General features: G+C 61.8%; 64 protein-coding genes. 53 read left to right on the plus strand and 11 right to left on the minus strand.

The window, feature by feature from the left end:
* From FJ954_RS26075 to rplQ, 28 genes are all read left to right on the plus strand, one after another.
* Window positions 1–708, plus strand: a 708-nt coding sequence (locus tag FJ954_RS26075) for an EF-Tu/IF-2/RF-3 family GTPase (protein ID WP_246681154.1), incomplete at its 5' end; no start/stop codon positions are given.
* Window positions 709–777: 69 nt separating this feature from the next.
* Window positions 778–1,086: a 30S ribosomal protein S10 gene (gene rpsJ / locus FJ954_RS26080; protein WP_010909272.1), complete on the plus strand. Its 309-nt coding sequence runs from the start codon at window positions 778–780 to the stop codon at window positions 1,084–1,086.
* 61 nt (window positions 1,087–1,147) lie between these two features.
* Window positions 1,148–1,870 carry a 50S ribosomal protein L3 gene (gene rplC, locus FJ954_RS26085; RefSeq protein ID WP_015317985.1) on the plus strand — a complete coding sequence of 241 codons (723 nt, stop codon included), beginning with the start codon at window positions 1,148–1,150 and terminating at the stop codon, window positions 1,868–1,870.
* Window positions 1,870–2,490, plus strand: a complete 621-nt coding sequence (rplD, locus tag FJ954_RS26090; RefSeq protein ID WP_015317984.1) for a 50S ribosomal protein L4 — start codon at window positions 1,870–1,872, stop codon at window positions 2,488–2,490. Before rplC ends, rplD begins: the two co-directional genes overlap by 1 nt.
* The gene (locus FJ954_RS26095; protein WP_010909275.1) at window positions 2,487–2,780 is read left to right on the plus strand and encodes a 50S ribosomal protein L23; all 294 of its coding nucleotides are present in this window, start codon (window positions 2,487–2,489) and stop codon (window positions 2,778–2,780) included. The genes rplD and FJ954_RS26095 overlap by 4 nt, the downstream gene beginning before the upstream one ends.
* Before the next feature lie 23 nt (window positions 2,781–2,803).
* Window positions 2,804–3,637, plus strand: coding sequence for a 50S ribosomal protein L2 (gene rplB, locus FJ954_RS26100; protein WP_015317983.1), 834 nt, complete (start codon window positions 2,804–2,806; stop codon window positions 3,635–3,637).
* Between the two features lie 16 nt (window positions 3,638–3,653).
* Window positions 3,654–3,932 (plus strand): 30S ribosomal protein S19, encoded by a 279-nt coding sequence (gene rpsS, locus FJ954_RS26105; protein ID WP_015317982.1) that lies wholly within the window; start codon window positions 3,654–3,656, stop codon window positions 3,930–3,932.
* Between the two features lie 2 nt (window positions 3,933–3,934).
* The gene (gene rplV, locus FJ954_RS26110; RefSeq protein ID WP_010909277.1) at window positions 3,935–4,324 is read left to right on the plus strand and encodes a 50S ribosomal protein L22; all 390 of its coding nucleotides are present in this window, start codon (window positions 3,935–3,937) and stop codon (window positions 4,322–4,324) included.
* On the plus strand, window positions 4,324–5,049 hold the full coding sequence (gene rpsC / locus FJ954_RS26115) for a 30S ribosomal protein S3 (RefSeq protein ID WP_013895697.1): 726 nt from the start codon (window positions 4,324–4,326) through the stop codon (window positions 5,047–5,049). Before rplV ends, rpsC begins: the two co-directional genes overlap by 1 nt.
* 27 nt (window positions 5,050–5,076) lie before the next feature.
* Complete coding sequence (rplP, locus tag FJ954_RS26120; RefSeq protein WP_006205460.1) at window positions 5,077–5,490, plus strand: 50S ribosomal protein L16; 414 nt, start codon at window positions 5,077–5,079, stop codon at window positions 5,488–5,490.
* A 13-nt stretch (window positions 5,491–5,503) separates the two neighbouring features.
* Window positions 5,504–5,704: a 50S ribosomal protein L29 gene (rpmC, locus tag FJ954_RS26125; RefSeq protein WP_006205459.1), complete on the plus strand. Its 201-nt coding sequence runs from the start codon at window positions 5,504–5,506 to the stop codon at window positions 5,702–5,704.
* An 11-nt stretch (window positions 5,705–5,715) separates the two neighbouring features.
* On the plus strand, window positions 5,716–5,955 hold the full coding sequence (gene rpsQ, locus FJ954_RS26130; protein WP_010909280.1) for a 30S ribosomal protein S17: 240 nt from the start codon (window positions 5,716–5,718) through the stop codon (window positions 5,953–5,955).
* Window positions 5,956–6,027: 72 nt separating this feature from the next.
* Window positions 6,028–6,396 carry a 50S ribosomal protein L14 gene (rplN, locus tag FJ954_RS26135; RefSeq protein WP_006205457.1) on the plus strand — a complete coding sequence of 123 codons (369 nt, stop codon included), beginning with the start codon at window positions 6,028–6,030 and terminating at the stop codon, window positions 6,394–6,396.
* Between the two features lie 12 nt (window positions 6,397–6,408).
* Window positions 6,409–6,723: a 50S ribosomal protein L24 gene (gene rplX / locus FJ954_RS26140; protein ID WP_015317981.1), complete on the plus strand. Its 315-nt coding sequence runs from the start codon at window positions 6,409–6,411 to the stop codon at window positions 6,721–6,723.
* On the plus strand, window positions 6,716–7,294 hold the full coding sequence (gene rplE / locus FJ954_RS26145; protein ID WP_023773630.1) for a 50S ribosomal protein L5: 579 nt from the start codon (window positions 6,716–6,718) through the stop codon (window positions 7,292–7,294). Before rplX ends, rplE begins: the two co-directional genes overlap by 8 nt.
* A 27-nt stretch (window positions 7,295–7,321) precedes the next feature.
* Window positions 7,322–7,627: a 30S ribosomal protein S14 gene (rpsN, locus tag FJ954_RS26150; protein WP_013895695.1), complete on the plus strand. Its 306-nt coding sequence runs from the start codon at window positions 7,322–7,324 to the stop codon at window positions 7,625–7,627.
* A gap of 12 nt (window positions 7,628–7,639) precedes the next feature.
* Entirely contained in the window at window positions 7,640–8,038 is a 399-nt protein-coding gene (gene rpsH, locus FJ954_RS26155) for a 30S ribosomal protein S8 (protein WP_006205453.1), read from the plus strand.
* 88 nt (window positions 8,039–8,126) lie between these two features.
* Window positions 8,127–8,660 carry a 50S ribosomal protein L6 gene (rplF, locus tag FJ954_RS26160; RefSeq protein ID WP_013895694.1) on the plus strand — a complete coding sequence of 178 codons (534 nt, stop codon included), beginning with the start codon at window positions 8,127–8,129 and terminating at the stop codon, window positions 8,658–8,660.
* A gap of 137 nt (window positions 8,661–8,797) precedes the next feature.
* Window positions 8,798–9,157: a 50S ribosomal protein L18 gene (rplR, locus tag FJ954_RS26165; RefSeq protein ID WP_140664326.1), complete on the plus strand. Its 360-nt coding sequence runs from the start codon at window positions 8,798–8,800 to the stop codon at window positions 9,155–9,157.
* 132 nt (window positions 9,158–9,289) lie between these two features.
* The gene (gene rpsE, locus FJ954_RS26170) at window positions 9,290–9,853 is read left to right on the plus strand and encodes a 30S ribosomal protein S5 (protein ID WP_006333394.1); all 564 of its coding nucleotides are present in this window, start codon (window positions 9,290–9,292) and stop codon (window positions 9,851–9,853) included.
* Between the two features lie 24 nt (window positions 9,854–9,877).
* Window positions 9,878–10,075, plus strand: coding sequence for a 50S ribosomal protein L30 (gene rpmD, locus FJ954_RS26175; protein ID WP_006205449.1), 198 nt, complete (start codon window positions 9,878–9,880; stop codon window positions 10,073–10,075).
* A 22-nt stretch (window positions 10,076–10,097) separates the two neighbouring features.
* Window positions 10,098–10,571 (plus strand): 50S ribosomal protein L15, encoded by a 474-nt coding sequence (gene rplO / locus FJ954_RS26180; RefSeq protein WP_015317977.1) that lies wholly within the window; start codon window positions 10,098–10,100, stop codon window positions 10,569–10,571.
* Window positions 10,572–10,764: 193 nt separating this feature from the next.
* The gene (secY, locus tag FJ954_RS26185; protein ID WP_015317976.1) at window positions 10,765–12,105 is read left to right on the plus strand and encodes a preprotein translocase subunit SecY; all 1,341 of its coding nucleotides are present in this window, start codon (window positions 10,765–10,767) and stop codon (window positions 12,103–12,105) included.
* Window positions 12,102–12,698 (plus strand): adenylate kinase, encoded by a 597-nt coding sequence (locus FJ954_RS26190; protein ID WP_015317975.1) that lies wholly within the window; start codon window positions 12,102–12,104, stop codon window positions 12,696–12,698. Before secY ends, FJ954_RS26190 begins: the two co-directional genes overlap by 4 nt.
* Window positions 12,699–12,898: 200 nt before the next feature.
* Window positions 12,899–13,267, plus strand: a complete 369-nt coding sequence (gene rpsM / locus FJ954_RS26195) for a 30S ribosomal protein S13 (RefSeq protein WP_006205445.1) — start codon at window positions 12,899–12,901, stop codon at window positions 13,265–13,267.
* A gap of 122 nt (window positions 13,268–13,389) precedes the next feature.
* The gene (gene rpsK / locus FJ954_RS26200) at window positions 13,390–13,779 is read left to right on the plus strand and encodes a 30S ribosomal protein S11 (RefSeq protein WP_006205444.1); all 390 of its coding nucleotides are present in this window, start codon (window positions 13,390–13,392) and stop codon (window positions 13,777–13,779) included.
* A gap of 103 nt (window positions 13,780–13,882) precedes the next feature.
* Window positions 13,883–14,893: a DNA-directed RNA polymerase subunit alpha gene (locus FJ954_RS26205; protein ID WP_006205443.1), complete on the plus strand. Its 1,011-nt coding sequence runs from the start codon at window positions 13,883–13,885 to the stop codon at window positions 14,891–14,893.
* A 104-nt stretch (window positions 14,894–14,997) separates the two neighbouring features.
* Complete coding sequence (gene rplQ / locus FJ954_RS26210; RefSeq protein ID WP_015317974.1) at window positions 14,998–15,429, plus strand: 50S ribosomal protein L17; 432 nt, start codon at window positions 14,998–15,000, stop codon at window positions 15,427–15,429.
* A 63-nt stretch (window positions 15,430–15,492) separates the two neighbouring features.
* On the opposite strand, the gene FJ954_RS26215 is transcribed toward rplQ, so the two are convergent.
* Entirely contained in the window at window positions 15,493–16,104 is a 612-nt protein-coding gene (locus FJ954_RS26215; protein ID WP_140664329.1) for a hypothetical protein, read from the minus strand.
* A gap of 138 nt (window positions 16,105–16,242) precedes the next feature.
* Between FJ954_RS26215 and FJ954_RS26220 the strand changes: the two genes are divergently transcribed.
* From FJ954_RS26220 to FJ954_RS26265, 9 genes are all read left to right on the plus strand, one after another.
* Window positions 16,243–17,736 (plus strand): DegQ family serine endoprotease, encoded by a 1,494-nt coding sequence (locus tag FJ954_RS26220; protein WP_140664331.1) that lies wholly within the window; start codon window positions 16,243–16,245, stop codon window positions 17,734–17,736.
* A gap of 144 nt (window positions 17,737–17,880) precedes the next feature.
* Window positions 17,881–19,188 (plus strand): replication-associated recombination protein A, encoded by a 1,308-nt coding sequence (locus FJ954_RS26225; protein ID WP_015317971.1) that lies wholly within the window; start codon window positions 17,881–17,883, stop codon window positions 19,186–19,188.
* 311 nt (window positions 19,189–19,499) lie between these two features.
* Complete coding sequence (locus FJ954_RS26230; protein WP_246681155.1) at window positions 19,500–19,865, plus strand: DUF930 domain-containing protein; 366 nt, start codon at window positions 19,500–19,502, stop codon at window positions 19,863–19,865.
* Window positions 19,866–20,021: 156 nt separating this feature from the next.
* Entirely contained in the window at window positions 20,022–20,852 is an 831-nt protein-coding gene (locus FJ954_RS26235; protein ID WP_140664336.1) for an aspartyl/asparaginyl beta-hydroxylase domain-containing protein, read from the plus strand.
* A gap of 181 nt (window positions 20,853–21,033) precedes the next feature.
* Window positions 21,034–21,408: a fluoride efflux transporter CrcB gene (gene crcB / locus FJ954_RS26245; RefSeq protein WP_140664338.1), complete on the plus strand. Its 375-nt coding sequence runs from the start codon at window positions 21,034–21,036 to the stop codon at window positions 21,406–21,408.
* A gap of 63 nt (window positions 21,409–21,471) precedes the next feature.
* Entirely contained in the window at window positions 21,472–22,452 is a 981-nt protein-coding gene (locus FJ954_RS26250; protein ID WP_140664341.1) for an RluA family pseudouridine synthase, read from the plus strand.
* A 47-nt stretch (window positions 22,453–22,499) separates the two neighbouring features.
* Window positions 22,500–23,372: a DMT family transporter gene (locus FJ954_RS26255; RefSeq protein WP_181173049.1), complete on the plus strand. Its 873-nt coding sequence runs from the start codon at window positions 22,500–22,502 to the stop codon at window positions 23,370–23,372.
* 12 nt (window positions 23,373–23,384) lie between these two features.
* On the plus strand, window positions 23,385–24,176 hold the full coding sequence (locus FJ954_RS26260; protein ID WP_140664346.1) for an ATP12 family chaperone protein: 792 nt from the start codon (window positions 23,385–23,387) through the stop codon (window positions 24,174–24,176).
* A 177-nt stretch (window positions 24,177–24,353) separates the two neighbouring features.
* A complete protein-coding gene (locus FJ954_RS26265; protein ID WP_140664349.1) occupies window positions 24,354–26,243 on the plus strand; it encodes an MFS transporter in 1,890 nt (629 codons plus the stop codon).
* A gap of 75 nt (window positions 26,244–26,318) precedes the next feature.
* Here the strand turns inward: FJ954_RS26265 and FJ954_RS26270 are convergent, their stop codons facing one another.
* The gene (locus FJ954_RS26270) at window positions 26,319–26,513 is read right to left on the minus strand and encodes a DUF2735 domain-containing protein (RefSeq protein WP_140664352.1); all 195 of its coding nucleotides are present in this window, start codon (window positions 26,511–26,513) and stop codon (window positions 26,319–26,321) included.
* A 313-nt stretch (window positions 26,514–26,826) separates the two neighbouring features.
* On the opposite strand from FJ954_RS26270, the gene FJ954_RS26275 reads away from it, so the two are divergent.
* Both FJ954_RS26275 and FJ954_RS26280 read left to right on the plus strand, forming a co-directional pair.
* Window positions 26,827–27,867 (plus strand): glutamine synthetase beta-grasp domain-containing protein, encoded by a 1,041-nt coding sequence (locus tag FJ954_RS26275; RefSeq protein ID WP_015317962.1) that lies wholly within the window; start codon window positions 26,827–26,829, stop codon window positions 27,865–27,867.
* A gap of 166 nt (window positions 27,868–28,033) precedes the next feature.
* Window positions 28,034–28,366 carry a hypothetical protein gene (locus FJ954_RS26280; RefSeq protein ID WP_140664355.1) on the plus strand — a complete coding sequence of 111 codons (333 nt, stop codon included), beginning with the start codon at window positions 28,034–28,036 and terminating at the stop codon, window positions 28,364–28,366.
* Between the two features lie 169 nt (window positions 28,367–28,535).
* Here the strand turns inward: FJ954_RS26280 and glnA are convergent, their stop codons facing one another.
* On the minus strand, window positions 28,536–29,945 hold the full coding sequence (gene glnA / locus FJ954_RS26285; protein WP_140664357.1) for a type I glutamate--ammonia ligase: 1,410 nt from the start codon (window positions 29,943–29,945) through the stop codon (window positions 28,536–28,538).
* Between the two features lie 67 nt (window positions 29,946–30,012).
* Window positions 30,013–30,351 carry a P-II family nitrogen regulator gene (locus FJ954_RS26290; protein WP_006205430.1) on the minus strand — a complete coding sequence of 113 codons (339 nt, stop codon included), beginning with the start codon at window positions 30,349–30,351 and terminating at the stop codon, window positions 30,013–30,015.
* Window positions 30,352–30,708: 357 nt separating this feature from the next.
* Between FJ954_RS26290 and FJ954_RS26295 the strand changes: the two genes are divergently transcribed.
* A complete protein-coding gene (locus FJ954_RS26295; RefSeq protein WP_140664359.1) occupies window positions 30,709–32,235 on the plus strand; it encodes an NAD(P)H-hydrate dehydratase in 1,527 nt (508 codons plus the stop codon).
* A 33-nt stretch (window positions 32,236–32,268) separates the two neighbouring features.
* Here the strand turns inward: FJ954_RS26295 and FJ954_RS26300 are convergent, their stop codons facing one another.
* Window positions 32,269–33,801, minus strand: a complete 1,533-nt coding sequence (locus FJ954_RS26300) for an acyl-CoA carboxylase subunit beta (RefSeq protein WP_140664362.1) — start codon at window positions 33,799–33,801, stop codon at window positions 32,269–32,271.
* 409 nt (window positions 33,802–34,210) lie between these two features.
* Between FJ954_RS26300 and FJ954_RS26305 the strand changes: the two genes are divergently transcribed.
* Window positions 34,211–35,632, plus strand: a complete 1,422-nt coding sequence (locus FJ954_RS26305) for a DEAD/DEAH box helicase (RefSeq protein WP_015317958.1) — start codon at window positions 34,211–34,213, stop codon at window positions 35,630–35,632.
* 103 nt (window positions 35,633–35,735) lie between these two features.
* On the opposite strand, the gene FJ954_RS26310 is transcribed toward FJ954_RS26305, so the two are convergent.
* On the minus strand, window positions 35,736–36,710 hold the full coding sequence (locus tag FJ954_RS26310) for an alpha/beta fold hydrolase (RefSeq protein ID WP_140664364.1): 975 nt from the start codon (window positions 36,708–36,710) through the stop codon (window positions 35,736–35,738).
* Between the two features lie 91 nt (window positions 36,711–36,801).
* The gene (locus FJ954_RS26315) at window positions 36,802–37,623 is read right to left on the minus strand and encodes an SDR family oxidoreductase (RefSeq protein WP_140619562.1); all 822 of its coding nucleotides are present in this window, start codon (window positions 37,621–37,623) and stop codon (window positions 36,802–36,804) included.
* A gap of 224 nt (window positions 37,624–37,847) precedes the next feature.
* Here FJ954_RS26315 and FJ954_RS26320 point away from each other — a divergent pair, with 224 nt between their 5' ends.
* From FJ954_RS26320 to FJ954_RS26340, 5 genes are all read left to right on the plus strand, one after another.
* Window positions 37,848–38,882: a cysteine synthase A gene (locus FJ954_RS26320; RefSeq protein WP_140664366.1), complete on the plus strand. Its 1,035-nt coding sequence runs from the start codon at window positions 37,848–37,850 to the stop codon at window positions 38,880–38,882.
* Complete coding sequence (locus FJ954_RS26325) at window positions 38,882–39,625, plus strand: alanyl-tRNA editing protein (protein ID WP_140664369.1); 744 nt, start codon at window positions 38,882–38,884, stop codon at window positions 39,623–39,625. The genes FJ954_RS26320 and FJ954_RS26325 overlap by 1 nt, the downstream gene beginning before the upstream one ends.
* A 37-nt stretch (window positions 39,626–39,662) precedes the next feature.
* Window positions 39,663–40,559 carry a 3-mercaptopyruvate sulfurtransferase gene (gene sseA / locus FJ954_RS26330; RefSeq protein ID WP_140664372.1) on the plus strand — a complete coding sequence of 299 codons (897 nt, stop codon included), beginning with the start codon at window positions 39,663–39,665 and terminating at the stop codon, window positions 40,557–40,559.
* Window positions 40,560–40,563: 4 nt separating this feature from the next.
* On the plus strand, window positions 40,564–41,127 hold the full coding sequence (locus tag FJ954_RS26335; RefSeq protein WP_015317952.1) for a GNAT family N-acetyltransferase: 564 nt from the start codon (window positions 40,564–40,566) through the stop codon (window positions 41,125–41,127).
* A gap of 194 nt (window positions 41,128–41,321) precedes the next feature.
* Complete coding sequence (locus FJ954_RS26340) at window positions 41,322–41,789, plus strand: DUF1203 domain-containing protein (protein WP_140664374.1); 468 nt, start codon at window positions 41,322–41,324, stop codon at window positions 41,787–41,789.
* Between the two features lie 230 nt (window positions 41,790–42,019).
* Here FJ954_RS26340 and FJ954_RS26345 read toward each other — a convergent pair whose 3' ends face one another.
* Both FJ954_RS26345 and ald read right to left on the minus strand, forming a co-directional pair.
* Window positions 42,020–43,309, minus strand: a complete 1,290-nt coding sequence (locus tag FJ954_RS26345) for an outer membrane beta-barrel protein (RefSeq protein ID WP_140664377.1) — start codon at window positions 43,307–43,309, stop codon at window positions 42,020–42,022.
* A 225-nt stretch (window positions 43,310–43,534) separates the two neighbouring features.
* A complete protein-coding gene (gene ald / locus FJ954_RS26350; RefSeq protein ID WP_015317949.1) occupies window positions 43,535–44,650 on the minus strand; it encodes an alanine dehydrogenase in 1,116 nt (371 codons plus the stop codon).
* A gap of 157 nt (window positions 44,651–44,807) precedes the next feature.
* On the opposite strand from ald, the gene FJ954_RS26355 reads away from it, so the two are divergent.
* Window positions 44,808–45,281, plus strand: coding sequence for an Lrp/AsnC family transcriptional regulator (locus FJ954_RS26355; RefSeq protein WP_015317948.1), 474 nt, complete (start codon window positions 44,808–44,810; stop codon window positions 45,279–45,281).
* 4 nt (window positions 45,282–45,285) lie between these two features.
* On the opposite strand, the gene FJ954_RS26360 is transcribed toward FJ954_RS26355, so the two are convergent.
* Complete coding sequence (locus FJ954_RS26360; RefSeq protein WP_015317947.1) at window positions 45,286–45,945, minus strand: 5-formyltetrahydrofolate cyclo-ligase; 660 nt, start codon at window positions 45,943–45,945, stop codon at window positions 45,286–45,288.
* A gap of 164 nt (window positions 45,946–46,109) precedes the next feature.
* Between FJ954_RS26360 and FJ954_RS26365 the strand changes: the two genes are divergently transcribed.
* On the plus strand, window positions 46,110–47,375 hold the full coding sequence (locus FJ954_RS26365; protein WP_140664378.1) for an NAD(P)/FAD-dependent oxidoreductase: 1,266 nt from the start codon (window positions 46,110–46,112) through the stop codon (window positions 47,373–47,375).
* Window positions 47,376–47,525: 150 nt separating this feature from the next.
* A complete protein-coding gene (locus FJ954_RS26370; RefSeq protein WP_140664381.1) occupies window positions 47,526–49,505 on the plus strand; it encodes a bifunctional 2',3'-cyclic-nucleotide 2'-phosphodiesterase/3'-nucleotidase in 1,980 nt (659 codons plus the stop codon).
* A gap of 124 nt (window positions 49,506–49,629) precedes the next feature.
* Here the strand turns inward: FJ954_RS26370 and FJ954_RS26375 are convergent, their stop codons facing one another.
* Entirely contained in the window at window positions 49,630–50,886 is a 1,257-nt protein-coding gene (locus FJ954_RS26375) for a cyclopropane-fatty-acyl-phospholipid synthase family protein (RefSeq protein ID WP_140664383.1), read from the minus strand.
* A gap of 335 nt (window positions 50,887–51,221) precedes the next feature.
* Here FJ954_RS26375 and FJ954_RS32290 point away from each other — a divergent pair, with 335 nt between their 5' ends.
* From FJ954_RS32290 to kdsA, 4 genes are all read left to right on the plus strand, one after another.
* Entirely contained in the window at window positions 51,222–51,356 is a 135-nt protein-coding gene (locus tag FJ954_RS32290) for a hypothetical protein (RefSeq protein ID WP_023773660.1), read from the plus strand.
* Between the two features lie 169 nt (window positions 51,357–51,525).
* Window positions 51,526–51,816: a Dabb family protein gene (locus FJ954_RS26380; RefSeq protein WP_015317942.1), complete on the plus strand. Its 291-nt coding sequence runs from the start codon at window positions 51,526–51,528 to the stop codon at window positions 51,814–51,816.
* Window positions 51,817–51,964: 148 nt separating this feature from the next.
* Window positions 51,965–52,846, plus strand: coding sequence for a VOC family protein (locus FJ954_RS26385; protein WP_015317941.1), 882 nt, complete (start codon window positions 51,965–51,967; stop codon window positions 52,844–52,846).
* The gene (gene kdsA / locus FJ954_RS26390; protein ID WP_140664385.1) at window positions 52,843–53,685 is read left to right on the plus strand and encodes a 3-deoxy-8-phosphooctulonate synthase; all 843 of its coding nucleotides are present in this window, start codon (window positions 52,843–52,845) and stop codon (window positions 53,683–53,685) included. Before FJ954_RS26385 ends, kdsA begins: the two co-directional genes overlap by 4 nt.
* Window positions 53,686–53,742: the final 57 nt, after the last annotated feature.

Consider the following 53,742-nt stretch of genomic DNA (forward strand, 5'->3'; position numbering starts at 1 on the left):
GAATTCCCCGGCGACGACATTCCGATCGTCAAGGGTTCGGCGCTTGCCGCTCTGGAAGATTCGGACAAGAAGATCGGTGAGGACGCGATCCGCGAGCTGATGGCTGCGGTCGACGCCTACATCCCGACGCCGGTTCGTCCGCTCGACAAGCCGTTCCTGATGCCGATCGAGGACGTGTTCTCGATCTCGGGCCGCGGCACGGTCGTCACCGGCCGCGTCGAGCGCGGCGTGGTCAAGGTCGGCGAGGAACTGGAGATCATCGGCATCCGTCCGACGACCAAGACGACCTGCACGGGCGTGGAAATGTTCCGCAAGCTGCTCGACCAGGGCCAGGCTGGCGACAACATCGGCGCGCTGCTGCGCGGCGTTGACCGTGAAGGTGTCGAGCGCGGCCAGGTTCTGGCCAAGCCGGGCACGGTGAAGCCGCACAAGAAGTTCGTGGCCGAAGCCTACATCCTGACCAAGGACGAAGGTGGCCGTCACACGCCGTTCTTCACCAACTACCGTCCGCAGTTCTACTTCCGCACGACCGACGTGACCGGCATCGTGTCGCTGCCGGAAGGCACCGAGATGGTGATGCCCGGCGACAACATCACGGTCGATGTCGAGCTGATCGTGCCGATCGCCATGGAAGAGAAGCTGCGCTTCGCCATCCGTGAAGGCGGCCGCACCGTCGGTGCCGGCATCGTCGTCACCATCAAAGAGTAATTTGGACTTAAACCGATCTGTCGCGGGCGCCGGAGTTGCCCGCGCCGCGCCAGAACAAGGAAGTGACGCATGAACGGACAGAATATCCGCATCCGCCTGAAGGCGTTTGATCACCGCGTGCTCGACGCCTCGACGAAGGAAATCGTGTCGACGGCCAAGCGCACCGGGGCAAACGTCCGCGGCCCCATTCCGCTGCCGACGCGGATCGAAAAGTTCACGGTCAACCGGTCGCCCCACGTCGACAAGAAGAGCCGCGAGCAGTTCGAGATGCGCACGCACAAGCGTCTGCTCGACATCGTCGATCCGACCCCGCAGACGGTCGATGCTTTGATGAAGCTCGATCTGGCCGCCGGCGTCGACGTCGAGATCAAGCTCTAAGGGAATGAGAGCGCGGTAAGGGGCGGTGCCCCTGGCCCGGAACTCTAAAGGAATTGAACCGATGCGTTCAGGTGTGATTGCAAAGAAGGTGGGAATGACCCGCATCTATAATGATGCCGGGGAACATGTTCCCGTCACCGTTCTCCAGATGGAGAACTGCCAGGTCGTGGCACAACGCACGCAGGAGAAGAATGGCTACACCGCCGTTCAGCTCGGCGTTGGCCTCGCCAAGGTGAAGAACACGTCGAAGGCGATGCGCGGCCATTTCGCGACCGCCTCCGTCGAGCCGAAGGCGAAGGTCGCCGAGTTCCGCGTCTCTGCCGACAACATGATCGACGTCGGCGCCGAGATCACCGTCGACCATTTTGTCGCCGGCCAGAAGGTCGATGTGACGGGCACGACGATCGGCAAGGGTTTCCAGGGCGTCATCAAGCGCCACCACATGGGTGGTGGCCGCGCGACCCACGGTAACTCGGTCTCGCACCGTACACATGGCTCGACCGGTCAGCGCCAGGACCCGGGCAAGGTGTTCAAGGGCAAGCATATGGCTGGTCACATGGGCGACACCCGCGTGACGACACAGAATGTCGAGGTCGTTTCGACCGATGCCGACCGCGGCCTGATCCTGATCCGCGGTGCGGTTCCCGGATCGAAGGGCGCCTGGATCCTGGTCCGCGACGCGGCCAAGGTGGCACTGCCGGCCAATGCGCCGAAGCCCGCCGCGATCCGCGCCGTTGCGGCAGCTGCTAAGAACGAGGCTCCGGCCACAGAGGGAGCGGAATAATGGATCTCAAGATCACAACGCTCGGCGGCAAAGACGCCGGCAAGGTGGAACTTTCCGACGGAATTTTCGGCCTTGATCCGCGCGAGGACATCCTGCAGCGCGTCGTGCGCTGGCAGCTTGCCAAGAAGCAGCAGGGCACGCACAAGGCCAAGGGCCGCGCCGAAATCGCGCGCACCGGTGCCAAGATGTACAAGCAGAAGGGTACGGGCCGCGCCCGTCACCACTCCGCACGCGCTCCGCAGTTCCGCGGCGGCGGCAAGGCCCACGGCCCGGTCGTTCGCAGCCATGAGCATGAACTGCCCAAGAAGGTTCGTGCGCTCGGCCTCAAGCATGCCCTTTCGGCCAAGGCCAAGAGCGCGTCGATCATCATCATCGACGAGCTGAAGCTGACCGAGGCCAAGACCAAGGCGCTGATCGCGAATTTCGCGACGCTGGGCCTGACCAACGCCCTGGTGATTGGCGGCGCCGAGCTTGACAAGAACTTCAAGCTGGCAGCCACCAACATCCCCAACATCGACGTGCTGCCCATCCAGGGCATCAACGTCTACGACATTCTGCGCCGCGGCACGCTGGTCCTTTCGAAGGCCGCCGTCGAGGCTCTCGAGGAGCGCTTTAAATGACCGACCTTCGTCACTACGACGTGATCGTCTCGCCGGCGATCACTGAAAAGTCGACCATGGCCTCCGAGCAGAACCAGGTCGTCTTCAACGTCGCCAAGAAGGCGTCGAAGCCCGAAATCAAGGCCGCCGTCGAAGCGCTGTTCGGCGTCAAGGTGATGGCCGTGAACACGCTTGTCCGCAAGGGCAAGATCAAGCGCTTCCGCGGCACGATCGGCCGCCAGAGCGACGTCAAGAAGGCGATCGTGACGCTGGCCGACGGCCAGTCGATCGACGTCGCGACGGGTCTCTGAGCAAGGCCGCGAGGACAACAACAATGGCACTGAAAAAATTCAACCCGGTAACGCCGAGCACCCGCCAGCTGGTCATCGTCGACCGCTCGGGCCTCTACAAGGGCAAGCCCGTGAAGGGCCTGACCGAGGGTCTGACCAAGTCGGGCGGCCGCAACAACCACGGCCGTATCACCGCCCGCTTCATCGGTGGTGGCCACAAGCGTTCGTACCGCATCATCGACTTCAAGCGTCGCAAGTTCGACGTTGTCGGCACGGTCGAGCGCATTGAATACGATCCGAACCGCACGGCCTTCATCGCACTGATCAAGTATGATGATGGTGAGCTGTCCTACATCATCGCTCCGCAGCGTCTGGCTCCCGGCGACAAGATCGTGGCTGGCGAAGCGGTCGACGTTAAGCCGGGCAATGCGATGCCGCTGGCCTCGATGCCGGTCGGCACCATCGTCCACAACATCGAGCTGAAGCCGGGCAAGGGCGCCCAGGTCGCCCGGTCGGCAGGTGGTTACGGCCAGTTGGTCGGCCGTGACCAGGGCATGGCGATCCTGCGCCTCAACTCGGGCGAGCAGCGTGTCGTTCACGGCTCCTGCATGGCCACCGTCGGTGCCGTGTCCAATCCGGACCACGGCAACATCAACGACGGCAAGGCCGGCCGCACGGTTTGGCGTGGCAAGCGTCCGCACAATCGCGGCGTGACCATGAACCCGGTCGACCACCCGCATGGCGGTGGTGAAGGCCGCACCTCCGGTGGCCGTCATCCGGTCAGCCCGTGGGGCAAGCCGACCAAGGGCAAGAAGACGCGGTCCAACAAGGCGACCGACAAGTTCATCCTGCGCTCGCGCCATCAGCGCAAGAGCTAAGAAGAGGTAACGCCAAGTGACTCGTTCTATTTGGAAAGGCCCCTTCATCGACGGCTACCTTCTCAAGAAGGTGGACAAGGTTCGTGAAGGCGGTCGCAATGAGGTGATCAAGATGTGGAGCCGTCGCTCCACCATCCTGCCGCAGTTCGTCGGCCTCACCTTCGGTGTCTACAACGGCCAGAAGCATGTTCCCGTTTCGGTGAACGAGGACATGGTCGGTCACAAGTTCGGTGAATTCGCTCCGACCCGGACCTATTACGGTCACGGCGCGGATAAGAAGGCGAAGAGGAAATAATCATGGGCAAGGCCAAAGCTCCGCGCAGGCTTGCTGACAACGAAGCGCGCGCCGTGTTGCGCACGATCCGTATCAGCCCGCAGAAGCTGAACCTGGTTGCCGCGCTGATCCGCGGCAAGAAGGTCGCGACAGCGCTTTCCGATCTCGAATTCTCGGCCAAGCGGATTTCCGGCACGGTCAAGAAGACGCTGGAATCGGCAATCGCCAACGCGGAAAACAACCACGACCTCGATGTCGATGCGCTGGTGGTGGCGGAAGCCTATGTCGGCAAGTCGATCGTCATGAAGCGGTTCCACGCTCGTGGCCGTGGTCGCGCCAGCCGTATCGAGAAGCCGTTCTCGCACCTCACGATCGTCGTTCGTGAAGTCGAAGAAAAAGGGGAGGCCGCATAATGGGCCAGAAAGTCAATCCGATCGGTCTTCGCCTCGGCATCAACCGCACCTGGGATTCGCGCTGGTTCGCGAACACCGGCGAGTACGGCAAGCTGCTGCATGAGGACATCAAGATCCGCAAGTATCTTGAGAAGGAACTCAAGCAGGCCGCGATCTCGAAGGTCGTGATCGAGCGTCCGCACAAGAAGTGCCGCGTCACCATCCATGCCGCGCGCCCGGGTCTGATCATCGGCAAGAAGGGCGCCGACATCGAGAAGCTTCGCAAGAAGCTGATGGAGATGACGAAGTCCGAGACGCACCTCAACATCGTTGAAGTGCGCAAGCCGGAAATCGACGCGACCCTGGTCGCCCAGTCGATCGCCCAGCAGCTCGAGCGCCGTATCGCGTTCCGCCGCGCCATGAAGCGTGCCGTGCAGTCGGCCATGCGCCTCGGTGCCGAAGGCATCCGCATCAACTGCGCCGGCCGTCTTGGCGGCGCCGAGATCGCGCGCATGGAATGGTACCGTGAAGGTCGCGTGCCGCTGCATACGCTGCGCGCCGATGTCGATTACGGTACGGCCGAGGCGAACACGGCGTATGGCATCTGCGGCGTCAAGGTCTGGGTATTCAAGGGCGAGATCCTCGAGCACGATCCGATGGCTTCGGAACGCCGCGCGACCGAGGGTGATGCCGCGCATGGCGGTGGTGGTGATCGCGAACGCGGTCGTCGTCGCGAAAACGCCTGAGACATTTAGGAATTTGGAGTTAGAACGATGCTGCAGCCAAAGCGCACAAAGTTCCGCAAGCAGTTCAAGGGCCGTATCCATGGTACCGCAAAGGGCGGCACCAACCTGGATTTCGGTGGTTTCGGGCTGAAGGCGCTTGAGCCGAACCGCGTCACCGCGCGTGAGATCGAGGCGGCCCGCCGCGCGATCACTCGCGAAATGAAGCGTGCCGGCCGCGTCTGGATCCGCATTTTCCCGGACGTGCCGGTCACTTCGAAGCCGACCGAAGTCCGCATGGGCAAGGGCAAGGGCGCGGTCGATTACTGGGCGGCGCGCGTCAAGCCGGGCCGCATCATGTTCGAGATCGACGGCGTCAATGAAGAAACCGCCCGTGAGGCGCTGCGTCTCGGCGCGGCCAAGCTCTCGGTCAGGACGCGCTTCGTACAGCGCATCGCAGAATAAGGACGGGCTGATCATGAAAGCCGAAGACATCCGGACCAAGACCCAGGACCAGCTGACCGACGACCTGGCCAGCCTGAAGAAGGAGCAGTTCAACCTGCGCTTCCAGAAGGCCACCGGCCAGCTCGAGAAGACCGCGCGCGTGAGGCAGGTTCGCAAGGACATTGCGCGTATCAAGACCATCGCTGCGGAAAAGTCCGCGGCCAAGAAGGCTTAAGGACGAAAACCATGCCAAAGCGCATTCTGCAGGGCACCGTCGTCAGCGACAAGAACGAGAAGACGGTTGTCGTCAAGGTCGAACGGCGCTTCACGCATCCCGTGATGAAGAAGACCGTGCGCATGACCAAGAAGTACAAGGCGCACGACGAGAACAACGCCCACAAGGTCGGCGATCAGGTGTTCATCCAGGAATCGAAGCCGATTTCCAAGGATAAGCGCTGGATCGTCGTATCCTCGGATCAGGCGTAAACAAACGAATTTTGGACAGACCGGGGAGGGGCTTCGAGCCCATCCCGTTAGAAAAGAAGAAGGCGGCCAGTCATGATTCAGATGCAAACAAACCTCGACGTGGCGGATAATTCCGGCGCGCGTCGTGTCATGTGCATCAAGGTGCTGGGCGGCTCGAAGCGGAAATACGCTTCCGTGGGCGACATCATCGTGGTGTCGATCAAGGAAGCCATTCCGCGCGGCCGCGTTAAGAAGGGCGATGTGATGAAGGCGGTCGTGGTTCGCACGGCCAAGGACATCCGCCGCCCGGACGGCAGCGTGATCCGTTTCGACAAGAACGCGGCCGTTCTCGTCGACAACAAGAAAGAGCCGATCGGCACGCGTATCTTCGGACCGGTTCCGCGCGAACTTCGCGCCAAGAACCACATGAAGATCATCTCGCTCGCGCCTGAAGTGCTGTAAGGAGCCGGACCAATGCAAAAGATTAGAAAAGGCGACAAGGTCGTCGTGCTGGCTGGCAAGGACAAGGGCCGTTCGGGCGAAGTCCTCTCGGTTCAGCCGAAGGATGACACCGCGCTGGTGCGCGGCGTCAACATGATCCGTCGTCACCAGAAGCAGTCCCAGTCCCAAGAGGGCGGGATCATCACCAAGGAAGCGCCGATCCAGCTGTCGAACATCGCGCTGGCCGACCCGAAGGATGGCAAGCCGACCCGCGTCGGTTTCGTCTTCCAGAAGGACGGCAAGAAGGTGCGCGTCGCCAAGCGCTCGGGAGAAGTCATCAATGGCTAAGGCTCAAACCAAGCAGGCGACTGCCAACAACACGCCGCGCCTCAAGCAGGTCTACAACGAGACCATCCGCAAGGCGCTGCAGGAGCAGTTCGGCTACGACAACGAGATGCAGGTTCCGCGCCTCGACAAGATCGTGCTGAACATGGGTGTGGGCGAAGCGACCGCCGATTCGAAGAAGCCTTCGGTCGCGGCCGAGGACCTGGCGATGATCGCCGGCCAGAAGGCCGTCGTCACCCGCGCCCGCAATTCGATCGCGGGCTTCAAGGTTCGCGAGAAGATGCCGATCGGCGCCAAGGTCACGCTGCGCAAGGAACGCATGTACGAGTTCCTCGACCGCCTCGTGAACATCGCGCTGCCGCGCGTCCGCGACTTCCGCGGACTGAACCCCAAGAGCTTCGATGGCCGTGGCAACTACGCCATGGGCATCAAGGAGCACATCGTGTTCCCGGAGATCAACTACGACAAGGTTGATCAGATCTGGGGCATGGACGTCATCGTTTGTACGACTGCGAAGACGGACGACGAAGCCAGGGCTTTGCTCAAGGCTTTCAACTTCCCCTTCCGCCAGTAACGGCAGCGAGAAAAGGAAAAATCTGAAATGGCAAAGACCAGCTCAGTCGAGAAGAACAACAGGCGCCGCAAGCTTGCCGACCAGTACGGTCCCAAGCGCGCTGCGCTCAAGGCGATCATCATGGATCAATCCAAGCCGATGGAAGAGCGCTTCCGCGCTCAGCTCAAGCTTGCCGCCATGCCGCGCAACTCGGCCAAAATCCGCATCCGCAACCGCTGCGAAGTCACCGGCCGCCCGCGTGCCTACTATCGCAAGCTCAAAGTATCGCGCATCGCGCTTCGGGACCTCGGCAATAACGGCCAGATCCCGGGCCTGGTCAAGTCGAGCTGGTAAGGAGGACATAACATGTCATTGAGCGATCCTCTCGGCGATATGCTGACCCGCATCCGCAACGCCTATGGCCGCAAGAAGTCGAGTGTCTCGACGCCGGCCTCGCGTCTGCGCACCCGCGTCCTCGACGTGCTGAAGGCTGAAGGCTATATCCGCGATTACAGCCAGACCGATTTCGACAACGGCAAGTCCGAGATCGAAATCGAGCTGAAGTATTTCGACGGTGCCCCGGTCGTGCGCGAAATCGCCCGCGTTTCGAAGCCCGGCCGCCGCGTTTACGTCTCGGCCAAGTCGATCCCGCACGTTGCCAACGGCCTCGGCATTGCCATCCTTTCGACACCGAAGGGCGTGATGGCCGACCATGAAGCACGCGAACAGAACGTCGGCGGCGAGATCCTCTGCCAGATCTTCTGATCCGGCAGCTTACCGCACGTGGAATTCGGTCTTCGGATCGTTCCCGAAGACAGAGACCTGAAACAAGAGAAGTGACGAGGACAACCTGATGTCTCGTATTGGAAAGAAACCCGTTTCGCTGCCGCAGGGCGTGACCGCGACCGTCAATGGCCAGACCGTGACGGCGAAGGGCCCCAAGGGCGAGCTGAAGTTCGTGGTGAACGACGAAGTCCTGGTCAAGATGGAAGGCAGCGAAATCGCTGTCCAGCCGCGCGACCAGACCAAGACCGCCCGCTCCAAGTGGGGCATGTCGCGCACGCAGATCGTCAACATCCTGCAGGGCGTGAAGGACGGTTTCGAGAAGAAGCTGGAGATCACCGGCGTCGGCTATCGCGCCGCCTTGCAGGGCAAGAACCTGCAACTGGCCCTTGGCTTCAGCCATGATGTCGTCTACGAGACGCCGGCCGGCATCACGATCACCGTGCCGAAGCCGACCGAAATCACCGTGGCCGGCATCGATAAGCAGCAGGTCGGCCAGGTCGCGGCGGAGATCCGCGAATACCGCGGTCCCGAGCCCTACAAGGGCAAGGGCGTCCGCTACGCTGGCGAGAAGATCGTCCGCAAGGAAGGCAAGAAGAAGTAGTCGGCTTGGTCCTGAAAAGTTGCAGACTTTTCGGACAGGGACCAAGCCACGGAAGTTAACGCCGCGGGGAGCGGTCGCGGGAGGCGCTTCGCCTACCGCATATGGCGGCCCCTGTTTTTTGAAGGCAAGGAACTATTATGGCTATCAAGGAATCCATCCAGCGCCGCGCGCAGCGCGTGCGCCGTCAGATCAAGAAAGTCGCCGGCGAGCGTCCGCGTCTGTCGGTTCATCGCACGTCTAAGAACATCTACGTCCAGGTCATCGACGACGCCAAGGGCCACACCATTGCCGCCGCCTCGACGCTCGAGAAGGATCTCAAGGGTTCGCTCAAGACCGGCGCTGACATTGCTGCTGCCGCTGCGATCGGCAAGCTGATCGCCGAGCGCGCCACCAAGGCCGGCGTCAAGGAAGTCGTCTTCGATCGCGGCGCCTACATCTATCACGGCCGCGTCAAGGCGCTGGCTGAAGCGGCCCGCGAAGGCGGTCTCAGCTTCTAAGCATGACCCCGAAAAGTTGCAGACTTTTCGGATAAGATCATGCAAGGGAAGAACTAATTTTCACCGTCGGCGACCCAAAGCGGCGCCGGCAATCAGCAACCCGTGCTTCCGGAAAAGAACAAGGAACAGGATATGGCACAGGAACGTAGGGATGGCGGCCGCGGCCGCGATCGTGAAGAACGCGATGACGGCATGGTGGACAAGCTTGTCCACATCAACCGCGTCGCCAAGGTCGTCAAGGGCGGCCGTCGCTTTGGTTTTGCCGCGCTCGTCGTCGTCGGCGACCAGAAGGGCCGCGTTGGCTTTGGTCACGGCAAGGCGCGCGAAGTGCCGGAAGCTATCCGCAAGGCAACCGAATCCGCAAAGCGCGACATGATCTTCGTGCCGTTGCGCTCGGGCCGCACGCTGCACCATGACGTCGAGGGACGTTGGGGCGCTGGCCGCGTTCTGCTGCGCGCTGCCAAGCAGGGTACTGGCATCATCGCCGGCGGCCCGATGCGCGCCGTCTTCGAGACGCTCGGCATGCACGACGTGGTTGCCAAGTCGATGGGTTCGTCGAACCCGTACAACATGGTTCGCGCCACCTTCGACGCGCTGAAGAGCCAGATGCATCCCAAGGATGTGGCTGCCGCGCGTGGCATCAAGTATTCGACCCTTCAGGCCCGCCGCGGCACCGCCGTTGCGGCTGAAGAATAGTCGATCTGACCAGGGATTTTGACCATGGCCAAGAAAGCAACCAAGACCATCACCGTTGAGCAGATCGGTTCGCCGATCCGCCGCCCGAAGGAACAGCGCGCAACGCTGGTCGGCCTCGGCCTCAACAAGATGCACAAGCAGCGCACGCTGGAAGATACGCCTTCCGTGCGCGGCATGATCGCTGCCGTCCAGCATCTCGTCCGCGTCGTGGACGAGGGCTGAGCAAGAGCGCAGGAGAACCCAGATGAAACTCAATGATCTGCGTGACAAGGACGGCGCGACGCACTCCAAGAAGCGTCTCGGCCGCGGCATCGGCTCCGGCTCGGGCAAGACCGCCGGTCGCGGCGTCAAGGGCCAGAAGGCGCGCTCCGGCGTCGCAGTCAACGGCTTCGAGGGTGGCCAGATGCCGCTCTACAGGCGTCTGCCGAAGCGTGGCTTCAACAACATCTTCGCCAAGAGCTTCACCGTCGTGTCGCTGGCCCGTATCCAGGAAGCCGTCGATGCCAAGAAGCTTGACGTCAAGGCGACCGTGACGGCCGAGGCGCTTGTCGCCGCCGGCGTCATCCGTCGCGTCAAGGATGGCGTGCGCGTGCTGTCCGATGGCGAACTCAAGGCCAAGCTCGCCTTCGACGTCGCCGGCGCCTCCAAGGCCGCGATCGAGAAGATCGAAAAGGCCGGCGGTTCGGTCAAGCTGCCGGAAAAGGCAGCCGCCGAGTAACGGCAATTTGAAGAGCGGTCGGCAAGAGTGGTATCCGTTTTTGCTTCCGATCGCGCTTTGACCTGCTCAATTTAGCGGCCGCGTCGACGCGGCCGCTTGCATGTTTACAGCCCGGAGCTTATCTCGTGAGCTTCGGTGAAACGCACCGCCTGACCTCACGGGCCATCAAGCGTTACCAAGCGGAGAATCAGGCATGGCTTCGGCTGCTGAACAACTAGCCTCGAATCTGAATTTCTCGGCCTTCGCCAAGGCGGAGGACCTTAAGAAACGCATCTGGTTCACCATCGGCGCGTTGCTCGTCTATCGCCTCGGCACCTACATCCCGCTTCCCGGCATCAATCCCGATGCTTTCGCCCAGGCCTTCTCCTCGCAGAGCAAGGGCGTGCTCGGCATGTTCAACATGTTCGCCGGCGGTGCCGTGCAGCGCATGGCGATCTTTGCACTCGGCATCATGCCCTACATCTCCGCTTCCATCATCATGCAGCTGATGACCTCGGTCATTCCCTCGCTGGAAGCGCTGAAGAAGGAAGGCGAGCAGGGCCGCAAGGTCATCAACCAGTACACGCGCTACGGCACCGTGCTCCTGGCGCTGGTACAGGCCTATGGCATTTCGGTGGGACTGGAGAACGGCAACGGCATCGTCAGCGATCCCGGCATGTTCTTCCGCATCTCCACCGTCGTCACGCTGGTCGGCGGCACCATGTTCCTGATGTGGCTGGGCGAGCAGATCACAGCGCGCGGCATCGGCAACGGCATTTCGCTGATCATCTTCTCCGGCATCGTCGCCGGCTTGCCGCATGCCATTTCCGGCACACTGGAACTCGGCCGTACCGGCGCCCTGTCGACCGGCCTGATCCTGGCGATCATCGTGCTGGCCATCGTCGTCATAGCGCTTATCGTGTTCTTCGAGCGCGCCCAGCGCCGCCTGCTGATCCAGTATCCGAAGCGCCAGGTCGGCAATCGCATGTTCCAGGGCGATACCTCGCATCTGCCGCTCAAGCTCAACACCTCGGGCGTCATCCCGCCGATCTTCGCGTCGTCGCTGCTTCTGCTGCCGGCCACCGTCGCCGGCTTCTCGCAGACGACCAACATGCCGGCCTGGGCCAGCACGATCCTGGCCTCGCTTGGCCACGGCCAGCCGCTCTACATGGCATTCTATGCGGCGATGATCGTGTTCTTCGCCTTCTTCTACACAGCGATCGTGTTCAACCCGAAGGACACCGCCGACCAGCTCAAGAAGCATTCGGGCTTCATCCCTGGCTATCGTCCGGGCGAGCGCACCGCCGACTATATCGATTACGTCCTTACCCGCATCACCGTCGTCGGCGCCATCTATCTGGTGCTGGTGTGCCTGCTGCCGGAGTTCCTGATCTCGGCGACTGGCGTACCATTCTACCTCGGTGGCACATCGCTTCTGATCGTGGTCAGTGTCACGCTCGATACGGTTGCGCAGATTCAGGGTCACCTGATCGCGCACCAGTATGAAGGCCTGATCAAGAAGTCGAAGCTGCGCGGGGGGAAGAAAGCCAGATGAGGTTGATTTTGCTTGGGCCGCCAGGAGCGGGCAAGGGGACACAAGCACAAAGACTGGTAGAAAAACACGGCATACCCCAGCTCTCGACGGGTGATATGCTGCGTGCCGCCGTTCAGGCCGGTACCGAGGTCGGCAAGCGTGCCAAGGCGGTGATGGATGCCGGCGAGCTGGTGTCCGACGCCATCGTCAACGCCATCGTCGCCGAGCGTATCGATCAGGCTGACTGCGCCAAGGGTTTTATCCTCGACGGCTATCCGCGCACGCTGGTGCAGGCGGATGCGGTTGAATCGATGCTTTCAGAGCGTGGCATTGGTCTCGACACCGTCATCGAACTGGTTGTCGACGACAGGGCCCTGGTTGGTCGAATCGTCAAGCGCGCCGATGATGCAAAGGCCGCCGGCCAGCCGGTGCGCAAGGACGACAATCCCGCCGTGTTCGAAGAGCGGCTGCGGGAGTACTACAAGAAGACCGCTCCGCTGACCGGCTACTATTACGCCAAAGGCAAGCTCAAGACTGTGGACGGCATGGCCAGCATCGACGCCGTAACGGCCGAGATTGAAGCCGTGCTCGCCGCGGCCGAGAAGGCGCGGTAAGGCAATTTAAAGATTAAGCTTGACGGAGACGGCTTGCTGCGGTATGGCGGCCCGTCTTCCTATCAGATGCGCGCTTTGCCTGTCCGCAAGGGCAGGGCAGTCGCTTTGAACTGGAAACTCCCGCAAGGGCCGGCCTCCACCGGACGCGGGGCAATCTGAATAATGCCGGCTTGTCCGGCCCACATGGAGAAGAGAAGAACATGGCTCGTATAGCCGGCGTCAACATTCCGACCAACAAGCGCGTCGTCATCGCGCTTCAGTACATTCACGGCATTGGCAAGAAGTTCGCCCAGGAGATCGTCGACAAGGTCGGCATCCCGGCCGAGCGCCGCGTCAACCAGTTGACCGATGCGGAAGTGCTGCAGATCCGCGAGACCATCGACCGCGACTATCAGGTCGAAGGCGACCTGCGCCGCGAAGTGTCGATGAACATCAAGCGGCTCATGGACCTTGGCTGCTACCGCGGCCTGCGTCACCGCCGCTCGCTGCCGGTTCGCGGCCAGCGCACGCACACCAATGCACGTACCCGCAAGGGCCCGGCCAAGTCGATCGCCGGCAAGAAGAAGTAATAAGAGTGAGTGGCTGGTAGTGGGTGGTGAGGACGTCATCGCTACTCACTAATTCACTATTCACTTTTCCAGGTGGAGCCGCTGGCATTACGGCGGTGTAGAGATCAACTGAAAGGACTATCATGGCCAAGGAAGCCGCTCGTGTTCGCCGTCGCGAACGCAAGAACATTTCGTCGGGCGTTGCCCACGTCAATTCGACCTTCAACAACACGATGATCACCATCACCGACGCGCAGGGCAATTCGATTGCCTGGTCGTCGGCCGGTGCCCAGGGCTTCAAGGGTTCGCGCAAGTCGACCCCGTTCGCCGCCCAGATGGCTGCCGAGGACGTTGCCAAGAAGGCCCAGGAACACGGCATGCGCATGCTCGAAGTCGAGGTCTGCGGACCGGGCTCCGGTCGTGAATCGGCGCTGCGCGCCCTGCAGGCGGCCGGCTTCACCATCACCTCGATCCGTGATGTGACGCCGATCCCGCACAATGGCTGCCGCCCGCGCAAGAAGCGCCGCGTCTAAGCAATTTATCGAACGCCGCGTGAGCGCCCAAGGGCGTTCCTCCACGGTATTCCAGGTCGCCCGCCACGATTGGATGGTGGCGGGTCAACGGAAGGAAAGCATCATGATCCAGAAAAATTGGCAGGAACTGATCAAGCCGAACAAGATCGAGTTCTCGTCGAAGAAGAAGACGCTGACCACGCTGGTCGCCGAGCCGCTCGAGCGTGGCTTTGGTCTGACGCTTGGCAACGCGCTCCGCCGCGTGCTTCTGTCTTCGCTGCGCGGGGCGGCCGTCACCGCCGTGCAGATCGACGGTGTTCTGCATGAATTCTCGTCCATCGCCGGCGTGCGCGAGGACGTGACCGACATCGTCCTGAACATCAAGGAAATCGCAATCCGCATGGAAGGCGATGGCCCCAAGCGCATGGTCGTTCGCAAGCAGGGCCCGGGTGCGGTTCTTGCCGGCGACATCCAGACGGTTGGCGACGTCGAGATCCTCAACCCCGACCACGTCATCTGCACGCTGGACGAAGGCGCTGAAATCCGCATGGAATTCACCGTCGACACCGGCAAGGGCTACGTGCCTGCCGAGCGCAACCGCGCCGAGGACGCGCCGATCGGCCTGATCCCGGTGGACAGCCTCTATTCGCCGGTGAAGAAGGTCTCCTACAAGGTCGAGAACACCCGCGAGGGCCAGGTTCTCGACTATGACAAGCTGACCATGACCATCGAGACCGACGGTTCGATCTCGGGCGAGGACGCGGTGGCTTTCGCCGCCCGCATCCTGCAGGACCAGCTTGGCCTGTTCGTCAACTTCGACGAGCCGCAGAAGGAAGTCGCCGCCGAAGCCGTCACCGAGCTCGCCTTCAACCCGGCGCTGCTCAAGAAGGTCGACGAACTCGAGCTTTCGGTGCGTTCGGCCAACTGCCTGAAGAACGACAACATCGTCTATATCGGCGATCTCATCCAGAAGACCGAAGCCGAGATGCTGCGCACCCCGAACTTCGGCCGCAAGTCGCTCAACGAGATCAAGGAAGTGTTGGCGGCGATGGGCCTGCACCTCGGCATGGAAGTGCCGGACTGGCCGCCGGAAAACATCGAAGACCTCGCCAAGCGTTACGAAGACCAATATTGAGCATGAATTCCAAGGATCGGCGGCGTGAGCCGCTCGATCCGACGGTCATGCGGAAAACCCTCGGAGGCCGTGGCCTCTTGAACAACTGAAGAAGGAAAAGAGCCATGCGCCACGGTTTCAAAGGCCGCCGCTTCGCCCGCAGCATAAGCCACCGCAAGTCGATGTTCGCCAATCTGGCGGTGTCGCTGCTCGAGCACGAGCAGATCGTCACCACCTTGCCGAAGGCGAAGGACCTGCGTCCGATCGTCGAGAAGCTGGTGACGCTCGGCAAGCGCGGCGACCTGCACGCGCGCCGCCAGGTGATCGCGCAGATCGGCAATGAGGGCGTCGTCAAGCGCCTGTTCGACACCATCGCCCCGCGCTATGCCACCCGCAACGGCGGCTATCTGCGCATCATGAAGGCCGGCTTCCGTCACGGCGACAATGCCGCGATGGCGGTCATCGAGTTCGTCGATCGCGACACCTCGGCCAAGGGCGCCGGCGATCGCGCCCGCATCGAAGCCGAAGCCACCGACGCGGATGCCGCGGCCGCATAAGGCTCGGTCTTTCCGAATTGAATTGAAGGGGCCTGCGGGCCCCTTTTTACGTCTGCCGATGTTTTACCGTCCGCTGGCAAGCGCCAGATACTGGCTTCCACTCAACAGCTTCCAATTGAATGCGCCCGGTACCTCTTCAGTCTTCGGGCTGGGGTAAGAATAGATACTGTCGAGGACGGCCCGGGAATCGATCTCCCTCATCGATTGCGACGTGGAGGACGCGCCCAAATACGCTTCGGTGTCCTGATCGCCGATGAAGTCAGTAGCCACATGAAAATGAATCTGAATCAGTCCGGCGCAGATATTCATCCCGATGTCATGGCCAGACGTAGCGTAGAAAACTTTAGCCTGATCTGGAAGCCAAAGGCCGGCCCCCAGGAACTCTGATGGCTTTGTCTTTCCGCTGAGCCCGTCTAGAGAAAGCGCAAAGCAATCGGTGAGAGTCTCCGACTGGCCTTTGAGATAACCGGCCTCTTCGATTTGAAACCAGTTCATCTGGTGCGGTGGCTCGATATCAAAGGAAATTTCGAGCTTTCCGAACGTCCAATAGTCCGGGTCGGCATGCTCAGGCGTGCCGAGCACCTCGACAATCTCGGCCATTGTCATGTCGGGGCGGATCGGTCCCAAGCTGCCGGTCTTCAAAAAGTCACGGAATGACAGGAGTTGTTTTTTCATGTGGGCTGACGAGGTTTTCGGCTTCAGGTTCAGCTTTAGCTGCTTTTACTGCTTAAAATAATCGGGTTTCAGCGGCTTAGCCTTTCATTTTGCACATTCGTCGGGACAATGCGCCCGAACTCGCTTGGAGGATTCGCGATGCGCGCCAAAAGACTGTCCCTTGTTCTGCTCTGCGCCTTCATGGTGTTCGCAGCCACACCGGCAGTTCGGCAGGCGCTGGCCGAAGACGCCGCCAAGCCCGCCGATCCAGGCCTGTCCGACGTGTTGACGGACTTGCTGCATGGCGTCGAAGGCGAGAATGCCACTTCAGGTCCGGACAAGCGCGTGCCTTTCGGCCGCGAGGAGGTCCAGCTTTCGTTCGCGCCGCTGGTCAAGCAGACGGCACCCGCGGTGGTCAATGTCTATGCCTCGCAGACCGCCAAGGTGACATCGCCTTTCGAAGGCGATCCGTTCTTCGAGGAATTCTTCGGCCGTGCCCAGCCGCGTGCGCAGTCTTCGCTCGGCTCGGGCGTGCTCGTCGATCCGAGCGGTGTCATCGTCACCAATTTCCACGTCATCAAGGATGCCGACGAGGTCAAGGTGGCGACCGCCGACGGCCGCGAATTCACCAGCAAGGTGATGCTGAAGGACGAGACGCTCGATCTCGCCGTGCTCAAGATCGAGTCCGACAAGCCGTTCCCGGTCATCGCCATTGGGGATTCCGACGCGCTCGAGGTCGGCGACCTTGTGCTGGCCATCGGCAACCCATTCGGTGTTGGCCAGACCACCACCAGCGGCATCGTTTCCGCGCTTGCCCGCAGCCATATCGGCGTTTCGGATTCGGGTTATTTCATCCAGACGGACGCCGCCATCAATCCCGGCAATTCCGGCGGCGCGCTGATCAACATGGGTGGCCAACTGGTCGGCATCAACACCGCCATCTACAGCCGCAGCGGCGGCTCGATCGGCATCGGGTTCGCCATCCCCGCCAACATGGTGCGGGCTTTCGCCGATGCCGCCAAGGCCGGTCTCGATTTCTTCGAGCGGCCCTATATCGGCGCCGAATTCGAAGCGGTGACGCCGCAGATCGCCGAATCGCTGGGCATGGAAAAGCCGACCGGGGCGCTGGTCTCCTCGGTCGACGCGACGGGTCCCGCCGGCAAGGCAGGGTTGAAGCCGGGCGATGTCGTGCTGCAGATCAATGGCAAGCCGGTCGAGAGCATCGAGGCGCTCGACTACCGCATGGCGACGCTGTCGATCGGCACCAAGGCGAATTTCGCGATCCTGACCAAGGGTCAGCAAGCGGCGATGGACATTGCGCTGGAGCGCGCGCCGGAGGGGGCGAAAGCCTCGGAAGTGACGCTGCATGGCCGCAGCCCGTTCTCGGGCGCGAAGGTCTCGGAACTGTCGCCTCGGCTTGCCCAGAAGCTTGGCTTGCGTACCGACCTCAAGGGCGTGACGGTGATCGATATCAATCGCGATTCGCCGGCCGCCGATTTCGGCTTTCAGCCAGGCGACATCGTGCGCGAGGTCAACGGCACCACCATCGACACCGCCGCGGTGCTGGCGCAGGTAGCCCAGCAGGATACGCGCTGGTGGCGCTTTACCGTCGAGCGCGGCGGGCAGGTACTGCGCCAGGTTTTGCGTTACTGAGTTCGACCCTGAAGGGATCGCGCTCCAAACTTGGAGCAGGTCGGCGTTTCACCAAAACGCCGACCTGCCCTATATCCTTGTTTTGACGCAATCCCGGACGGAAAATCGCTTCACACTTTTCCTGGAATTGCTCTGAGGGAGTGCATGGCCGATCTGTTCAGCGTTGACGAACCGGAAAAGGTGCCGCCCGGACGGCCGCTGGCCGACAGGCTGCGTCCGAAGAATCTTGGGGAGGTCGTTGGCCAGGAACATCTGACGGGACCCGATGGCGCGCTGACTCGGCTGATCGGCTCCGGTTCGCTGGGATCGATGATCTTCTGGGGGCCGCCAGGCACCGGCAAGACCACGGTGGCGAGGCTGCTTGCCGGCGAGACCAGCCTTGCATTCGAGCAGATATCGGCGGTCTTTTCCGGCGTCGCCGACCTGAAGAAAGTGTTCGAGGCGGCCAAGCTGCGCCGTGCCAACGGCCGCCAGACGTTGCTTTTCGTCGACGAGATTCATCGCTTCAACCGCGCTCAGCAGGATTCATTCCTCCCCGTCATGGAGGATGGGACGGTCGTGCTGGTGGGCGCCACCACCGAAAACCCGTCCTTCGAACTCAACGCGGCCTTGTTGTCGCGCGCGCGGGTCATGGTCTTTCATTCGCTGGGTGAGGACAGCATCGCCAAGCTGATGACGCGGGCGGAGGAGGCGGAGGGCAGGGCGCTGCCGCTTGATGATGAAGCACGCACGATGCTCATTCGTATGAGCGATGGTGACGGACGCGCATCGCTGACCCTGGCAGAAGAGGTCTGGCGCGCGGCCAAGCCGGGCGAGATATTCGATCCCGAAGGGCTTCAGCGCATCGTCCAGCGCCGTGCGCCGATCTACGACAAGGGCCAGGACGGCCATTACAACCTGATCTCGGCCCTGCACAAGTCGGTGCGCGGCTCGGATCCCGATGCCGCCCTCTACTATCTCGCGCGCATGTTCGATGCCGGGGAGGATCCGCTCTATCTCGGCCGCCGGCTGGTTCGCATGGCGATGGAGGACATCGGGCTGGCCGATCCGCAGGCCCTGGTCGTCGCCAACGCGGCCAAGGATGCCTATGATTATCTCGGCTCTCCGGAGGGCGAACTCGCCTTTGCCGAGGCCACCGTCTATCTTGCCACCGCGCCCAAATCCAATGCCGTTTACACTGCCTTCAAGGCTGCCACGCGGGCCGCCAAGGAACATGGCTCGCTGCTGCCGCCGAAGCACATTCTCAACGCGCCGACCAAGCTGATGAAGGAAGAGGATTACGGCGCCGGCTACCGCTACGACCATGATGAGCCAGATGCCTTTTCAGGCCAGGATTATTTTCCGGAAAAGATGGGCCGCCAGACCTTCTACGATCCGCCCGAGCGTGGTTTCGAGCGCGACATCAGGAAGCGGCTCGACTACTGGGCAAAGCTGCGCAAAGAGCGGGAATAGCCGGCTTGCGGAGCCCGGTGGCCTTGTCAGTGCGAAACGAGGCCTCGCCCTGGGGGATTTCCACTTCGGTTCTCCTGCATGGGCTGCTCGCCGCCAGCGTTATGTTGTTACCATCGCCGAAGCGCTCGAGCGGGCCAGAGGAGGAGCGCGTATCGGTCGCCATCCTGACGCCACAGCAATTCGAGGTTTCGACAAGGCCGCCCGCACCTCCCATCGAGGAGGCACCCCGCGCACCCATGCCCGAGGCACCGGCGCCTGCTCCAAGCGCTCCTCGATTTCCCGCCACGCCCGCCATGATCCGCCCAACGCGGATGCTGTCGGCCAAGACCCTCGCCGATCCGCGCAGCAAGCAGGCCCGCGCCGATCTCAGGACCTTCGCATCCGATGAGCGCATGGTGCAGCTTTGCAATCTGGAGGCCATGGACCAAATCCGCCAATGGCATGCGGATTTCCAGCCGGAGCGGGTGGTGCCCTACGCGACCGCGGAGGAGAAGATCACCGGCACGACGATCGCCGCTAATGGTGCGGCCTTTCGCAGCCGTAAAAACTGGTACAGTCTGAAGTTCAAATGCCAGCTCGCCAAGGACGGCGAAAGCGTCATTGGCTTTGAATTCCAGGTCGGCGATCCCGTGGCCAAAGATAAATGGGACGAGCTTGGCTTGCCGGCAGTGCATTGACGGCCCGGCAAACTCTACCAGGCAACCAGCTCGGCCAGATACCATGGCCGTTGTGCGGTGACCCAAAAAACCTTATCAAGGCGCACGGTCGGGCGGTGGCCGTTGCCATGATTGGGCACCTCATTCGCAACAGGATCGCGCTTCGCGCGTGGAAAAATGACAAAAACCCTTCGCAAATCCCTTCGCAAATTCGCCATTGCCATCCCGCTTCTCGCCCTTGGCTTCTATTTCATCCCCATCCTGACGACGATCTTCATCGTCTGTGGTCTGATCGACGTGTTGCGCAACGACAGGAAGGATTTGGCGCTGTTCAGTGGCTACTTCCTTGGCAACGGGCTCTTCACCTGGTTGCTGTCGCCCTTCAACCTGCTGGTCGATCTCCTGTGCTACAGAAATCCGGGCGTGTGGAAGCTGGAGCAGTTTCCCGCCGACTACCAGCGTGAGGTCAATGAGGTCCTTGATATCTTCAAGGCGCGCAAAGATGAGATCATCGCCGACATCGACGCCAATTTCGGCGCCGGCCGGCGCGGCATGTATGTCTACCAGTGGTACGGCAAGCACAGGATCGACAACGTCGAGGAATTCAACAAGGACTTCAAATACATCAAAACGATTGCCGTTTCCGTCTTCAGCAAGCGCGAATCGACCTCCTGGCATTTCGGACCGCTGCGGCTCAGCCTGCGTATCCTCTACAATCTGATCCCGGTGAAAGCGGAGATTTTCGTCGAATGCGGCAACGTCAAGAACTACTGGTACGACAATCCGCAGTTCATTTTCGACGACACGCTGCTGCATCGCTCGGTCAACGAGTATGATGGCCGCCGCTACTGCGTGTTCATGGATATTATCAGGCCATCCCCGGTGCCCCGCCTGATCGCTGGCATGCTTGCGGTCGTCTCGGTGAGCGTCGAGCGCATGAACTCGATGTTCTACAAGAACTGGAAGATGATTGGCTCGACAAAGCCAAAGAAGGTCGAAACCACCTAAGTTGAAGATCTGTCGATACTGCCGGCGGAGCCGGCAGTATCCTGAATGCGTCACGGCAGTGATTGCGCTACGTGAGTTGGAAGCCCGGTTCTTGATAGGTCGACTATCTCTGCCATCCCGAAGCTGCGTCACCTCGCTCAAGGGATTGACGCCGGCGTCCTCGCGGGGGCAGTAACGTTCTATGTTCAATCTGCTTCTCGTAGCCGTCGGCGGCGGCATCGGCGCCGGCATCCGTCATCTGACCAGCATGGGCGCGCTGCGCCTCGTCGGTCCCAACTATCCCTGGGGCACGATGGCGATCAACATCGTCGGCTCGTTTGCGATGGGGCTGTTCATCGCCATCCTTGCGCGTCGCGGCGGGTCCGATGAGGTCAGGCTGTTCGTTGCTACCGGCATTCTCGGAGGCTTCACCACCTTCTCCGCCTTTTCGCTCGACTTCGCCGCCCTGTGGGAACGAGGTTCGACACTGCCGGCATTCGGATATGCGCTTGCCAGCGTCGTTGGCGCGATCATTGCCCTGTTTCTGGGACTTTGGCTCGCAAGAACCGTTTCATAATGTTATTGCCGCGCCAAGCGCAGGCCAAGAGCCCTGCTCGGGAAACGGATAAGCGAAGAAGACATGGCAGGCGTTGAACAGATCACTGTGGAGGCCGGCGAGGCGGGCATGCGGCTCGATCGCTGGTTCAAGACGCATTTCCCGGGCCTTGGCTTCGGCCATCTACAGAAGCTGCTGCGCTCCGGCCAGATCCGCGTCGATGGCGGCCGGGTCAAGGCCGACACCCGCGTCGAGCCGGGGCAGATGGTCCGCGTTCCGCCGCTCGAGGTGGACAAGAAGGGCGAGAGTGCGCTCACCGGCCACTCGATCCGCAACCAGGGCGACGCCGATGTGCTCGCCAAGATGCTGATCCACGAGGATCCCAAGGTCTTCGTCTTCAACAAGCCGGCGGGCCTCGCCGTTCAGGGCGGCTCCGGCGTTACCCGCAATGTCGACGACATGCTGGAAGCCTGGCGCAACCAGAAAGGCGAGAAGCCGCGGCTGGTGCACCGGCTCGACCGCGACACGTCGGGCGTGCTGGTGGTGGCCCGCACCAGGCTGGCCGCGATGAAGCTTTCAGAGGCGTTCCGGGCGCGGGAAACCAAGAAGACCTACTGGGCGCTGGTCAAGGGCGTGCCGCCCAAGCGCGAGGACAAGATCTCGACCTGGCTGATCAAGGAGGCTACGCCGGACGGCGACCGCGTGCGCATTGCCGCGCATGGCGAAAAAGGCGCCGACCATGCCGTGTCCTATTATCGCATTATCGAGCAGGCGGCGCAGACCATGACCTGGCTGGAGATGGAACCTTATACCGGCCGCACACACCAGCTTCGCGTCCATGCCGCCCATATCGGCTGCCCGATCATCGGCGACCCGAAATACTTCGAGGCCGACACCAACTGGGATTTTCCTGGCGGCATTCAAAACCGCCTGCATCTGCACGCGCGCCGCATCATTATCCCGCACCCGGACAAGGGCGTCATCGATGTCACCGCTCCGATGCCGCCGCATATGCGCCAGAGCTGGAACCTGATCGGCTTCGACGACGCCAGCGCGGAGGACTAACCGTGAGCGGCGCCACCGATGCGCTCGATCGGCGCGACGCGGTCGACATGGCCGCAGCCGCCATCATGGTCGGCCTGACCTTTTCCTGGGGGCTGAACTACGTCGCCGCCAAGATCTCCTATGCAGGCTATGATCCCGTCTTCCTATCGATCGCGCGTTCGGTCATCGGTGGTTTCTGCGTCTTTCTCTGGTGCCGCTGGCGCGGCATTGCGCTGTTCAGCAGGGATGGGACATTGCCGGCGGGCATTGCGGTCGGCGTGCTTTTCGGCGTTGAGTTCCTTTGTCTCTACGTTGGCCTGGAGCATACGACCGTGGCGCGCAATACGCTGCTGGTCAACTCAATGCCGTTCTGGATGCTGATCGGCGGCCATTTCCTGCTCGGCGAACAGATCACCATGCGCAAGTCCCTCGGCCTGCTGTTGGCCTTCGCCGGTCTTGCCACGGTCTTTTCCGACAAGCTCGGCGGTAGCGGAGACATGCTGTTCGGTGATCTCCTGAGCCTCGGTTCGGGGTTTTTCTGGGCCCTGACCAATATCCTTATCAAACGATCAAAACTGGTCGAGGCGAGTGCGGAAAAACTGCTGCTCTATCAACTCGCCGGCGCGGCGATCGTTGGCATGATGGTGCTACCTCTTGCCGGCCCACCGGTGCGCGATCCGTCCCTGTTGCCGACATTGGCGCTGCTTTTCCAGGCGGTCTATATCGTCGCTTTCACCTATGTGCTCTGGTTCTGGCTGCTGCGCCGCTATCCGGCTTCAGGCTTGTCCAGCTTCACCTTCCTGTCGCCGGTCTTCGGTGTCCTGTGCGGTGCGATCATCTTGAACGAGCCGCTGACCATTCGCATTTTTCTTGCACTTGGCTTGATTGCGGCCGGCCTGATCATCGTCAACCGGCCGGCACGCAAGCTGATACCGGTGTAAGAAAGGCACTTCATGCGTGATATCCTCAACGACCTCGAAGCGGGCAAGTATCTTTCCGATCCGGATCCGGTGCGTCGCGCCCAGATCCAGATGAAGACGCCGCTGCCCAAGCGCTTCTATAAGGAGGTCTCGGTCGCGTCGGCGGAAGGTGGCTTTGCCGTCCGTCTCGACGGCAAGCCGGTGCGCACGCCGGGCAAGGCAATGCTGGCGCTGCCGACCGAGGCGGCCGCGACGCTGGTTGCCGGCGAGTTCGCGGAACAGGGCGAGACGATCAATCCGATGACGATGCCGGTGATGCGGCTGGTCAACACCGCAATCGATGGCGTGGCCAGCGATCCGCAGGCGGTGCTGGAAGACATTCTGCGTTTTGCCTCGTCGGATCTGCTCTGTTATCGCGCCGATGCACCGCAAGAGCTGGTCGAGCGCCAGAACGAGCGGTGGGATCCCGTCATCGACTGGGCCCGCGCGGCACTTGGGGCCCGTTTCAAGCTTGCCGAGGGCATCATCCATGTCGAGCAGCCACGCGAAACCATTGCCGTGCTGGGCAGCCATCTGGCGCAACGCGCCGAACCGCTGCGCCTTGCCGCCATCCATGTCATGACATCGTTGACCGGCTCGGCATTGCTGGCGTTGGCGGTCGATTTCGGCGAGCTCGACGGCGAGGAGGCCTGGGCCGCCGGCCATGTCGATGAGGACTGGCAGATCGCACAGTGGGGACAGGACGCCGAAGCCGTCGCGCGCCGCGCCGCTCGCAAACGGGACATGATGGCCGCCGTCAGCTTGCTCGAAGCGCTGCGGGCCTGAGGGCTTCGCTCCGCCTTCGCACTGCACCTAATACGAAAGTCATAATCCCATCGTCGCGGTGCCCTTTCCCCGCCCTTTCTGCCATTTTTCCTGTGTTGGCTGCGTCTTTGAGTCCGCGTTCGGAGGAGAACGCGGACGTCGGCGCACAGCATCGAAGTCTCACGGGAGGATAGCTCTATGGCAATGGCATCGACCGCCGGCGGAACGAGCCGCGGCATGACGCGGGAGGAGAAGAAAGTCATCTTCGCTTCCTCGCTCGGCACTGTTTTCGAATGGTACGATTTCTATCTCTACGGCTCACTGGCGGCTTTCATCGGCTCGACCTTTTTCAGTCCGACCATTCCCGAGGCAACGCGCAACATCTTCGCGCTGCTGGCCTTTGCCGCAGGCTTCCTGGTTCGCCCGTTCGGCGCGCTGCTGTTTGGTCGCATCGGGGACCTCGTCGGCCGCAAATACACGTTCCTGGTCACAATGACGATCATGGGCCTGTCGACCTTCCTGGTCGGTCTGCTGCCCGGCTATGCAACCTTGGGCATCGCGGCTCCGGTGATCCTTATCGTCCTGCGCATGCTGCAGGGTTTGGCGCTGGGCGGCGAATATGGCGGCGCGGCGACCTATGTCGCCGAACATGCACCCGATGACCGCCGTGGCTTCTACACCTCATGGATCCAGACAACAGCGACGCTCGGCCTGTTCCTGTCGCTGATCGTCATCCTGATCGTGCAGGGATCGCTGAGCAAGGAGACCTACGCCGCCTGGGGCTGGCGCATTCCGTTCATCGTCTCTTTCCTGCTGCTCGCCGTTTCGATCTGGATCCGGTTGTCACTCTCGGAGTCTCCGACCTTCCAGAAGATGAAGGACGAAGGCAAGGGCTCAAAGGCGCCGCTCTCGGAAGCCTTTGGTCAGTGGAAGAACGCCAAGATCGCGCTGCTGGCGCTGCTCGGCCTCACCGCCGGTCAGGCCGTGGTTTGGTACAATGGCCAGTTCTACGCGCTGTTCTTCCTGCAGAACGTGCTGAAGGTCGACGCGCAGTCGGTCAACATTATGATCGCCATCGCGCTGGCTATCGGCTCGATCTTCTTCGTCGTCTTCGGCTGGCTCTCCGACAAGATCGGCCGCAAGCCGATCATCATGGCTGGCCTTGCGCTGGCCATCGTCTGTACCTTCCCGCTGTTCAAGGCGTTGACCTGGGCCGCCAATCCGGCGCTCGCCAAGGCTCAGCAGAGCACTCGGGCAACGGTGACGGCAGCTCCCGGCGACTGCAAGTTCCAGTTCAATCCGGTCGGCACGGCGAAGTTCACGACGTCCTGCGACATCGCGACTTCGTTCCTGACCAAGAACTCGGTTCCCTATGAAGTGGTGTCGACGGCTGCGGCCGGGACGCCTGCGTCAGTCAAGATCGGTACAGAGACAGTGGCGTCCTACGATGCGGTCGCCGCCGGCGATCAGGCCAAGGCCAAGGACGCCGCCTTCGTCAAGGCAGTCAACATGTCCTTGCAGGACGGCGGCTATCCGCTGAAGCGAGCGCCGATCAAGGTCGCGGACCAGAAACTCGATGCCTTCATCGCAGCCAATCCTGAACTTAAGCTCGACGCAGCCGCCATCCGCGGCGGTGAAAAGGCAGCGGTGCCGACCGACCAGGCGGTTAAGGACAAGCTCTTGACCGCCGATGAGGCAGCGGGCGCACCCGAGGTCACCGTCTACAACATACCGGGCGGCGGTGCCTTTGCCATGTTCGCCGATCCGGCGGCGGTTAACTGGCCGATGACGATCGGCATCCTGTTCATCCTGGTCCTGTTCGTGACCATGGTCTATGGGCCGATCGCGGCGATCCTTGTCGAGATGTTCCCGACTCGCATTCGCTACACGGGCATGTCATTGCCCTACCACATCGGCAATGGCTGGTTCGGCGGCCTGCTGCCGGCGACGGTGTTCGCGCTCAGCGCCTACAAGGGCGACATCTACTACGGCCTTTGGTATCCGGTGGTCATCGCGGCGATGACGCTGATCATCGGCATGATCTTCGTCAAGGACACGCTCGGCACCGACCTGCACGCCAAGGAATAGTCGGTAGGCCAGAACGAAAAGCCCGGCGCGAGCGATCGCGCCGGGCTTTTTTATTCAAGATCGACGTGGAAGGGTTCAGCCCTTCCGCTGCGGGTCTTCTTCCTCGACGGCGGCCTCGTGGTACCAGCCATCGAAATCGGCGTGCTCGCCGCGAAGCGCGGCAAGCTCTGCCGCGAATTTGGCCTTGGCGCCTAAATTTAAGGCAGACCTGCGCGCTGCCAGCGGGAACATCAGGATTTTCGCCGACGGACGCGATTGCGTGACTTGCATTGCCGGTCTCCCCGCTTTTTCAGACGCTCGTTGATTCAGCTTGCATCAAAATAGGTCCTGCGATTCATTTAGGCAATATGCCTATGAAAAGATCATGACTTGCCTATGATTTAAGCAATATTGCCGCCTGGATCATCCGCAAGCATTGCTGATGCGGCTCATTAAAATAATCGCCTGGGCACGATCATTTTGCCGCACCCTGCGAGAGCCGAGTGGCACACGAATTGCTTTTTATCCATCGGCAGGCCGGCCTGTTTCGGCCATGCATCGACATCCGCCTGCTTGCGGTGTCCAAGCAACGAGAGGCTCTAGAATGACCAAATACAAGCTCGAGTATATCTGGCTCGATGGATACACCCCGGTCCCGAATCTTCGCGGCAAGACGCAGATCAAGGAATTCGCTGAGTTCCCGACGCTCGAGCAGCTGCCGCTGTGGGGTTTCGACGGATCCTCGACGCAGCAGGCCGAGGGCCACAGCTCCGATTGCGTGCTGAAGCCGGTCGCGGTCTATCCCGATCCGGCCCGCACCAACGGCGTGCTCGTCATGTGCGAAGTCATGATGCCCGACGGTGTTACGCCGCATGCATCCAACAAGCGCGCCACTATCCTCGACGACGAAGGCGCCTGGTTCGGCTTCGAGCAGGAGTATTTCTTCTACAAGGACGGCCGTCCGCTCGGCTTCCCCGAGAGCGGCTATCCCGCACCGCAGGGGCCGTACTATACCGGCGTCGGCTACTCGAATGTCGGCTCCGTTGCGCGCCAGATCGTCGAGGAACATCTTGATCTCTGCCTCGCGGCCGGCATCAACCATGAAGGCATCAACGCCGAAGTGGCGAAGGGGCAGTGGGAATTCCAGATATTCGGCAAGGGTTCCAAAAAGGCCGCCGACCAGATGTGGATGGCCCGCTATCTGATGCAGCGCTTGACCGAAAAGTACGGCATCGACATCGAATACCACTGCAAGCCCCTCGGCGACACCGACTGGAACGGCTCGGGCATGCATGCCAATTTCTCGACCACCTATATGCGTGAAGTCGGCGGCAAGGCCTATTTCGAAGCGCTGATGGCGGCTTTCGACAAGAACCTGATGGACCACATCGCCGTCTACGGCCCGGACAACGACAAACGTCTGACCGGCAAGCACGAGACCGCGCCGTGGAACAGGTTCAGCTATGGCATCGCCGATCGCGGCGCCTCGATCCGCGTCCCGCATTCGTTCGTCAAGAACGATTACAAGGGCTATCTGGAAGACCGCCGTCCGAACTCGCAGGGCGACCCCTACCAGATCGCCTCGCAGATCCTGAAGACGATCGCTTCGGTGCCGGCGAGCGCAGAGATTTCGGCCGCCGCCTGATCCGTTTTATGGCGCGCTTCAATGCGCGGCAGATGGATATTCTTGCAATACAGGCCTGGGCGGAAGCGCCCGGGCCTTTCTTTTTACCGACCCGACATGACGCCACGCGCGGTCAGCGTCGTCACCGACTGCCCCGGAGCGGCGAATTCCCCCAAAAAAAGTCAGGTTGAAAAACAACGAGCGGTTTCACCGAAACGAGCGGCTTTGGCTGACGCTCCTTGCCGCTACTCGTCTCGTGCGGTTCCAAGTTTTCATTGAAAAAGCCCGGAAAACAGCCTGTTTCAGCTCGGTCCGTACGCTGGCGATCCTTTATATAAGCTACTGTTCATGCATTGAAATCGGCGATTTATGCCTCCGTGTGGCGGCGTTGACAGGCTACGCCGCGGCATGCGTATTCGTGGCCTTGGGGTTACGCCAAGCGATGCTGTTCGAACGGGGCGGGGGTTTCGTGAACGACGGCATTGGCGGGGGCGCCGGACGAGCGGGCATTGCAGCCTGAGGCAGTGTGCCGCTCGCTCCTGGCGATTGATTGCGTCCCCCCAAAAAAGCAAGTTGACCATCGTTGCGTGGCTGGCCGCACGCAATCCATCGATGAGCCTTTGGATCAGCAAAAAGCCCTTGAAGGGGGAAAACCTTCAAGGGCCTTGAAACATTATTCGAGCGGAATCCTAGACCGAATAGTACATGTCGTACTCGACCGGATGCGGAGTCATTTCGAAGCGCATCACTTCGGCCATCTTGAGCTCGATATAGCTGTCGATCTGGTCGTCGTCGAAGACGCCGCCGGCCTTCAGGAAGCCGCGGTCCTTGTCGAGGCTCTGGAGCGCTTCGCGCAGCGAACCGCAGACGGTCGGGATCTTCTTCAGTTCCTTCGGCGGCAGGTCGTAGAGATCCTTGTCCATCGGCTGTCCCGGATGGATCTTGTTCTTGATGCCGTCGAGACCTGCCATCAGCATGGCGGCGAAAGCGAGGTAGGGGTTCGCGCCCGGATCGGGGAAGCGGACTTCGACGCGCTTGGCCTTTGGTGAGCTGCCGAACGGGATGCGGCAGGAAGCCGAACGATTGCGCGCCGAATAGGCAAGCAGCACCGGCGCCTCGTAGCCCGGCACCAGGCGCTTGTAGGAGTTGGTCAGCGGGTTGGTGAAGGCGTTGATCGCCTTGGCATGCTTGATGATGCCGCCGATGTAGAACAGGCAGCTCTCCGAAAGACCGGCATATTCATTGCCGGCGAAAGTCGGCTTGCCGCCTTTCCAGATCGACTGGTGAACGTGCATGCCCGAGCCGTTATCGCCGAAGATCGGCTTCGGCATGAAGGTGGCCGTCTTGCCATAGGCATTGGCGACCTGGTGCACGACGTACTTGTAGATCAGCATCTTGTCGGCGTTGCGGACAAGCGTGTCGAACTTGATGCCGAGCTCGTGCTGGGCGGCTGCCACCTCGTGGTGGTGCTTTTCGACGCGCACGCCCATTTCGGCGAGTACGGTCAGCATTTCGGAGCGCATGTCCTGCGCCGAATCGATCGGCGGCACCGGGAAATAGCCGCCCTTGACGCGCGGGCGGTGGCCGAGGTTGCCGGTCTCGTAATCGGTGTCGTCGTTCGACGGCAGTTCCGTCGAATCGAGCTTGAAGCCGGTGTTATACGGATCGGCCTTGTATTTCACGTCGTCGAACACGAAGAACTCGGCTTCCGGGCCGACATAGATGGTGTCGCCGATGCCTTCCGACTTCATGTAGGCCTCGGCCTTCTTGGCGGTGCCGCGCGGGTCGCGGTTGTAGGATTCGCCCGAGACCGGATCGAGAATGTCGCACAGGATGACCATGGTCGACTGCGCGAAGAACGGATCCATGTGGACGGTGTCCGGATCGGGCATCAGCACCATGTCGGACTCGTTGATGGCCTTCCAGCCGGCGATCGAGGAGCCGTCGAACATGACACCGTCGGCGAACATGTCTTCCTCGACCTCGACGACATCCATGGTGACGTGCTGCAGCTTGCCCTTCGGGTCGGTGAAGCGCAGGTCGACGAATTTCACGTCGTTGTCCTTGATCTGCTTCATGATGTCTTTGGCTGTCGTCATGTCATGTAATCCCTGTGTGCTGACGTTTTTTGATAGATGACGTTTCTTAGAGGATGGCCGGCTCGGATCAAACCGCGTCCATTCCGGTTTCGCCGGTGCGGATGCGCACCACTTCCTCGATGTTGGAGACGAAGATCTTGCCGTCGCCGATGCGGCCGGTCTGGGCCGCCTTGCGGATAGCCTCGATCGCGCCTTCCACGGCATCGTCGCCGAGCACGACCTCGATTTTCACCTTGGGCAGGAAGTCGACGACATATTCGGCGCCGCGGTAGAGTTCGGTATGACCCTTCTGGCGGCCGAAGCCTTTGGCCTCGGTCACGGTAATGCCTTGCAGTCCGGCCTCCTGAAGCGCTTCCTTCACTTCGTCCAGCTTGAATGGCTTGATGATCGCTTCGATCTTTTTCATGTAAAAAGTGGCCTCCACTGCCAAAAAAACGGGTTGTGAGCCCCCGCTTGCGCCTCAATCAAGCACGAACTGTGCCAGTCGGAGGGAACAGAAGCGGTGTCATACGATTTCAAAGTCATGTCACCCCCATATGCAAATTCGCGTCATTCGCTGCATCGGACGCGGCATAGATGGCTGCAGCCTACCCGGCAGGACTGTGCATGTCTGCCCAATATTCGGGCAAATTGCTCATCCTGCGGGCAGATCGGTGCCTGCAATCCTCGCGCCGATCGACGTGCTCATGACAGCGCCAACTCCTCCCCGTTTGCGTCGAGCCGAAAACTGGACAATGCTTGATCGAATGCGGATCGGCAATCCATGAGCCACGAACTTCTTACCTCCGCCGAGATGGGCGAGGCGGATCGGCTGACAATTGCAGCAGGTCCAACCGACGGCGTTGGATTGATGCGCCGTGCCGGGCAGGCCGTCGCGATCGAAGTGCTCAGCCGCTATCCCTCGACGGCGCATGTCCATGTGTTATGCGGCCCAGGCAACAATGGCGGCGACGGTTATGTCGTCGCTCGCATTCTGGCCGGCAGCGGTGTCGCCACCACGATCTGGACGTCTGGCCCGCCGAGGCTGGGTAGCGACGCGGCACTCGCCGCCGCGGAATGCCCCATCAAGCCCCGGCCGCTATCGGACTTTGATCCCGGTCCCCGCTCGATCGTGGTCGATGCGCTTTATGGGGCAGGGCTGTCCAAGCCGCTGTCCGGCGACGCCGCCAGGGCGGTCGATCTGGCCGCCAAGCTGCATTTGCGGGTTGTCGCCGTCGACCTGCCTTCCGGCATTTCCGGTGACAGCGGCAAAGTGCTCGGCACATCGTTTTCAGCAGAGCTCACCGTGACCTTCGCGCGCAAGAAGCCCGGCCATCTGCTGCTGCCGGGCCGGGAAAGATGCGGCGAGATCGTGCTTGCCGATATCGGCATCGGGGCGGAGATCATCGCAACGCTGCAGCCCCGCACGTTCGAGAACGGACCAGCGCTTTGGCAGCGCGAGTTGCCGGTGCCGGCCATCGATGCCCACAAATACAAGCGCGGTCATGTCGGCGTCTTTTCCGGCGGGCCGAGCGCCACAGGCGCCGCGCGGCTCTCAGCCCTTGCCGCTGCCCGAAGCGGGGCAGGGGCGGTGACGGTGCTGTCGCCGGGCAACGCCATGCAGGTCAATGCCGCGCACCTGACCTCGATCATGCTGCGCAAGGCCGACGAAGCTGCCGACATTGAAGCATTCGTCGGGGAGCGCCGGCCATCGGCCTTTGTTCTCGGGCCCGGCTTTGGCATTGGCGAAAAAACCCGGGCGTTCGCACTTGCGCTACTCGCGTCGGGCAAGCCGGCCGCGTCCACCGGAATTGACGGCCTGGTCTTCGACGCCGACGCGATCACCTCGTTTCGTGAGGCGCCGGATGTCTTGTTCGAAGCCGCCCGCAGGCCGGACGCGCCCGCGCTGGTGATGACACCGCACGAAGGCGAATTCGCCAGGCTGTTCGCAGACATCGCCGATGACAATGTCTCGTCCAAGCTGGACAAGGCACGCGCGGCGGCAGCGCGCGCCAATGCCGTCATCGTCTACAAGGGCGCCGACACGGTGATCGCCGCTCCCGATGGCAGAGCGGCGATCAATTCCAACGGCGCGGCCTGGCTTGCCACCGCAGGATCGGGCGATGTGTTGTCCGGCATCACGGCCGGCCTGCTTGCCCAAGGCATGCCGGCTTTCGAAGCGGCCTGCGCGGCGGTCTGGATCCATGCCGAGGCCGGCAGTCGGTTCGGGCCGGGGTTGATCGCCGAGGATTTGCCGCTGGCGATGGTGCCGGTGCTGCGCGAACTGGTTGCTGCCGGAGGAGGGCGCTGATCAATCGCATTTTAGCGACGACCCCGAGACCGTTCACAGCGGGATGTTGTCGTGCTTTTTCCAGGGGTTCTGCATATCCTTGTTGCGCAGCATGCGAAGCGCGCGGGCCATACGGCGGCGGGTCGAATGCGGCATGATCACCTCGTCGACATAGCCGCGCTCGGCGGCCACGAAAGGCGACAGGAAGCGGTCTTCGTATGCCTTTGTATGGGCCGCGATCTTTTCGGCATCGCCGATGTCCTTGCGGTAGATGATCTCGACCGCGCCTCTCGCCCCCATGACGGCGATCTGCGCCGTCGGCCAGGCATAGTTCATGTCGCCGCGCAGATGTTTTGACGCCATCACATCATAGGCGCCGCCATAGGCCTTGCGGGTGATCACGGTGATCTTCGGCACGGTCGCCTCGGCATAGGCGAAAAGCAGCTTGGCGCCGTGCTTGATCAGCCCGCCATATTCCTGCGCCGTGCCCGGCAAGAAGCCTGGAACATCGACGAAGGTGACGATGGGAATAGAAAAACAGTCGCAGAAGCGCACGAAGCGCGCCGCCTTGCGGCTGGCGTCGGAATCGAGCACGCCGGCCAGCACCATCGGCTGGTTGGCGACAAAGCCAACGGTACGGCCTTCGACCCGGCCGAAACCGGTGACGATGTTCTTGGCAAAACTCTGCTGGATCTCGAAGAAGTCACCTTCGTCGGCGACCTTCAGGATCAATTCCTTGATGTCGTAAGGCTTGTTGGCGTTGTCGGGGATCAGCCGGTCGAGCGACATGTCATGGTCGGTGACCGACTGATAGCATTCGATCTCGGGGATCTCCGACGTGTTGGAAGCTGGCAACAGGTCGATCAGCCGCCGCATCTGCAAGAGCGCCTCGACGTCATTGTCATAGGCGCCGTCGGCGATCGAGGACTTCGTCGTGTGCACCGACGCGCCACCGAGGCTCTCGGCGGTCACCGTCTCATTGGTCACGGTCTTCACCACGTCCGGTCCGGTGACGAACATGTAGGAGGTGTCGCGCACCATGAAGATGAAGTCGGTCATGGCGGGCGAATAGACGTCACCGCCGGCGCATGGGCCCATGATGACCGAAATCTGCGGAATGACGCCGGACGCAAGCACGTTGCGCTGAAAGATCTCGGCATAGCCGCCGAGGGCTGCCACGCCCTCCTGGATACGCGCCCCGCCGGCATCGTAGAGGCCGATGATTGGCGCACGGTTGCGCAGCGCCATCTCCTGCACCTTGATGACCTTCTCGGCATGGGCTTCCGACAGCGAACCGCCGAAGACGGTGAAATCCTTGGCGAAGAGGTAAACGGTACGGCCATTGACCGTGCCCCAGCCCGTGACGACGCCATCGCCGGCGATCTTTGTCTTCTCCATGCCGAAATCGGTCGAGCGGTGCTCGACATACATGTCGAATTCCTCGAATGAGCCTTCGTCGAGAAACACTTCGATGCGTTCGCGCGCGGTGAGCTTGCCCTTCTTGTGCTGCGCATCGATACGGGCCTGGCCACCACCCATGCGGGCGATGTCGCGCCGCCGCTCGAGTTCCTTCAGCACGTCCTTCATCGTTCGATCCCCAAAATCGGAAGCTGCGTTTGTGGTAATGATGCCGGTCGGGGAGTGCAAGCGTCGGCTTTTTGGCTGGTTTTTGCTGCACCGCAACATCGCGCCCCTTGCATTCCGGGGCGAACTCAGCCATATCCAGCCCATAGGCGCTTGGGCCGGGAGATTCCGGCCTTCTCGACAAATGAGACTGGTTGCGTCTGTTTTCCCTCTTTCCGGTATATCGGCCCTCTTCCGGTACATCACAAAGTGGCGAAGAAGCCCCGTGGCATGAAGCCTGCGGGCACGACAGCGCAGCCGAGTGGACGCACGCGTCCGCCCGCCTTGTCGTTTCATATCAAATTTTCGACGGCAGGTTGCGCCCTGCCGCCATTGACGTTTGCGGCCAGAGGCCGCGTGAAAGAAGATTATTTTGACCAACGAAAACACATTGCCCGGCAACGACACCGCGGAACTCTCCGGTTTCGCGGCGCTGGGAATTACCGGTGCGCTGCTCAAGGCCACCCACAATGCCGGCTTCGCCGAACCGAAGCCGATCCAGATGCAGGCGATCCCGCCGCAGCTGGAAGGCCGTGACATTTTCGGCATCGCCCAGACCGGCTCCGGCAAGACCGCTGCCTTCGCGCTGCCGATCCTGTCGAAGATCATCGCACTCGGCACCAAGCGGCGCGCCAAGACGACCCGCGCGCTCATCCTGGCGCCGACCCGCGAACTCGCGGTGCAAATCGAGGACACCATCAAGATCCTCGCCAAGGGCGCGCATGTCTCGACGGCACTCGTGCTGGGCGGTGTCTCGCGCTTCAGCCAGGTGAAGAAGGTTGCTCCCGGCGTCGATATCCTCATCGCCACGCCCGGCCGGTTGACCGACCTGGTGCGCGAGGGCGACCTCATCCTCTCCGACACCAAATGGCTGGTGCTGGACGAGGGCGACCGCATGCTCGACATGGGCTTCATCAACGACGTCAAGCGCATCGCCAAGGCGACCGCGCCCGATCGTCAGACGGCGCTGTTCTCGGCCACCATGCCGGACGAGATCGCCGAACTCGCCAAGGGCCTCCTGAAGAACCCGGTCCGCATCGAGGTCTCGCCGCAAAGCACCGCGGCGGCAGAGATCGTCCAGGGCGTCGTCTTCGCCCGCACCAAGCAGAAGCGCCAGGTGCTGTCGACGATGCTCGCCGACGAAGCGATGAAGTCCGTCATCATCTTCTCGCGCACCAAGCATGGCGCGGACCGGGTGACTAAGGACCTGGAACGCGACGGCTTCAAGGCCGCCGTCATTCATGGCAACAAGTCGCAGAATGCCCGTCAGAAGGCACTGAATGATTTCCGTGATGGATCGGTGCGCATTCTGGTCGCGACCGACATCGCCGCGCGCGGCATCGACGTGCCCGGCATCAGCCATGTCGTGAATTTCGACCTGCCGGACGAAGCCGAAAGCTATGTCCACCGTATCGGCCGCACCGGCCGCAACGGTATGGATGGCATCGCGATCACGCTCTGCGATCCTTCGGAGAACAGCAAGCTGCGTCAGGTCGAGCGCATCATCCGCACGAAGCTGCCAATCGTTGCCGACCATCTCGGCAGCCCCGATCCCGCACGCAATCCTGCGGAAAAGAACGAGCGCTTCGAACCTGCCAACGATCGCGACCGCAATGGCCGTCGCGACGGCAGGCGGCCGGGCGGCGAGAAGAAGCCGAACAACGGCTTCGGCAAGAAGCGTTTCGGCGACAAGCCGGCCTTTGCCGGTGAGCGCAAGCCGGAAGGTGCAAAACCCTTCAAGGGCAACAACAAGCGCCGCTTCGGCGGCAAGCGTCCGGCCGCACGGGCTGCCTAACGAAACCTCGCGGCAACCGGCCAGTTCCTAACGGTTGCCTGGTGCCGACTACGAATGAAACGGTGGCTGAACATTGCTTCAGCCGCCGTTTTGTCTTCGAACCTCACTTCGCCACCGCTTCGATCCAGACGGCAATCCGTTGCGCCAGGAATGCGGTGGTGGATGGCGATAGCGCGTCGCCGGCAATGACATGGTTGTCTGGATCGCCAGTGCTTTCGATGGGCACCAGCTCATGCGCGGCACCCCAGCGCGCGGCGATCTCACGCGTGCGGTCGGGTCGCACGACCTTGTCTATATCCGAGAAGATGAACAGGGCGGGAATGGTCGCCTTCTCCACCGGCGCGCCATAGGCAAGGTCGGTCAGCGCCTGCATCGGCATCGTCGCGGCGATCGGATATCTGGTGGTCCAGAATTTCTCATGCAGCGCGTTGCGCGGCGCGAAGCTGCGTTCCTTGCCGGCGACGAGTTCGGCGATCTGCTTGCCCCAGGGCATGGTCAGGATCTCGGCGCCGGATGCTTTCACGCCGAAATTGGGCGAGATGAATGCAATGGCCGCCGCACCCTCGGATGCCCCGGGCTGCGTCGCTGCCCAGGCCGCCAGCGCGCCGCCGGTCGACGTTGAGATGACGATCACCTTGTCGCCGATTGCCCGGCCGATGGCGAGCGCCTCCTCATAGTCGTTGATCCAGGCGTTGACGCTGCCTTGCGTCATCGCCGCGCCATCCTGCCCGTGGCCGGTGAGGCGGGTGTAGAACAGGTTGGCGTCGAGCTGGTCGGCCACGTCGTCGGGCAAGGGTCGGATCTCGCCCTTCGATGCGGAAAAGCCGTGGATGTAGACGATCGACAGCGGTGTCTTTGCGTGCACCATTGGGTTGGCCCAGACGATCTCCTTCTCCAGCCCGTCGCGGATACCGGGTACGGCAGCCTCCACTTTTGCCACATAGGCCTGTGGGTCGTCGCCGATGGCGGAAGGATCGAAATGGATCGTGGTGTCGACGGGTACGCGTGGACCCAGTAGGAAGGTCAGTGCAAGGACGGCGATCAGGCCCAGCACAGCAAGCACGATCCGTCGCCCCATCGCAGACTCCACGCAATAACATTCAAACTATGGTGGTAGCCATGAACAGGCAACGGCCGTTCAGGCGGCCAAGCCACCAATCCTGTGGGCATTATTTGTTGGGCGGTTTGCGCTCATAATGCAGCGGGCGCGCTTTCCAGCTGGTCGTCAGGCTGATCACCCATCGGCATAGCGGCCTTGGCAGCATGCCGAGAATTTTCAACGGCCAGCTCGTTCTGTACGGGAACGTCACTTCGAAGCCGCCGGATTTGATTCCCCGCACCATGCGGCGCGTCGCGCGGCCGACCGGCATCAGGCCAGGCATCGGCAGCATGTTCTTTTCGGTCAATGGCGTGTCGACAAAACCGGGGTTAATCACCTGGACGCGGATGTTCATCTTGTCGAAATCATATTTCAGCGACTCGGCCAGAATGTTGATAGCCGCCTTGGTACCGCCATAGGCCGCCGTGGTCGGCCAGCCGAAATAGGCGGTCACCGAGCCGACCAGAACGACATGCCCACGCGCGCGCACCCGCATATGCTCGACGACAGGCACCAGCCCATTGATGATGCCGAAATAGTTGACTTCGAAGGAGCGGCGGAAATCCTTGACGACGAGGGACTCTCCGGGTGTCGAGATGTAATTTCCGGCATTGAAGATGGCGAGCACGATCGGCCCGAGGTCGTTCTCGATCGCCGCCACCGTTCTTGCCATGCGCGGCTCGTCGGTGACGTCGCAGGGAAAGGACACGACTTTGCCCGGCATCTGCGCGGTCTCGACGATGAGCGTGTCGATCGGATCGTCGTCCAGCGCTGTCACAGCCACCGCATAGCCTTGTGACGCCAGATCCCTGGCCAGCGAGCGGCCAATGCCGCTGCTGCCGCCGGTGACCCAGGCTACGCCGTGTTTCGGATCGGCCCGATAGAGTGTCATGCTGCGCCCTGCCGAGTTGTAATGTCTTGCTCTAGCGGTGGAGAAATCGAATGAAAAGAGTGCTTCTCGACGCCGGGTGCAAATGAACTGTCCGGTGTCCACCGGTCCCCGGCGACATCCATACACCGCAGCGCCGGAAATGCGACTGGACCAGACGAATTCTTGCCTTGAAACCGAAGCATTGGGTTTCTAGGGTTTCGGCGCACGCATACAAGGAATCCCGAATGCCCCGTTCAGTGATCGACGCGATCGGCAACACGCCCCTGATCCGCCTCAACAAGGCTTCCGAAGAAACCGGCTGCGAGATCCTGGGCAAGGCCGAGTTCATGAATCCGGGGCAGTCGGTTAAGGATCGCGCCGGCCTGTTCATCATCCGTGATGCCGAACAGCGCGGCCTGTTGCAGCCGGGCGGTGTCATCGTCGAGGGAACCGCCGGCAACACCGGCATTGGGCTGACGCTCGTCGCCAAGGCGCTGGGCTATCGCACTGTCATCGTCATCCCGGATACGCAGAGCCAGGAAAAGAAGGACACGATCAGGCTGCTCGGCGCCGAGCTGATCGAAGTGCCGGCCGTGCCTTACAAGAACCCCAACAACTACGTGAAACTGTCGGGACGGCTGGCGGAGCAGATGGCCAGGAGCGAACCGAACGGCGCGATCTGGGCCAACCAGTTCGACAATGTCGCCAACCGCGATGGCCATATCCGCACCACGGCCGAGGAAATCTGGGCCCAGACCGGCGGCAAGGTCGACGGTTTTGTCTCGGCGGTGGGGTCGGGCGGAACGCTGGCCGGTGTCGGGCTCGGATTGAAGGCCAAGAGCAAGAACGTCAAGATCGCGCTCGCCGACCCTCTCGGCGCCGCGCTCTACAGTTTCTACACCAGCGGCGAGCTGAAGTCAGAAGGCAGTTCGATTACCGAAGGCATCGGGCAGGGGCGCATCACCGCCAACCTCGAAGGCTTCACGCCTGACTTCTCCTACCAGATCAGGGATGAGGACGCGCTGCCGATCGTCTTTGACCTGATCCAGGAGGAAGGCCTGTGCGTCGGCGGCTCGACCGGCATCAACATCGCCGGCGCGATGCGGCTGGCTGCGGAATTGGGTCCGGGCCACACCATCGTGACGATCCTTTGCGACTACGGGACGCGCTACCAGTCGAAGCTATTCAACCCCGAATTCCTGCGCGAAAAGCAACTGCCGGTACCAGGCTGGATGGAATTGCAGAGCAAGATTTCAGTGCCCTTCGAGAGGGTCACGTGATGGCGCACCGGACCGAAGCGCTGTTTCGCGACGACGCCTATCTCCGCACGGCGGATGCCACGGTCGTCGCCATCAATGAGCGCGGCGGCATCATCCTCGACCGGACGATCTTCTATGCCACTTCCGGCGGCCAGCCGGGCGATAGCGGCACGTTGGAGCGTGCCGACGGCAGTCGCGTCGCAATTGCCGCCACGATCACTGGCGAGACCAAGGACGAGATCATCCATGTGCCGTCACCGGAGCAGGCCTTGCCGGAGGTGGGCGAGACGGTGAAGCTCGCCATCGACTGGGAGCGCCGGCATCTGCTGATGCGCATGCACGCGGCTTGCCACCTGCTCACCGTTGTCTGCCCGTTCCCGATCACCGGGGCGGCGGTTTCCGAGGACGACAGCCGTGTCGATTTTGACATTCCAGACGCCAGCTTCACCAAGGAAGAGGTGACCGCCGGCATGATGGATCTGGTGCGGGCCGATCATCCCATCTTCACCAGACTGATCAGCGACGAGGAATTGGCCGCGAATCCTGGCTTGGTGAAGTCCAAGAACGTCCGACCGCCCGTTGGCACCGGCAAGATCCGTCTGGTCTGCATCGGTGACAATGCCTCGGTGGACAGCCAGCCCTGCGGCGGCACCCATGTGAGGAGCACCGGCGAAATCGGCGAAATCCACATCGGCAAGATCGAAAAGAAGGGCCGGGAGAACAGGCGCTTCCGCATCCGCTTCGGCCCGATGCCGGCGAACTGAACAGACAGACACCATCAAAAGGCGGCAGGAGAAAAGAATGGCCGAAGACAGTCCTTTTACCGTCGATGCGGACTGGCTGCAGGAACGCCTCGGCCAGCCGGGCCTGACGATCATTGACGTCTCCTGGTATCTGCCTGCACAAAAGCGCGACGCGCGCGCCGAGTATGATGCGGCTCACATTCCTGGCGCCCGTTTCCTGGACCAGGACGCGGTTTCGGATCCTGACGCTGCCTTGCCGCATACACTGCCATCCCCGCAGCATTTCGCCCAATATGTCGGCGCGATGGGCGTTTCGGCCGATGACACCATCGTCGTCTATGATGGCCCGGGCTTTTTCTCCGCACCGCGGGCATGGTGGATGTTCCGGATCATGGGTGTCTTCCAGACCTATATTCTGGACGGCGGCTTTGATGGCTGGAAGGCGACCGGCCGGCCGGCAACGGCCGAGCCGACGAAGATCGCGCCAAGCGTCTTTCATGCCGATTTCGACGCCGGTCGCGTCGTCGGTCTGGCCGATATGCGCCGGATTGTCGATACAAAGACAGCACAGATCGCCGATGCCCGTGGGCCGGGCCGCTTCACCGGTAGCGAACCCGAGCCCCGCGCTGGCATCCGCTCCGGCCACATGCCGGGCGCGCGCAATGTGCCGTACTCCGCACTGTCGGAAAACGGCAGGCTGCTGCCGAAGGACCGTTTGCGCAAGGTGATAGAGGACGCCGGTATCGACCTATCGAAACCCGTGGTCACATCCTGCGGCTCCGGCGTCACCGCCGCGGTGGTCACGCTGGCGCTGGAGACGCTTGGCCATACCGACAACAGGCTTTATGACGGCTCATGGACCGAGTGGGGCGGATTGTCCGATACACCAGTCGTGACCGGCCCAGCGACCACCGGCCCTGCAACGACCGGCCCAGCAACGACCGGCAAGGAATGAATTGATGGAAAACGGCGTGCTGCAGGACATTGAGGTCACGGTGACTTTTCTCGAAATGCATGCCCCCCCGCCCGTCTCGCCACCGGTACCCTACAACCGCCAGGTCGCGCTGCTGAAAACCAGGGACATTCCCTTGCACTTCTATCGCTACCTGATGGACCGGGTGGGACGCAAATGGCACTGGGTGAATGTTCTGAGGCTGAATGACGATGAGCTGTCAGCCGGAATCCACCGCGAGGATCGCGACATCAGGGTGCTCTATCTCGACGGTGCGCCGGCCGGCTTCTTCGATCTCAAGCCGCATCTGCCCGAGGAAGTCGAACTCGCCTATTTCGGCATGATGGAACATGCCACCGGTCAAGGCATCGGCCGCTGGTTCCTTGGTTCGGCGATTGCCGCAGCATGGTCGTATGGGCCGAAAAGGGTGACGGTGCAGACCTGCACGCTCGATCACCCGGCCGCGCTACCGCTCTACCAGAAGCTCGGTTTCAAGCCGGTGGCGCAGAAGAAGGAAGTCGTGCATCCCCTGCCTTTCGCCGAGCGCTCGGCTAGCGTCATGCGGCCGTAAGTTCAGCCGGAATCCGCCGCCGCTTCGATGATTCATCAAGGGATTGTCGAACTGATTAGCCGATTAACGATTTCGGTGGCCCTCCCGGAGCTCGAAGGGAGGATCCGACATCGGATCGGACGCTTGGCAGGAATCGGGTGGGAAGCACGGCGGCGAGCGCATAGTTTCCGGTCGCCAGTACCGGAGATCTTACGATGACCATCCAATTCACAGCTCTGCCGACCGAAAATGTCAGGGCGCTGCAGCGCGGCGGCCCCGATGCCTATGGCCGGACGCCCGAGCGGAAAATCTCTGACGGCGACGGGATGCCTTGCCGTCATTGTCTCAGGAATATCGCCGCCGGCGATGTCTATCTCATCCTCGCCTACCGGCCATTTCCAGACCCTCAGCCCTATGCAGAAACCGGGCCGATCTTCCTGCATGCCCAGGAATGCGAGCGTGCCGTCGGGACAAGGGAGCCGCCGGAGATCCTCGACAGCCCGGACTATATCGTGCGCGGCTATGGCGGCGATGATCGCATCGTCTACGGCAGCGGTGGCATCATCCCGACCGGAGCAATTGCCGCACGAGCCGAGACTTTGTTGGAGCGTGAGGACATTGCCTATGTGCATGTCCGCTCGGCGCGCAACAATTGCTATCAGTGCCGCATCGAGCGCGCATAAGATCAAGGGATTGGCGGCAGAAAGTCTCTGTCGCACTGCTGTCGCATAGACGCGCTAGAAAGCCAGTGTCGATCGATTGGCCGACCGCGGATGAACCGGCGGCAATCTCGATATCGAGGAAGCGGGGCTTTGGCTCCGCTTTTTTGTTGTCCGCGCTTCGCGCAAATCCTTCTCGCAACAAAAAAGCCCGCCGGCCAAGCCGACGGGCTTAGACTATTTGCCTGGAGGGCCTAGTTGAACTTGTACTTCGCGCCGATGCGGACGGTCTGGAAAGAAGCCTTGTCGGTCAGCGTACCATCCGGTGCACCAAATTCAGACGAGAAATCCTTCTTGGCGAATTGCGAATAGCGATATTCGAGACCGACGGTCATGTTGCTGGAGACTGCCGTTTCGAGGCCGCCACCCACCGTGAAACCGCTCTTGTTCCAATCGATGATGTCGCCGATCGGATCCGAACCGTGCAGGTCGAAATGTTGGTAGCTGTAGCCACCGATCACATAGGCCAGGGTCGATTCGTTGACCTTGGCACCGACACGGCCCAATGCGTCAAAGCCATAATCGGAGTCGAGTTTGACGGATGCGCCGAAAAAGTCGAGTTTCGATCGTATTCCGGAATAGCGGCCATCGATCTGCACGCCAGCAACCCAGGTGCCGAAATCGTAGTCGTAGCCGCCGCTCAACTCGCCGAACACGCCTTCGCTGCCTAAGCCATTGGCATCGACAGAGCCGCCACCAAAGTCGACGCCCAGCTTGTGAACAGCCGTTCCGGCGCCAAGCGCGCCACCAACATAGAAGCCGGTCCAACTGTACGTCGGAGCAGCGAATGAAGCCCCGCCGCCGTTCTGCGCGCCGAAGCGATAGTTGGCTGCGATATGGAAGGTGTGGGTGGACGGTTCCCCGTTCAACGAAACGCCACCAAAATCGATCAGCGATTTGTCGCCAAAGTTTGCGTAACGATATTCGGTCTTCAGCGTCCAGTTGCCGCGCAGCACGGTTTCCATGCCGACACCCAGCACATAGCCGCTGCGGTTTTCAGTGAACTCCAATCCTTCAGCACCGCCCGATCCATCAAGCTTGAAATGCTGCCAGCTGTATCCGCCGAGCACGTAGCCGAGTGTGCTCGGGTTGAGGAGATAGCCGGCACGCAGACCGACGTCGAAACCGTAGGAGTCAGTCAGGTCGATGTCGGCGCCTGGGAAGCTGATCGACGGGCCGATATTCCCGAAATTGGCATCGATAAAGCCGCCCAATAGGAAGCGCTCTGAAACCATATAGTCGTAGCCCGCGGTCAGTTCGCCGAATCCGCCATTACCGCCGACGCCGTTCAAGTCAAAGCCCGGCACGCTGAACTTGTGCACGCTGGCGCCGAAGCCGCCACCGATGCCGACATAAGCTCCGCTCCAGTTAAAACCGGACGCTTCCATCGGCTGCACCACGTCGGCGGCATGGGCCGCCGAAATCAAGGCCACAGCAGAAACAGCACCAAGAAGAATAGATTTCGCTGAAACGCGAAGAAACATAGCCCGTACCCCTAATCAATAAGCCCAAGATGTTCCTAGCAGGGAGTCGGCCAAGAGGGGTATGACAAAAATGCAACAATAGGGCGTAAAGTGCCCTTACGGCACACGCTTCGATGGTCCTCTGGGAAGCGGGTTGGCGCATCATTGCCCAAAGCAAAAAGCCCGCCGGAGCGAACCGGCGGGCAAGGGTGTGAGTTGACTTTTTCTGGGTATATTCCGGGTATATTAAGCCGCCAGCACTGCTTTCGGCTCGACCAGTTCGTAGCCGAGCGCTTCGGCGACCGCGCGGTTGGTGATCTTGCCCTTGTGGACATTCAGGCCGTTGCGCAGGTGATGGTCATCGACCAGAGCCTTCAGGCCCTTGTCCGCGAGTTGCAGACCATAGTGCAGCGTCGCGTTGTTGAGCGCGTGGGCCGAGGTGACCGGCACGGCACCTGGCATATTGGCAACGCAGTAGTGGATCACGCCGTCGACCTCGTAGGTGGGCTCGGCATGGGTGGTGGCGTGCGAGGTCTCGAAGCAGCCGCCCTGGTCGATGGCGACATCGACCAGTACCGAGCCCTTCTTCATGCCGGACAGCATTTCGCGGCTGACGAGCTTCGGTGCGGCGGCGCCCGGGATGAGCACGGCGCCGACGACGATGTCGGCCGAGAAGCATTCTTCCTCGAGCGCCTCGACGGTCGAGTAACGGGTGTGGACCCGGCCGGCGAAGAGGTCGTCAAGCTGGCGCAGGCGCGGGATCGAGCGGTCGATGATGGTGACATCGGCGCCAAGGCCGGCGGCCATACGGGCCGCGTGCAGGCCAACGACGCCGCCGCCAAGCACGGTGACCTTGCCCGGCAGCACGCCGGGTACGCCGCCGAGCAGCACGCCGCGGCCGCCATTGGCCTTCTGCAGCGCCGTGGCGCCGGCCTGGATCGACAAGCGGCCGGCGACTTCCGACATCGGGGCCAGCAGCGGCAGGCCGCCACGATCGTCGGTCACGGTTTCGTAGGCGATCGCCGTCACGCCCGAGGCGAGCAGGCCCTTGGTCTGCTCCGGATCCGGAGCCAAATGGAGATAAGTGTACAGGATCTGGCCTTCGCGCAGCTGTGCCCATTCATTGGGCTGCGGCTCCTTGACCTTGACGATCATGTCCGACTTGGCGAACACGTCGGCGGCCGTCTTGGCGATGATGGCGCCGGCGGCGCGGTAGGCGTTGTCATCGGCGCCGATGCCGGCGCCCGCGCCGGTCTCGACCAGCACTTCATGGCCATGGGCGACATATTCGCGTACCGAGCCCGGCGTCAGGCCGACACGGTATTCGTGGTTCTTGATTTCCTTGGGGCAGCCGATGCGCATTTTCTTCTCCTGATCCGGGCCCTTTTGGGCTCACTCCCTGTAGTGCTGGAGTGAACCATGAATCGGCGTGCAGGTGTTTGCGAATGCGCTTGCGTGGACGGGCCAGTTTCGATATTCGTTGCAAAAAATAGACGGATTTTCGCAGGAATCACGAGAAATGCCGCTCGACAGGATTGATATCGCCATTCTTGAGACTTTGCAGAAGGACGGGCGGATGCCGAACGCGGCCCTTGCCGAGAAGGTTGGCCTGTCGCAGTCGGCCTGCTCGCGGCGGCTCGACAATTTGGAGAAGTCCGGAACCATCCGCGGCTATCACGCCCGGCTGTCCAACGCGGCCCTTGGCCACCAGATGACGGCGATCGTCCACATATCGCTCTCCGGCCAGTTCGAAAAGACGCTGTCGGATTTCGAGGCGGCGATCAAACGCTGCCCCAACGTGCTGTCGTGCCACCTGATGTCGGGCGAGTACGACTATATCCTGAGGATCGCGGCCAAGGATCTCGTCGACTACGAGCGCATCCACAAGGAATGGCTGTCGGCGATGCCGCATGTGACGAAGATCAATTCGTCCTTCGCCCTGCGCGAAATCGTCGACCGGACGGCAATGGGTCTGAAGCCGGAGATGGCCTAGAGCCCTATACCGTGGCCGCCTCCGTCACGATCCGATCCATCGGGATGTCGTGCGGCTGCGGATAAATGGTGGCGATGCGCTGCAATTCGTAGCCGACACCGATGACCAGCGGCTTGAAGGGCATGGCGGCCAGCGTACGGTCGAAGAAGCCGCCGCCATAGCCCAGGCGATAGCTTGCCGGATCAATGCCGACAATGGGCGAGATGACGATGTCCGGCAGCACCGGATCACCTTCTGCCGGAATCGGGATGTTCCAGACGCCCTTTTCCAACCGGTCGCCCGGTTTGTAGGCGCGGAAGATCAGCGGTTGCCCTTTCTCGACCACGATGGGCAGCGCGGTGCGGCCGCCACGCTCATTGACGGACGCCATCCAGGGCCGCAGATCCGGCTCGCCGCGAAACGGCCAGTAAAGGCTGACCATACGGCCCGCGATCTCGCCGACAAGTGCATCCAGGCCGCCGGCGATGCGTTGCGACATTGCTGTTCGGGCGTCGGCTGAAACTTCAAGCCGGGCGGCGATTAGCCTTTCGCGCTCGGCTTTGCGCCAACGCCGCACGTCGGTCCAGTCGCTGAGTGGTGCCTGGAACGCAGGGTCGAGCTCGTGCATGAAGCAGGGCGGCGAAGAGTATTGCGCCGGGCCCTGGTTGTCATGATCGTTAGCCATGCCTCACCTCATCTCATGTTCGATGACGCTATACCTCGCGATACGATAGAACATGTGCATTCACGACATGGAACGACGAGTCTCAAGCACTGTCCTGCCATTGTTGCATTGCACAAGATACCTACATCTAGGGCAGGCAATCTTGCCCATCAGGGGTGAATCAAATGAGCGATGCCAGACATCATGTCGTCGTCGTCGGTGCCGGGTTCGGCGGTCTCGAATTCACCCGCGCACTGGCCGGTGCACCGGTGCGCGTCACCATGATCGACAAGCGCAACCATCATCTGTTTCAGCCGCTGCTCTATCAGGTGGCAACCACGGCGCTGGCAACCTCGGAGGTTGCCTGGCCGATCCGCCATCTCCTGCGCAAGCGCAAGGATGTGACGACACTGCTCGCCAATGTCACGGGTGTCGACCGGTCCGGCAAACGCGTTCTGCTCGACGACGGCAGCGCCGTCGCCTACGACACGCTGGTGCTCGCCACCGGCGCGCGGCATGCCTATTTCGGCCATGACGAATGGGAGCCTTTCGCGCCGGGCCTGAAGACTTTGGAGGATGCCACCACCATTCGGCGCCGCATTCTTCTGGCCTTCGAGCAGGCGGAGCGGGAATCTGACCCTGCCAGGCGCCAAGCGCTGCTGACCATTGTCATCGTCGGCGGCGGGCCGACCGGGGTCGAACTCGCCGGAACCATTGCCGAACTGGCACATGACACGCTGCGCGGCGAATTCCGCAACATCGATACGCGCCAGACGCGGGTGGTGCTGATCGAGGCCGGCGACCGCATTCTGGCCAATTTCGCGCCAAAGCTCTCCGACTACGCTCGGAAGGCGCTGGAACGGCTTGGCGTTTCGGTCGAGCTCGGCCGGGCCGTTACGCGCTGCGATGCCGACGGCGTGGTTTTTGGCGACACGATTCTGCCGGCCCGCACGATCCTGTGGGCAGCCGGCGTTGCCGCTTCGCCAGCCGCCGAATGGCTGGAAGTGAAGGCGGATCGGGCGGGCAGGGTGTTGGTCGAGCCTGATCTCAGCGTGCCCGGCAGCCCGGAGATTTTTGTCATCGGCGACGCCGCCCACGTGCTGCGGCCCGACGGGCGGCCCGTGCCCGGCGTCGCGCCTTCCGCCAAGCAGGAGGGACGGCATGTTGCCGCGACCGTCAAGGCCAGGCTTGCCGGCGACACCAGCCCGCGGCCTTTCCACTACAAGCACGCCGGCGATCTGGCGACGATCGGCAAGCGCGCCGCCGCCATTGATTTCGGCTGGATCAAGCTCACCGGTTGGCTTGCGTGGTGGCTTTGGGGCATTGCACATATCTATTTCCTGATCGGTTTTCGCAACCGGCTTGCGGTTTCGCTGAGCTGGCTATGGATCTACGTCACAGGCCAGCGCAGCGCCCGGCTGATCACCCAGGGCGACGACGACAAGACCTGACTTTCTTCACCGCGCCTTTCATCCGGCCGTCATCTGTTGTTGATGGATTGGCGTGCCGATGCGCGGGACTTCTTGAGTGGACTTGAGCTGATTTCAGCGCGAAGTTCGCTTCGGGGCAGGACTCGTCAGGTCGTTGAAGAAGGAGAAAACATGTCGCAACTGCTCCATCCCGTCTCTCGCCGTGGTCTCCTAGCCGGGGCCGCCGCCACAGGGGCGCTGATCGTGCTTCATCCCTTCTCCGCCCGGGCGCAGGCCAACCAGGCGCATCTAAGGATCATGGAAACCACCGATATCCATGTGAACGTGCTGCCTTATGACTACTACGCCGACAAAGCCAATGACACGATGGGCCTGTCGCGCACGGCCTCCCTCATCGACGCGGTGCGCAAGGAAGCCGCCAATTCGATGCTGATCGACAATGGCGACCTTTTGCAGGGCAACCCGATGGGCGACTACATCGCCTATGAGAAGGGCCTGAAGGAGGGCGATCTCCATCCGATCATGAAAGGCATGAACCTGCTCGGCTACGAGTGTTCGACACTGGGCAATCACGAATTCAACTATGGCCTGTCCTTTCTGGACAAGGTGCTGGCCGGCGCCAATTTCCCGTTCGTCTGCGCCAACCTGATCCGGGGTACCGAGCTTGCCGCCAACCCGCGCGACGACAAGCTCTACCTCAAGCCTTACGTAATCCTGGACAAGAAGATCAAGGACGGGTCAGGCTCGGAACAGCCGATCAGGGTCGGCATCATCGGTTTCGTGCCGCCGCAGATCATGGTCTGGGACCTCAAGAACCTCGAAGGCAACGTCAAGACACGCGACATTGTCGAAGCGGCGAGGGCGTGGGTGCCGCGGATGAAGGAGGAGGGCGCCGACATCGTCATCGCGCTCTCGCATTCCGGCATCGACGTCAAGCAGGGTGACATGATGGAGAATGCCTCGTTCTTCGTCGCCGGCGTCGAAGGCATCGACGCGGTCTTCACCGGCCACCAGCATCTGGTCTTCCCCGGCAAGAAAGATTTCCAGGCGCTCGAGGGCGTCGACGCACAGAAGGGGACGCTGCAAGGCAAGCCCGCCGTCATGGGCGGGTTCTGGGGCTCACATATGGGCCTGATCGACCTGATGCTGGAGCGCGACGGGTCGAAGTGGAAAGTGGTCTCGGCGACATCGGAGGCACGGCCGATCTTCGAGCGTGTCGACAACAAGAACAAGCCGACCGTCCCGGACGACAAGCGCATCATCGCCGCTCTCGAGCAGGACCACCAGGCGACGCTCGCCTATGTGCGCCGCCCTGTCGGCAAGACGTCCGCGCCGCTCTATTCCTATTTCGCGCTGGTCGCTGACGACCCGTCGGTGCAGGTCGTCAGCCAGGCGCAAACCTGGTACCTGAAGGACATATTGAAAAGCACACAGTGGAAGGACGTGCCGTTGCTGTCGGCGGCGGCCCCGTTCAAAGCCGGTGGACGCAACGGCGCCGATTACTATACCGATGTGCCGGCGGGCGACATCGCCATCAAGAACGTCGCCGACCTCTACCTCTATCCCAACACGGTGCGCGCCGTGGAAATCACCGGGGCTCAGGTCAAGGAATGGCTGGAAATGTCGGCCGGCATCTTCAACAAGATCGAGGCCGGGAAGGCCGACCAGGTCCTGATCAACACTGATTTTCCGTCCTACAATTTCGACGTCATCGACGGCGTCACCTACAGGATAGATCTGTCGCAGCCGCCGAAATACGATGCCAAGGGCGGCGTCGCCAATGCCGGTTCCAATCGCATTGTTGAGCTTATGTTCGACGGAAAACCGATTGATCCGGCAGCGAAATTCGTTGTCGCGACCAACAATTACCGGGCTGGCGGCGGTGGCAATTTCCCCGACATCAATGCCGCGAAGATCATCTACGAGGCGCCGGACACCAACCGCGACGTCATCGTCCGCTACATCGTCAGCCAGGGCACCATCAACCCGTCGGCCGACGACAACTGGTCGTTCGCGCCGTTGCCGGGAACCAGCGTCGTCTTCGACACCGGCGTCAAGGCAAAGGACGTCATCGCCGATGTGAAGTCGCTGAAGATCGAACCTGCCGGCGAGGGCGAAGCTGGCTTTGCCCGATATCGCATCCTTCTCTGATCAGCCGTCAAAGCTGGATGCGGTCAGCCTTGGAGGGGCCGGCGGCACGAATCGCCTGGCATGACAAGATCCAGCGCATCGATGGAAATGCCGCCCGCAAAAGGAAGTCGACGTGCGTACCCAGCTACGCCTTGTAGACCACCTGGCGCACATCGATGTAGCTGGCTCGGAAGCCGGCTTCGCAATAGTGCAGGTAGAACTCCCAGAGTTTCTTGAAACGATCGTCGAAACCGAGCGGTACGATTTTCTCCCAGGACCCTCGGAAACGCTGGCGCCATTCGGCAAGCGTACGGGCATAGTCCTCGGGGAAAACGCGTTCGCGCAGATGGGCAAGGCCGTGCGCGGCGCCAAGTGATTTCAAGATGGACGGCGTCGGCAGCATGCCGCCCGGGAAGACGTAGCGCTGGATGAAATCCGGCCTGGCGCGATAGGTGTCGTAGGCGGCTTCGTTGATGGTGATGATCTGCAGCCCAGCCATGCCGCCGGGCTTTAGGCAGTCCTTCATCTTGGAGAAGAACACCGGCCAGTATTTCTCGCCGACCGCCTCGAACATCTCGATCGAGGCGATGCGATCGTAGGTGCCCGTTTCGTCGCGGTAATCCTGCAACTTGATGTCGACCTTTTCGGCAAGGCCGGCCTTGGCGATGCGCGCCTTGGCGAAGTCGTGCTGCTCGCGGCTGATGGTCAATCCGGTAACCCGGCAACCGATTTCGCGTGCCGCGAATTCGGCAAAGCCGCCCCAGCCGCAGCCAATCTCCAGCACATGATCTTTCCCACCTATGCCGGTGTCCCTGGCCAGCGCCCGGTATTTGGCGGCCTGGGCGCTCTCGAGATCGTTGACGCCATTGGCGTAAAGCGCCGAGGAATAGGTCATGCTCGGGTCAAGCCATTCCTTGTAGAAGGCGTTGCCGAGATCGTAGTGCGCCGAGATATTACGCTTCGATCCGGTGCGTGTGTTCTCGTTGAACCAGTGACGGATGCGCTGGACTGTGTTGATGAGCCAGCTGGCGCCGCCGGCAACCCTTTCACCGAAGGCGGAGTTGACCACGAATAATTCCAGGAAGCTGGTGACGTCAGGGCTTTCCCAATCACCGTCCATATAGGATTCGGCAACACCAATTGTGCCGCCGGAAAAGGCGCGGCCCGGCAGGCGCCAGTTCTTGAGCACCAGTTCGGCATCGGGCCCCGGCGCCTTTCCGCCGACGAGAACGGCGCGGCCGTCCGGCATCCAGACTTTCAGCGAACCGCGCGGCAGGTTCATCGCCGCCGACAGCACCATGCGCGCCTTGGCCGGCAGGCCCTTGACGATCTCGGCGAAATTGAACTCGTCGAGCCTGACCGCGTCGCCCGGCGCTATGCCATGATGTTCCCCGTGTGTCATTCCAAGCCCCTGGATCTCCGTGGTGCCGGCGCGATCGCCGAGCCGCGGTTCTCTTGGTTCATCCGCCGGGTTCGAACGCCATTGCCTGGTCCCGGTAGCTTGCGGATCCGGCGACAGGCGGGCTCGAACGAAGCGCGCGCCCCTTAGCCAGAGCTTCAGCGCTTCCCGATGAATGCCTGCGCCAATCTTCCACGCCATGAGGCGGAACTTCAAGAGGCATGCCAAGAGCTGGACTGTGCCACGCGGGCGGCTGGCATCCGCCGCCTTGCGGCAGGCTGCTGCCCGAAATCGAAAACGTCTATGGCAGCCGCGGCGCTAGTGCGATAGCTTTAGCCATGCGTTATGTGATTGTCATTGCCGCCATCGCGTTCTTCCTGATCTGGGACGGTCTCTACAATCAGGGCCGGTATCTCGACGTCACGGTCAGGGAACTCTCCCATGTCGTGCGCTACGTCACCGGAAAAGCCTGATATCCCCTCTTGAGATAGCAGCCTGGCGCCTCATTTGAGGTGCTCACCGGTGTGAGACGAGGTCCAGCCCGATCGAGGCGCGTCGCAAGGACGCGTGGCGCCATGACCGGTTGACGCAAAGAGACCGCCGTCACAAAAGACCCCGACATTTCAGATCGAGGAGGCGGGATTGATCCGGCATATCGTTTTCTTCAGCGCGCGCCGCAAGGAAGATGTGGAAGCAGTTCGCACCGGACTGCTGGCGCTTGGGGACATTCCTCATTCCAGTCTCTTCGAGGTCACGTTGAACACCAAGGTCGACCCGCTGTCGGATGAAGTCGATGTCGTCGTCTACGCGGAATTTGCCGATGACGCGGCGCTGGCAGCCTACAAGTCGCATCCGCTCTATGCGCAGACCACCAGCAAGGTCAAACCATTGCGCGAGCTGCGCTATTCCGCTGATGTCGTCGCTGGAAGCTGATCCCGTGCCGGGGATAGCCTCATGTCAAGTCGAGTTGCGGCGGAAGGGAAAGTCCACGACTGTTTCAGGTGGTTGTTGCGGGGCCGCCGCCGGCGGCATTGCGATCAAGTCTTGAACCGATCTTCCGAATGATGCACATCGCGCTTCCATGACCTCGTCAGGCATTCATCCGCTCGATCATCTGGTTCTGCCGACGCAGAGCCTCGATGTGGCGCGTGCCCGGCTCAACGCCCTTGGCTTCGTCGTCGCTCCGACCGGCATCCATCCGTTTGGCACGGAAAACTGCTGCGTTTTCCTCGCCGACGGCACCTATCTGGAGCCGCTTGCGATCGGCCGTGAACAGGCTGCGACAGAGGCGGCTGCCGAGGGCAATGTCTTCGTTGCGCGCGATCGCCTCTATCGCGAAAGTCGTGGCAACGAGGGATTTTCCGCGGTGGTGCTTGGCACGGACAATGCCGATGACGACCATGAACGCTATGTCGAAGCGGGTCTGTCGGCGGGAGACAAGCTGAGCTTCTCCCGAGCCTTCACCGACACGGCGGGCAAAAGCGATACGGCGTCGTTCAAGCTCGCCTTTGCCGCGGCTCCCGGCCAAACGGACGCATTTCTTTTTGCCTGTCAGCGCATCAACGCGCCGAGAGTAGACCGAGGAGCCTTGCAGGCTCACCCCAATGGGGTCGACGGAATTGTCGAGGTGGTTGCAATCAGCAGCGCTTCCGCCGAGCAGCATCGGCTGATTTCAGTGGCGGTCAATGATCAGGCCGCCGATGCGCACGACGGCGTCTTTCATCTGCCGAACGCGGCCTTGACCGTGCTGGAGGCCGCCGCTTTCACGGCGCGCTTCGGCATACCGGCCGGTACGCCATCAGAATTGCACTTCGCCGCCGTGGTTTTTTCGATCCGCGACATTGGCGCCACCGCAGGCCTGCTTGCGGCCAATGCCGTCCAGCACGATATGTCGGGCAATGACATCATCGTGCGGCCGGCATCCGGGCAGGGCGCGGCTTTCATCTTTCGGGAGATCCCATGAGCAACCCCCTGGCGCCCAATTCGTCGGTAACCGTCGGCAACGTCGTCTTCGACAATGCGGGACCCCTGGCGCTGATCGCCGGCCCTTGCCAGTTCGAATCGCGCCAGCATGCCTTCGACATGGCCGGCACGCTGAAGGAGCTGACCGGCAGGCTCGGCATCGGCCTCGTCTACAAGACGAGTTACGACAAGGCCAATCGCACCTCGTTATCGGCGACGCGGGGTGCCGGCATGGATGCCGCGCTTCCCGTCTTCGACGAGTTGCGCAAGGAATTCTCGCTTCCCGTGCTGACCGATGTCCACACCGAGGAACAGTGCGCGATCGTGGCGCCGCATGTCGACGTGCTGCAGATTCCGGCCTTCCTGTCGCGCCAGACCGATATGCTGGTCGCCGCCGCGAGGACGGGCAAGGTCATCAATGTGAAGAAGGGGCAATTCCTCGCGCCCTGGGACATGAAGAACGTCGTCGCCAAGATCACCGGCTCGGGCAATGCCAATGTGCTGACCACCGAGCGCGGCGCTTCTTTCGGCTACAACACGCTGGTGTCGGATATGCGGGCGCTGCCTGTCATGGCCGAGATCGGCGCCCCGGTGATTTTCGACGCCACCCATTCGGTGCAGCAGCCGGGCGGGCAGGGCGGATCGTCTGGCGGGGAGCGCCGCTTTGTCGAGACGCTGGCCCGCGCGGCCGTTGCCGTCGGCGTTGCCGGCGTCTTCATCGAGACCCACCAGGACCCCGACAATTCGACTTCCTCCGACGGTCCCAACATGCTGCCGCTAAAGGATATGCCGGCACTGCTGGAAAGGCTGATGGCCTTCGACAGGATTGCAAAGGGCTGAAAAGCCAATGTCTTGTAGCGGATAAGCCCCGGTTGTAGGCTCGTCCGGCAAATGAGC

Source organism: Mesorhizobium sp. B2-3-15 (genome assembly GCF_006442875.1).
In the GTDB taxonomy this organism is placed as follows: Bacteria; Pseudomonadota; Alphaproteobacteria; order Rhizobiales; family Rhizobiaceae; genus Mesorhizobium; species Mesorhizobium australicum.

What these genes read in the sequence shown, in the direction of transcription:
- FJ954_RS26315 (WP_140619562.1), bottom strand. Translation starts at nt 37,623, where the DNA reads ATGACACTCTATCGGGCCGATCCGAAACACGGCGTAGCCTGGGTCACC.
- rpsE (WP_006333394.1), top strand. Translation starts at nt 9,290, where the DNA reads ATGGCACAGGAACGTAGGGATGGCGGCCGCGGCCGCGATCGTGAAGAA.
- FJ954_RS26355 (WP_015317948.1), top strand. Translation starts at nt 44,808, where the DNA reads ATGCCGCTCGACAGGATTGATATCGCCATTCTTGAGACTTTGCAGAAG.
- rplV (WP_010909277.1), top strand. Translation starts at nt 3,935, where the DNA reads ATGGGCAAGGCCAAAGCTCCGCGCAGGCTTGCTGACAACGAAGCGCGC.
- sseA (WP_140664372.1), top strand. Translation starts at nt 39,663, where the DNA reads ATGGCCGAAGACAGTCCTTTTACCGTCGATGCGGACTGGCTGCAGGAA.
- rpsN (WP_013895695.1), top strand. Translation starts at nt 7,322, where the DNA reads ATGGCAAAGACCAGCTCAGTCGAGAAGAACAACAGGCGCCGCAAGCTT.
- rpsQ (WP_010909280.1), top strand. Translation starts at nt 5,716, where the DNA reads ATGCCAAAGCGCATTCTGCAGGGCACCGTCGTCAGCGACAAGAACGAG.
- FJ954_RS26230 (WP_246681155.1), top strand. Translation starts at nt 19,500, where the DNA reads ATGCTGTCGGCCAAGACCCTCGCCGATCCGCGCAGCAAGCAGGCCCGC.
- rplP (WP_006205460.1), top strand. Translation starts at nt 5,077, where the DNA reads ATGCTGCAGCCAAAGCGCACAAAGTTCCGCAAGCAGTTCAAGGGCCGT.
- rplF (WP_013895694.1), top strand. Translation starts at nt 8,127, where the DNA reads ATGTCTCGTATTGGAAAGAAACCCGTTTCGCTGCCGCAGGGCGTGACC.
- FJ954_RS26220 (WP_140664331.1), top strand. Translation starts at nt 16,243, where the DNA reads ATGCGCGCCAAAAGACTGTCCCTTGTTCTGCTCTGCGCCTTCATGGTG.
- FJ954_RS26290 (WP_006205430.1), bottom strand. Translation starts at nt 30,351, where the DNA reads ATGAAAAAGATCGAAGCGATCATCAAGCCATTCAAGCTGGACGAAGTG.
- ald (WP_015317949.1), bottom strand. Translation starts at nt 44,650, where the DNA reads ATGCGCATCGGCTGCCCCAAGGAAATCAAGAACCACGAATACCGTGTC.
- FJ954_RS26190 (WP_015317975.1), top strand. Translation starts at nt 12,102, where the DNA reads ATGAGGTTGATTTTGCTTGGGCCGCCAGGAGCGGGCAAGGGGACACAA.
- secY (WP_015317976.1), top strand. Translation starts at nt 10,765, where the DNA reads ATGGCTTCGGCTGCTGAACAACTAGCCTCGAATCTGAATTTCTCGGCC.
- rplE (WP_023773630.1), top strand. Translation starts at nt 6,716, where the DNA reads ATGGCTAAGGCTCAAACCAAGCAGGCGACTGCCAACAACACGCCGCGC.
- rplC (WP_015317985.1), top strand. Translation starts at nt 1,148, where the DNA reads ATGCGTTCAGGTGTGATTGCAAAGAAGGTGGGAATGACCCGCATCTAT.
- FJ954_RS26320 (WP_140664366.1), top strand. Translation starts at nt 37,848, where the DNA reads ATGCCCCGTTCAGTGATCGACGCGATCGGCAACACGCCCCTGATCCGC.
- kdsA (WP_140664385.1), top strand. Translation starts at nt 52,843, where the DNA reads ATGAGCAACCCCCTGGCGCCCAATTCGTCGGTAACCGTCGGCAACGTC.
- FJ954_RS26335 (WP_015317952.1), top strand. Translation starts at nt 40,564, where the DNA reads ATGGAAAACGGCGTGCTGCAGGACATTGAGGTCACGGTGACTTTTCTC.
- rpsC (WP_013895697.1), top strand. Translation starts at nt 4,324, where the DNA reads ATGGGCCAGAAAGTCAATCCGATCGGTCTTCGCCTCGGCATCAACCGC.
- FJ954_RS26370 (WP_140664381.1), top strand. Translation starts at nt 47,526, where the DNA reads ATGTCGCAACTGCTCCATCCCGTCTCTCGCCGTGGTCTCCTAGCCGGG.
- FJ954_RS26310 (WP_140664364.1), bottom strand. Translation starts at nt 36,710, where the DNA reads ATGGGGCGACGGATCGTGCTTGCTGTGCTGGGCCTGATCGCCGTCCTT.
- FJ954_RS26265 (WP_140664349.1), top strand. Translation starts at nt 24,354, where the DNA reads ATGGCAATGGCATCGACCGCCGGCGGAACGAGCCGCGGCATGACGCGG.
- FJ954_RS26295 (WP_140664359.1), top strand. Translation starts at nt 30,709, where the DNA reads ATGAGCCACGAACTTCTTACCTCCGCCGAGATGGGCGAGGCGGATCGG.
- rpsM (WP_006205445.1), top strand. Translation starts at nt 12,899, where the DNA reads ATGGCTCGTATAGCCGGCGTCAACATTCCGACCAACAAGCGCGTCGTC.
- FJ954_RS26365 (WP_140664378.1), top strand. Translation starts at nt 46,110, where the DNA reads ATGAGCGATGCCAGACATCATGTCGTCGTCGTCGGTGCCGGGTTCGGC.
- FJ954_RS26360 (WP_015317947.1), bottom strand. Translation starts at nt 45,945, where the DNA reads ATGGCTAACGATCATGACAACCAGGGCCCGGCGCAATACTCTTCGCCG.
- glnA (WP_140664357.1), bottom strand. Translation starts at nt 29,945, where the DNA reads ATGACGACAGCCAAAGACATCATGAAGCAGATCAAGGACAACGACGTG.
- FJ954_RS26205 (WP_006205443.1), top strand. Translation starts at nt 13,883, where the DNA reads ATGATCCAGAAAAATTGGCAGGAACTGATCAAGCCGAACAAGATCGAG.
- FJ954_RS26260 (WP_140664346.1), top strand. Translation starts at nt 23,385, where the DNA reads ATGCGTGATATCCTCAACGACCTCGAAGCGGGCAAGTATCTTTCCGAT.
- rplD (WP_015317984.1), top strand. Translation starts at nt 1,870, where the DNA reads ATGGATCTCAAGATCACAACGCTCGGCGGCAAAGACGCCGGCAAGGTG.
- FJ954_RS26275 (WP_015317962.1), top strand. Translation starts at nt 26,827, where the DNA reads ATGACCAAATACAAGCTCGAGTATATCTGGCTCGATGGATACACCCCG.
- FJ954_RS26340 (WP_140664374.1), top strand. Translation starts at nt 41,322, where the DNA reads ATGACCATCCAATTCACAGCTCTGCCGACCGAAAATGTCAGGGCGCTG.
- FJ954_RS32290 (WP_023773660.1), top strand. Translation starts at nt 51,222, where the DNA reads ATGCGTTATGTGATTGTCATTGCCGCCATCGCGTTCTTCCTGATCTGG.
- rplN (WP_006205457.1), top strand. Translation starts at nt 6,028, where the DNA reads ATGATTCAGATGCAAACAAACCTCGACGTGGCGGATAATTCCGGCGCG.
- FJ954_RS26300 (WP_140664362.1), bottom strand. Translation starts at nt 33,801, where the DNA reads ATGAAGGACGTGCTGAAGGAACTCGAGCGGCGGCGCGACATCGCCCGC.
- FJ954_RS26325 (WP_140664369.1), top strand. Translation starts at nt 38,882, where the DNA reads ATGGCGCACCGGACCGAAGCGCTGTTTCGCGACGACGCCTATCTCCGC.
- rplB (WP_015317983.1), top strand. Translation starts at nt 2,804, where the DNA reads ATGGCACTGAAAAAATTCAACCCGGTAACGCCGAGCACCCGCCAGCTG.
- rplQ (WP_015317974.1), top strand. Translation starts at nt 14,998, where the DNA reads ATGCGCCACGGTTTCAAAGGCCGCCGCTTCGCCCGCAGCATAAGCCAC.
- rpsK (WP_006205444.1), top strand. Translation starts at nt 13,390, where the DNA reads ATGGCCAAGGAAGCCGCTCGTGTTCGCCGTCGCGAACGCAAGAACATT.
- rplO (WP_015317977.1), top strand. Translation starts at nt 10,098, where the DNA reads ATGAAACTCAATGATCTGCGTGACAAGGACGGCGCGACGCACTCCAAG.
- FJ954_RS26345 (WP_140664377.1), bottom strand. Translation starts at nt 43,309, where the DNA reads ATGTTTCTTCGCGTTTCAGCGAAATCTATTCTTCTTGGTGCTGTTTCT.
- rplX (WP_015317981.1), top strand. Translation starts at nt 6,409, where the DNA reads ATGCAAAAGATTAGAAAAGGCGACAAGGTCGTCGTGCTGGCTGGCAAG.
- rpmC (WP_006205459.1), top strand. Translation starts at nt 5,504, where the DNA reads ATGAAAGCCGAAGACATCCGGACCAAGACCCAGGACCAGCTGACCGAC.
- FJ954_RS26095 (WP_010909275.1), top strand. Translation starts at nt 2,487, where the DNA reads ATGACCGACCTTCGTCACTACGACGTGATCGTCTCGCCGGCGATCACT.
- FJ954_RS26235 (WP_140664336.1), top strand. Translation starts at nt 20,022, where the DNA reads ATGACAAAAACCCTTCGCAAATCCCTTCGCAAATTCGCCATTGCCATC.
- crcB (WP_140664338.1), top strand. Translation starts at nt 21,034, where the DNA reads ATGTTCAATCTGCTTCTCGTAGCCGTCGGCGGCGGCATCGGCGCCGGC.
- FJ954_RS26385 (WP_015317941.1), top strand. Translation starts at nt 51,965, where the DNA reads ATGACCTCGTCAGGCATTCATCCGCTCGATCATCTGGTTCTGCCGACG.
- rpsH (WP_006205453.1), top strand. Translation starts at nt 7,640, where the DNA reads ATGTCATTGAGCGATCCTCTCGGCGATATGCTGACCCGCATCCGCAAC.
- FJ954_RS26215 (WP_140664329.1), bottom strand. Translation starts at nt 16,104, where the DNA reads ATGAAAAAACAACTCCTGTCATTCCGTGACTTTTTGAAGACCGGCAGC.
- rpmD (WP_006205449.1), top strand. Translation starts at nt 9,878, where the DNA reads ATGGCCAAGAAAGCAACCAAGACCATCACCGTTGAGCAGATCGGTTCG.
- FJ954_RS26255 (WP_181173049.1), top strand. Translation starts at nt 22,500, where the DNA reads ATGGCCGCAGCCGCCATCATGGTCGGCCTGACCTTTTCCTGGGGGCTG.
- FJ954_RS26225 (WP_015317971.1), top strand. Translation starts at nt 17,881, where the DNA reads ATGGCCGATCTGTTCAGCGTTGACGAACCGGAAAAGGTGCCGCCCGGA.
- FJ954_RS26375 (WP_140664383.1), bottom strand. Translation starts at nt 50,886, where the DNA reads ATGACACACGGGGAACATCATGGCATAGCGCCGGGCGACGCGGTCAGG.
- rplR (WP_140664326.1), top strand. Translation starts at nt 8,798, where the DNA reads ATGGCTATCAAGGAATCCATCCAGCGCCGCGCGCAGCGCGTGCGCCGT.
- FJ954_RS26270 (WP_140664352.1), bottom strand. Translation starts at nt 26,513, where the DNA reads ATGCAAGTCACGCAATCGCGTCCGTCGGCGAAAATCCTGATGTTCCCG.
- rpsJ (WP_010909272.1), top strand. Translation starts at nt 778, where the DNA reads ATGAACGGACAGAATATCCGCATCCGCCTGAAGGCGTTTGATCACCGC.
- FJ954_RS26250 (WP_140664341.1), top strand. Translation starts at nt 21,472, where the DNA reads ATGGCAGGCGTTGAACAGATCACTGTGGAGGCCGGCGAGGCGGGCATG.